The sequence below is a fragment of the Spirosoma fluviale genome (assembly GCF_900230225.1).
Taxonomy (GTDB): Bacteria; Bacteroidota; Bacteroidia; order Cytophagales; family Spirosomataceae; genus Spirosoma; species Spirosoma fluviale.
In genome coordinates, this window is the sequence record NZ_OCNH01000003.1 from 288,357 (window position 1) to 346,027 (window position 57,671).

Here is a 57,671-nt window from a genome sequence, read left to right on the forward strand (position 1 = left end):
GCATGACCTGGGCAAAAAAGGAGTGCCGTCCACGCGCAGCCTGCAACTATCGTATAGTCGCCGGATTCAGCGCCCCGACTATACCTTACTTGCTCCGTTTGTTCTATTTGTAGATCCTCAGTCGTTTGTGACGGGCAATCCGGCCCTTCTACCTACCTTCACCAATATAGGGCAGCTCACCTACCGATTCCGCAGCAGCTGGCTCGTGACTGTTCGCTATAGCCACGACCGTAACGCGCTGGATCGATTCCGCATCCGTTTCGACTCTACCCTGAATCGATCCATCACTACGCCAGATAATATACGCTCATTCCAAACCGTTTCGGCGGCTTTTACCATTCCCCTGGTGCTGACCCACTGGTGGCAGGTCCAGACCAACCTGATTGGCATTTGGCAGATGGCATCGACCGAAATTAACCAAAAGACGCTCACCTACGGCAACCGCTACGGCAGCGTGACCCAAAGTCATACGTTTAAATTGTCCAAAGGCTTCACCGGTGAGCTAAGTCTGAATTACCAGTCGGCAATGCTGTTGGGACTGGCGAGAGCCCGTCCGCTGGGCAGCGTCAACGTTGGTATCCAGAAGAAGTTTACTGATAACCGAAGTTCACTGGCATTGTCGGTCAGTGACCTGTTTTGGACCAACCGCCGGGCCCTGGATGCTATCTTCACCGGAGGAACCGGGAGTTATGGTTTCCGCAACGAACCCCGTATCGTACGGCTGACCTACAGCCGGAGCTTCGGCAGCCAGACCGTCAAAGGCGCTAGCCGACGAGCCACCGGCTCCGAAGATGAACGCGGCCGGGTCTCCACTAGTAATTAGGTGATTTATTCACGTCATTGGAAAGACGGAGCAGAATTGTATAAATTGCCTGATAATCAGTTTATAACGAATGAGGAAGGTAATCGCGTGCATAGGCAGTAGTAAGGTTACTAAAGGGGATGGGGAACATGCAGGTGGAAACTGAATCGGGCCGCTTTACCCAACGTATTGTGCTTTTATACCCTTAACCCGGAAATTCGATGAACACTGACTGGTTTGAATTAAATGTAGCCGCGGTTGCTTCGGTGGCTGAGCTTACCCTTTGCCTGGCGATCCTGAGTTACCTGCTCAGTTTGCCTAATAAGGATAGGGAAGCCAAACTGTTTACCGGTATATTCTTTCTTTTGTGTCTGTTTTATGCTGATGATGTTTTCTACAACTTTGTCATTTATATGCCCTTTCGCAGGGTTATAATTGTCGTGGGTAACATCATCCTGTGCTTCTCAAATTTATTGTTTGTGTGGTTTGCCTACCAATGCGGGGGTAACCCCTTCAGAAGGGAGTCTACTTGGGCTCTGTTGGTTTTGAGCCTGATTTTAGCCCTCACCCTTCTACTATCGGATATAGGTACTCGAAATATATATCTAGCCCTGGCCTTTTCGCTTTGTGTAGCTTGGGTAGTAGGGATATATACCCGAAAGGCCCGCCGAGTCGAGCAGGAATTGGGGCGGCCTACGCCCACCAGCAAAATGCTGAGAGGCTTTCAAAAATGGGCTATCATCGATTTTTTAATTTGGACAACTGCTCTCTATTTTCACGTGGCCAGACTTCTGGAGTATCTTCCCTTTACGCTTTGGTACTATGTGGCACACTCATTAGGCTTTATTCAAATTACCTATTCCACGATTGTCTTTCTGAATTACACCCAGCAGCGTACCTCGTTCCAGGCCAAAGTAGTTGGCCTGGTACTCTGTCCGCTGCTGATCATTCTAGCCCTTACGCCTTTTTTACTACGGCAACTGATAGTGGACCTGCCCAATTTCGGCTCGGTCAACCACCGGATGTCGGCCGCCTTTTTATGGCTGATTCCCATCACCACCCTGACCGTACTGGCTGGGCTGCCGCGTTTGTTGCGGTCCAATCTACTCAACCCGCTCAACCAGATCCTGGACGGGGTTCGGCAGGTTGATGCGGGTAATCTGGGGGTACAGGTACCGGTATTGGTCAACGATGAGGTAGGTCTGCTAGCTCAGCAATTCAATCGCATGACCAACTCGCTGCAACGGTATAGTAGCGAAATGGAAACGCTCGTAGCCGAGCGAACCGCCCAGCTCCAGCAAACGCTTGACACGCTCAAAGCCACGCAGGCCCAGCTCATCCAGAAAGAGAAGATGGCCAGTCTGGGTGAGCTGACCGCCGGAATCGCCCACGAGATTCAGAACCCCCTGAACTTCGTCAATAACTTCTCCGACGTATCGGTGGAGTTGGTGGAAGAACTTAAAGAGGAAGCCCAGGCGGGTCGAACAACTCACGTGCTGGCCCTCGCCGACGACCTGAGTCAGAACCTGCAACATATTACCCAGAATGGTCAACGGGCCAGCAACATCGTGCGGGGCATGTTAGAGCACAGCCGCACCCCGAGCAGCGAGCGCCGGCCCACTAACCTGAACGCCCTGGCTGATGAATACCTGAAATTAGCTTATCATGGGATGCGGGTGCAGGACCCGGATTTTTCGGTCCAACTGTGTACCCAATTCGATGATGACTCAACGTCGGTGGTGGTTTCCCCGCAGGACATCGGCCGGGTGCTGCTCAATCTCTACAACAACGCCTTTTATGCCGTGCGGCAGAAACAGCAGCAGCAGGTTACCGGATTTGAGCCGCAGGTTATGGTCAGTACGCAGGTCGACCAGGGCACCATTGTCCTGCTGGTAAAGGACAACGGCACCGGCATTCCTAAGAATATTATGGATAAAATTTATCAGCCGTTCTTCACCACCAAGCCGACCGGGCAGGGCACGGGTCTGGGATTGAGCTTAAGCTATGACATTGTCACCAAAGCGCATGGGGGTGACATGCGGGTAGTGAGCCACGAAGGTGAGGGAACCGAATTTGTCATCCAGTTACCGCTTTTTTAACCAGAAACTAACTCATGAAAAATGTAGCAGTCGACGACGAAGCCCAAATGAAACAGCTGTTTGACGCGCGGTTCCGACGCGAACTCAGCAACGGTGAAGTACACCTGACGTTTGCCCGCTCGGTAGAAGAAGCCCTGAACGTTAAGCCCGGCTCCGGCGTGGTACTGATCCTCTTAGCCATCAACTTGCCCGGCATAAGCGGTCTGGAATTATTGCGCCGGACTCGGGAGACGCATCTCCACCGCCCGCCTGCCGTGATGATAACGGCCTACCCAGGAGCCGCTCCGCTTCCCGCCGATCGGCAGCAGGCCACCCGCTACGGGGCAGACGTTTTCCTGACCAAGCCCATTGCTTTTAAACGGTTAGGGAAACTATCCGAGTTCGTTGTGGATGATGAGCCGTCTGCCTCATGAGCATCAAAATTCTGATTGTCGACGACGAAGTGCTACTCCAGACTCTGATGCAGCAGCGGTTCCGGCATAAAATCCGGACGGGAGAGTATGAATTCCGCTTTGCCCTTAGCGGTCGGCAGGCGCTGGACTCCATTCGGGAAAATACCGATATTGATGTAGTACTACTCGACATCAACATGCCCGACATCAGCGGACTGGCGCTACTGGCCCAATTGCCCGATCTGCTGCCGCTGAGCCAGGTAGTGATGGTTTCAGCCTACGGGGACCTGAATAATATCCGGTTGGCGATGAATCGGGGAGCGTTTGATTTCGTAATGAAGCCCATCAATTTTCAGGATCTGGAGACGACTATCGACAAAACCGCCCGGTACGTGAGCCAACTCCGTGAGTCTGTCCACACCAAGGCCGTAGCAGAACTGAAAGCCCGGTTTTTCGACAACATTACCCATGAGTTCCGAACCCCCCTGTCGCTGATTCTGGCTCCGGTCGATGCCCTGTTGCAAAATACGCAGCACGACAATCGCACCCGGCACAGTCTGCTAACGATCCGTCAGAACGGCCGACAGTTGCTGCACCTAATCAACCAGTTGCTGGACCTAACGAAGCTGGAAGCAGGCAGCCTGCCCATAATTGAATTGCGGGGCGATGTAATCCTGTTTGTGACGCAGGTGGTGGACTCCTTCCGCGTCATTGCCGAGCAGAAGGAGCTGGCGCTGTTTTTTTCGACCGATACCGCCGGACACGAAGTGCTCTTTGATGGCGATAAGTGGGAAAAGATCCTGAAAAACCTATTGTCAAATGCTCTCAAATTCACCTCCCCCGGTGGTTGGGTATCCGTTACTTGCCAGCTACAACCGGACCGGGTGGTACTGACCATCAGCGACTCAGGCATCGGTATTCCAGCCGAACACCTGCCCCACATTTTTGACCGCTTTTACCAGGTGGTTACGTCGCTGACCCGCTCGTACGAAGGTTCCGGCATCGGACTGGCACTGGCCAATGAGCTGACCCGTCAATTGGGCGGTACGGTGTCGGTGGAGAGTACCCCGGCCGTGGGAACCACCTTTATCGTAGCACTGCCCGTTCGTCCCTTACCGGAAACGGCTACGTTGGAGAATCCGCAACTGGTTTCGGCCGATACCGAGCCATGGCTGTTTACCCGCGAATCGGCTGAAGACGACGATGCCGATGCCGCCAAACCCCTGATTCTGCTGGTAGAAGATAATAGCGAACTGCTGGCGTTTATTGCCGAATCATTGACAGGTCTGTACCGAGTGCTGACGGCGACAAACGGTCGCGACGCGCTGGACATCGCTCAGCGTGAACTGCCCGATGTAGTCGTCACCGATGTGATGATGCCTGAACTAGATGGCTACCAACTAACGCGCCACCTGAAAAACAACCCGACCACCGACCATATCTGCGTAGTACTGCTGACCGCCCGGTCGGCCCCGGCCAGTCGCCGGGAAGGCCTGGCTGAAGGTGCCGACGATTACCTGACCAAACCCTTCGACCTGGATGAACTGCGCCTGCGGCTGCGTAACCTTATCAGCCGGCAACATAAATTGCGGGCGTTCTTCGAGCGGCAGATGGGGAGCCTCTTGCTGGAAGAAAAAGCTGACGAAACACCGCCGGTAACCGCCCGGGAGGCTTTTCTGACTAAACTCAACAAAATCATTGAAGCGAATCTGGATGACTCCAATTTTCGGGCCGAAACTATGGCCGACGAAGTATGCATGAGCATCCGGACGCTTACCCGTAAACTCACCATGCTCACCGGTATCAGCCCGGGGCGGCTGGTTCGGACCTACCGGCTCCGACGGGCCATTGATCTGCTGCGGCAGGGTCACCCCATTGCGGAGACCGCTTACATGGTCGGCTTCGAGAATCCGTCGTATTTTACCAGAGCTTTTAAAGAGATTTATCAGAAAACGCCTTCAGAGTATTTGGCAGTCAACGAACACTTGTCATGAAAGGTACTCTATTGCCAAAATAGACTGAAAGTTGGCCGAAAAGCACCTGTTCTTGTTCTACCAGGCGCAGCTTCCGCCGGTGGATGTCTAATAATAAATATTCAGGTATATAGTGGTTCAGCGTCCTTTTAGGTGCATCCTGATGGTTTACTTAGTTGAGTGGCTATGGACCTGTCCGCGCTAACTGTCTTCGTAACGTAGTTACTTAATCAGGCCACTCCGCCGTAGGCGACGAACTGGACTACGGTGGCGAGGGGCAGACCCGGGGCGGCACCGACTGTGAGCCACTTGACAGATAGTAAAAAATCAGTGTCTCGCAAAAACGCTCCCTCCTGAGACGTCCAATCCCTCACAAGTAGCTGCATTATAATCGTAGTGGTTTCAGGCTTTGACAAATTCCCGAGGTTAGGTAAGAGAGAAAAACGCTTCTTTCCTACCTTTACCAAGTATGAAGATTGACAAGTATTCGCTCAAAGCGGAAAGTAGTCTGACTGTTTTTGAGTTTGTGAGCGAAGGGCCAAACGGCCTCATCCGTAAACTAATTCAATTTCAAGAAACCAATCAGCCTGATGTATATAATTTGGCGTTCGGTGATAAAAATGTGAAAACAGGCGAAATCGACGATCTAATCGTATCTAACAATGGTGACACTGACAAAGTATTAGCTACTGTCGTTGCAGCCTTGTATGCTTTCTTCGACAAACATCCTGATGCATTCGTATATGCTACCGGCAGCACTGAAGCACGAACCAGATTATACCGAATAGGGATCACCCGTTTTTGTGGGGAAATGATTCAGGATTTTGAGTTATATGGACAAATTGGAGATGAATTTTATGAATTTGAGGTTGGTAAAGAATATGCGGACTTTTTAGCACAACGAAAATTTGTTTAACTTGTCAGTATTATGCGAACCGTTGAAGAACTCAATAAAAGCAAAGCGCCTATTGTGCGAATTGATCCTTCATTGGAGCAATATCGTGACAAGGTGCTGTTTCCCGAAAAATTGGCCAAAGCCAACGAACTATTGAAGACGGCGAAGTTGCCGAGTCGGAAACGAGTTACGTCTTGAATTCCAGATATTTGCGCAGTAGCTGACCGTCCGCAAGATAAGATTTGACTGCCCAGGCGTCCACGAAGGCTTCTTCCTGAGACGAGGAAAAGTTCATAAAATAAGCTCCCGCCTAAGACGACGAAGTAGTCATGTATCTGCTCATTAATTCGGGCGTTAAAATAGATAGCTTGTTTTAACAACTGTCAAGTACTATTCGTAGCATACGGACTCTTTGTACTAGTTTGCGTTTGACCGTTTGGCGATATGCCGAACGTCAACCATCGCCTACAGCTATCTAGCGACATCCGCTCATTTCTCCAGATTTACCAGGGTCTGCCAACACTGGTATAAGCCTCTCGGTACATGGAAACAGCCTTTCCATTTTCCTCCTTTCAACGGGAGAAGAACCTCGCCCCGGCGGTTCAGGTAGCCATACCACTCGCCATGAACCGGGTCCGGGAAATGCGCCCAGGTGTAGGCATGTACGCGTTCAAACCAGTCCCAGCAGGCCTGATTGCCCGTTTTATGATGGCCTTTTAGCAAGGTTACCAGTGTTTCGACGTGTACCCACCAGAGCTTCTGATCCCATTCCAGTTGCTGAGGTGGATGCCCCTGACTATCCATAAAATAAAAGAGGCCGCCAAATTGACTATCCCAGGCGTATTCAAGGGTGTTGAGCGTGATGCGTACGGCCTTGTCGAGTAGTGCATGGTCATTGCGCCGGGTGGCCAGGTCCATGATGAACCACATGGCTTCGATGGCATGACCGGGGTTGAGCAAACGACCTTCGTAACTGTCCGAAAACTTCCCTTCGGGCGTGACGTTTTCCCGAATCAGGCCTAAATCCGGGTCGTAAAACACATCCATCACTTCATGAATGCATTCGTCGATGGTCTGGTCGACCAGCGTTTGATCGAGCAGGTGTTCGATTTCCAGCGAGAGGTTGCACAGGATCATAGGCAACGCAAAGTTCTTCAGTGGCCGGGTGCCCGCAATGGCTTTACTCCACTGGCCCTTCGGATTGTCGCGTCGACGCAGAATCTGCTCAAACGTCGATTTGGCGATCCGGGCGTATTCGTCATTACCCGTCGCTACCGACAACTGCCCGAAGGCCATCGTGGCAAAACAGTCCGAGAAAATATTGTAGGGTTGAACCAACGGCTGGCCATCGCGGGTCAGCGAAAAATACCAGCTTCCATCCTCGGCCCGGCCGTAGGTTTTCAGAAAGCTGGCCCCGTGCTCAGCCATAGCCAGCCAGTCGGGGCACTGCTCCACCTGATTATACAGCATGGAGAAGGTCCAGACCTGGCGCGCCTGGAGCCAGACAAATTTATCGGTATCGTAGACCTTGCCTTGCTGATCGAGACAAGTGAAAAAGCCACCGGCCTGCTGATCGACGGAGTGCTGCTGCCAGAACGGAATGACATCCTTCAGCAAGGCGTCGCGGTAAAGCTGGGTGTAGGATTGGGTGGTGATCATATCAGGGGGCTTATTTAATCAGCCAGTCGTAGCGGAAGCAGGCGTAGGTGATATTGGTGTAGTCATCTTTTTCATAGAGCACGCCAACCCTATTATCCTGCTGGATAACAAGGTCTGAATAGGCCGATGAACCCGCGTAAATGGTTTTTCCCGCCGACCAGCTTTTGCCATTGTCGCGGCTGACACGAACGGTTAGATTAATGCGGCTGGTCTGGCTGTTGGCATTGGCGAACAAAAGAACGCTTTGGCCACGACGGGGCTGGTAGTTAATCATGCTTCCCTGGCAAACCGGATCGGGTAAATCGGTGGCGACAACGACGGGGTCCCAGCGTTCGCCCGCACTGGCCGAGAAGGTGAGGAGCCGGTTCTTGACATCGCCCGACTGGTTACGGGCGTTTAGCAACAGCCCTCCGTCGGTCGTTTCGGCCGCTGTACTTTCATTGCCGCCGGGATAGGGTATAGTTGGCGACAGTTGCCAGCTCTTTCCGTGATCGTCCGAGTAAAATCCATGCGCCCGGTAATCCCTGAACTGCGGTTGAGGCTGGCCTTCGGAGTGGTTGGCCGCCACAAAAATCCGCCCTTTGTAGCGCCCTTTTTGAAGTTGCAGCGCGTGGCCGGGGGTATTGGCATACGAACGCCAGTCTTCCGGAAAGGCATAGCCCGGATTCACATCGGGCTTGTTGGGCCGTGATACCTGCGTGGTAATATTGACCGGTTCCGACCAGGTCTGACCGCCGTCCGTGCTGGTTTTGTACCAGACTTCGCGCACCGCCAACCCTTTTCGAACATCGGCTTCCGAAGCGGTGCCGGTATTATACAGTAAAAACAGCCGCCCATTGGGAAAACGGGAATCGCTCAGATCGAACACCGGGGTGGGGTTACCGGCTTGTTGAGTGCCAAAATCGACAGCCGTCTGAATGGGACTCCACGACTGCCCGTTGTCTTTACTGGTTCGTAACACAATATCGACATCGCCAAAGTCACCGCAATCCGTTCGACGCCCTTCAGCAAACGCCAGCAGAATACCCTTCGGTGTTTTCACAATGGCCGGAATCCGGTAGCAGAGGTAGCCCCCTTCGCCATTCTGGAAGACCGTTGTTTCAACAATAGCCTGTTGAGCCGAGTCGGTAGCAAAACTACCGGGTTGTGGCAGGCTGGGCGGGCCAAGAAAAAGGCTGGCCACCAATAAACATGAATAAACCATACCGAGGGGTCAGAACAGGCGTTGAAAGTGATTTTCGAAGTGGTTGCGCATGGCGTTACGAAAGGCTTCGGGCGTGCCGTGCTGAATTACGTCGACAATGCCCCGGTGGGAGACAAACTTCTTTTGCTGCACCTGTTTTTTCAGGATGCCGCTCTCGTGGACATACTTGAAAATGGGCAGCAGCATCCGCTGAAACCGGCGCAGGGTTTCGTTGCCGGTAATGTCGTACAGCTTGCCGTGGAAACGAACCTCCTGCTCCGAATCAAACAGCAGGTCTTCCGTATTGAGCGGCTCATTGGCTACGATGGCGTAGAGTTCGTCAATATCATTCTGGGTTACCCGCTCGAACAGTAAATCGCCCATGCCGATTTCCAGCACCATCCGTAGTTCGAAAATGTCGCGTAGGGTGGTGTTGTCCAGAATGCCCGGATACATGGTCTTTTCAATCAGCGATAACAGATCCGGGTTGGTGATAACCGTACCGCGTTTCTTTTTCGTATCCAGCATCCCCCGCATCCGCAACCGCATCAGGGCTTCGCGTAATACCGTCCGGCTCACCCCCAGTTGAGCCGCTAATTCGATCTCTTTCGGGATAACATCCCCCGCTTTGAACTGCTTGTCGTTGAAAAAGTCAAGCAGGTCACCTTCCACTTTGTCGACCAGCGTGAGGTTTTCATTCAACTTGAAATCACTCTGGCTATGTACGTAATCCATGTATTATGTATAATATAAAAAGTTCTTCTGTTCGATTAAGTCAGACAATATTCGGCAATTATTCCATTCTAAAAAAATTTTAACGCTTTATTGACTTTTATGTACAACATAATACCTTTGTAAAGTCATACTTATTTCCTTATCTGCTGTAAACTATGCGATTATCCGTTACATATCCGCGCAAGTATCGATATTATGTCGTACTTATTATTTGTTGGCTCACCTCTGTGGGGGCCTGGGCACAAACCACGACCCTGTCGGGCAGCGTTCGGGATGTCCGAACAAACGAGTTGCTGCCGGGGGTAAATATTACCGTTAGAGGCACCAACCGGGGTACGGTGACCAATCAGGACGGTCAGTTCTCGCTTCCCGTCAAAAAAGGCGATGTGCTGGTGGTTTCGCTCATCAGTATGAGCACGCAGGAAGTCGTGATCGAAAATCAGACCACGCTCGACGTCAAGCTGACCGAAAGCGCCAAAAGTCTGGACGAAGTTGTCGTGGTTGGTTATGGCCAGCAGAGTCGAAAAACGCTGACCGGGGCCGTATCAACCATCGACCAGACCGTGTTTAAATCGGTACCGCGAACAAACGTGGGCACCGCCTTACAGGGCACCGCCCCCGGCTTACGGGTGCAACAAACGACGGGGCAGCCTGGCGCAACGCCAACGATTGTGTTTCGGGGCGGCACAGATTTCAATGGCTCCGGTTCGCCATTGGTGGTGCTGGATGGGGTTATTGTGCCCTCGCTGTTCGGTATCAATATGGAAGATGTGGAAAGCATCGACCTGCTGAAAGATGCCGCATCGGCCGCCATTTATGGGGCACGGGCTTCCAATGGCGTCATTCTGGTAACAACCAAGAAGGGCAAAAAAGGCCGTACTTCCGTAACGTATAGCTTTAAGCGGGCCAACAACTACATCCGGCGAAATCCGCTGGAATATATGTCTGCGTCTGATTACATTCTCTGGAACCGACGCGGGATCGCCAGCCGATACGCAGCTGCTCAGGCCGACAACAATACCGCCGAAATGAATAATGCCCGAAACCAGCTGACGGGTGCCTGGGGATGGGGCGTAAATTCGGGCTGGACCGCCCCCGATGGGAAATACTCCACCCAACTGGTATCAAACAGTAACCGAAATCTGCTCACCGACCCGCAATACAGTTTACTGATCGATAAAAATCCGTTTAACGCTAATCAGACTGACAGCTTACTTTATCGATCCACTTCGCAACGCCAACTGGAAGACCTGATTCTCCAGCAGGGAGTCCTCAATGAGCACTACCTGAACGTTTCGGGGGGCAATGATCAGGGTAATTTTGCCCTGGGCGTGGGCAGTATTCGTGATGCGGGAACGCTCATTGGCTCGTCGCTGAGCCGGATGAACATGAACTTCAACGGCGGACTGAACGTCGGCAAGAACCTGGTCGTGAGTCTGAACATGTCGGGTTACAGTGCCAAAACGACGCCTTCCTTTATCTCGGCCGATGCTAGTGGGGGGCTACAGGGTGGAGTCGTACAGCGTTTCGCTGGCATTGCTCCAACCGTCCGGCTTACCAACGACCAAACGGGGGCCATACTGCCGGGAGTCGACGCCGTCTGGCTGGGGAACCCGGCTTACTTTAAGGATAAATTTTTTAACCAGACCCTCGAACAGCGGTATGCCGGTGGGCTGAATCTGGAATACACCATCCTGCCGGGCCTGAAAGCCCTCGCGTCGGCTTCGGGGTTTTACCGTTACACCACCGCCGAAAGTTTTACCAAAGCCTACGTTAACGGCACCGGGGGCGCGTTGGTCAACACCCGCAATGCGTCGTTTACGAACCAGCGGGCCAGTCAGTATACCTACAATGCGTTCCTTCAGTACAACAAGGATTTTGGGAAACATACCGTGTCGGCGCTGGCAGGTGGTGAGTTTTTCGAAAGCCGGGTGTACGATTACGGTGCCACCGCTAACTTAGCCGCTACTGATTTCATTCCGTGGTTATCGGCCTCAACGGCGGCTGTGGGTGTGCCTACCTCCTCCTTTTCGAGCTGGCAGCGGCTGGCTTCCGTTATTGGCCGGGTTAATTACACCTTCGCCAATACCTACCTGCTGAACGTCAACCTGCGGTACGACGGCACTTCGAAACTGATCACGAATCAGTACGGATTCTTTCCCGGCGTTTCGCTGGGCTGGAACATGCACTATGCCGATTTCTTCGCCAATTCGTTCCTTCGTCGGTACGTGTCAACGCTGAAGCCCCGGATCAGTTTCGGTGAAAACGGCAGCATCAACCCGCTCAACAGTGCGGGCCAGCCCCTCATTGGCGACTATGCCACCATTCCGCAGTACGGCAGCGTTGGCACGTATAGCGGCCAGCCGGGTTTTGCCGCCAGTGGTATTACGAACACCAACCTCAAATGGGAACGGGCCAATACGCTCAATTTCGGGGTGGATGTGGGGCTCCTCAACAACCGCGTAACGGTCATTGCCGATTACTTTGTCCGCAATGTGTACGATAAAATTACCTCGCTTACCATTCCGGGCTGGACGGGCTTTAGCTCGTACGTGACCAACCTGGGACAGCTTCAAAACCGGGGTATCGAACTGGAAGTCAGAGCGAATGTACTGAAACCGACAAGCGCCGATGGGGTCTCCTGGACCGTGAGCGCCAACCTGTTTCACGTTAAGAACTTTGCCAAAAAACTACCGAATAATGGCCTGGACCTGAATCGGCAGGGAGCCGTTCAAATTTTCGATCCCGCCCAGAACAAGCTGGTTTGGGTAGGTGGTTTACAAGAGGGTAAGCGCGTCGGGCTGGATGAAATTTATGCGCCTATTTACGATGGTATCTATACCTCACAGGCCCAATTGGACGAGCGCGCCAACCTGCTGAATACCTACCTGCCGTACACCAACAAGCGAATCAAACTGCTGGGCGATGCCCGCTGGCGGGACACCGACAAAAACGACACCCTCGACTACCGTGATAACGTGTTCGTTGGCCGAACGACCCCTACCATTCAGGGCGGTTTCTCGTCGAATCTCTCCTGGAAAGGCTTCAATCTATACGGTCAGTTCGATTATTCGCTGGGCTTCGTCATCGTCAACCAGTCCTACCTGCGCGGTATGTCGCAGGTGCAGGGCTCGCAGAACGGGCCGGTCGACATTACCAAAACCTGGTCGCCGGAGAATCCGACCGGTACATTGCCCCGCTATTACTGGGCCAATTACGGCCGGAATTATTTCACCGATGCCGGGGGCAACACCACCGCTCCGGCCAATTTCTGGCAGAAAGGCGATTACCTGGCCATGCGCGAAGTAACGCTGAGCTACGACATGCCCGCCAAATTACTCGAACGGGTGGCCCGCAATCGGGTCAAGAGTCTCCGGGTATTCCTGACGGGCTCCAACCTGGTGTATATCACGGGGTATAACGGAACATTCCCCGAAGTAGGCGGCAACGATGTAGGCCGTTTCCCGCTGCCCCGAACCGCTACACTGGGTGCTACGATCAGTCTCTAACCTCCAAGCTGAACATCATGAAACCACATATAGTAACAATTACGCTGGTCGGCTGTTTGATAGCCGGTTCCGGCCTGTTTTCCTGCCAGAATGAACTTCGGGAAGTGATTCCGCAAACGTCGCTCAACCAAAGTCTGGTCTTGTCAGACGCCAACGCGGCACAAACCCTCTATACGGGCGTTTACAGTTCATTCCGAAACTACCACAGTACCTTATTCGCCCTGGGCGAAATGCGGTCCGATCTCTGGTCCGATGGGCTCTTTACCGAATCGGAGGACGCTGGGCTTAAGCAATACTGGTCGCACAACATCAGCCGAAACAATGTGCCCGTTGATAACTGGGGTGGACTGTATAATCTGGTCGACCGCATCAACACCGTTATCAAACTGTTTCCGTCGGCCCCACTCGACGACGCCAAACGAAAAACGTACCTCGCCGAAATGTATGGCATGCGGGCCTTTGTCTATTACACCCTGCTGCGAACGTGGGGGGGCGTGCCCATTACGACAGAGCCTGTTACGGCCGTGGAGAATCTGACCGACCTCTACAAAGCCCGGTCAACGCCCGAGGACGTGATGAAACTGATCAAAAGTGATCTGGAACAGTCGTTAACGCTGTTTGCGGGCAGTAATGCGTTTGCCACCAAACGCGTCAACTGGAATCGGGCTGCCTCACTAACGCTGAAAGGCGATGTATTTATCTGGTCGGGTACGCACATGGGGGGCGGCAATGCCGATTTCACGGTTGCCAAATCGGCGCTGGAAGAGGTAAAAGCCCTGCCAACGCTGGGCCTACAGGCCACGTACGCCGACATTTTCGATCCGACAAAAAAGAGCAATAACCGGGAAATCATTTTTGCGATCAATTACGAGAAAAACGAAGCCATCCAGGGCGTGTACGGTAGTTTTCTGGTGAATACGACCCAGGCGGGCACCTTGTTTTTCGATCCCGTTCCCGGTCCGGCCGTGGCTGTCAATACGACCTTTCCATTCGTTGCCGGTGCGAGCCGGGTGGGTATGTCCAGCGCTACGATCACCAAACTGAGTAATCCCAACGATCAGCGTATTCGCGCATCGTTTCGGGTCATGTACCGGAATACGGCGGGTTTCCCCATTGCCGCGGTCATGCTGACAAAGTTTATTGGCCGGGTCGACGCGGGTATACAACTCTACGACAATGACTTTCCCATTTATCGGTACGCGGATGTGCTGCTCCTGCTCGCCGAAGCGAATATGAAATTGGGTAACGATCCATCCGCCGACATCAACGCCATTCGGGCGCGGGCTTATGGCACGGGTTTTACGGTGTATACCAACGGAAATCAGGAGACGAACATGAATGCCATTCTGGATGAATACCTCCGGGAGTTTATCGGGGAAGGCAAACGGTGGTGGGCCTTACGCCGGGCGGGCAATGCGTATGTGTTTGCCGCGGTGAACCCGGTTTATCTGCCCGCAGCCCAGGCCTTTAAACTGGTATTACCCATTTCCGTTTCCATGCTCAACACCGACCCGAAACTGGTGCAGACGCCGGGGTATTAAGGTGTCAGATCTTTGGTGGGTAGTGGTGTCAGGCGTGCGTACCTGACACCACTACCCACCAAACGCAACAAGCGTTTACGAGTACATTATTCATAGGTTGGTTTCATAGTTCCTTCGGATTTTGTTCGAAGGAACTCTTCTTCCTTCATTTTTATGTCAAACATTCCAAAAACCGAGGGGCTGGTAGCGGCTCCGTTTACCCCCATGCTGGCGGATGGTAGCCTGAATCTGGCTCCTATTCCGCAGTATGCTCAATTCCTTGTTCAGAACGGAATCAAAGGCGCTTTCATCGGCGGCTCAACGGGCGAGGGGGTTTCGCTTTCTTTTCCCGAAAAGCTGGAACTGCTCCAGGCATGGGGCCAGGTGGATGCCCCCGACCTGACGAAAATCATGCTGGTAGGCGGCACATCCCTGGAAGAAAGCAAGCTACTCGCGCAAGAAGCTGGCCAGGCTGGTTTTCAAGCCGTTGCGGTGCTGGCGCCGTTCTATTTCAAACCGGCCAATGTGGAACTGCTGGCCCGGTTTTGTATTCAGATTGGCGAAGCGGCTCCCGAACTGGGGCTTTATTTCTACCATATTCCTGCTCTGACGGGAGCCAACCTGTCGATGATTGATTTTCTGGCCTGCATCGACGGGCGGCTGCCTAATTTTTACGGCATCAAATACACCCACAACGACCTCATGGATTTTCGGCAGTGCGTGTTGTTCGGCAATCAGAAATACGATATCCTGTGGGGCTGGGACGAAATTTACCTGGCCGCCATGGCTATGGGCGCGCGGGGTGCGGTGGGCAGTACGTTCAACTATGCCGCCCCGCTATACTACGATCTGATGGCGGCCTTTCAGGCGGGCGATCTGGAAAAGGCCCGGCAGTTGCAGGATAAATCCATTGCCATTGTCCGGATTCTGGGCAAGTACGGCGGCATTGCCACGGGCAAAGCGTTTATGCGGGCGGTAGGTCTCGACTGCGGAGAGTTCCGGCTTCCCATTGCCAACATGCCTGCCGAACAGTACGCGCGTTTTCTGGACGACCTGAACGCCATCGACTTCCATACTTATGCTTCTCAAATGCCTATACCGGCCATCGCCAGCGAGCTGTAAACGAGCTTGTATCGGGCTACTTATGATCAAGTTGATGTTACTTTCAGCCAGTACCCAGGCGCAGTTGCGCTATACCCGGCTCCCGGATTTACCTCTCGTGGACGGTCAGCCAAATCCGGGTGTGGCCGGGGCCTTTGCGGGGGTCAGTAATGGGGCCTTGCTCATTGCAGGCGGGGCCAATTTTCCCAGCGGCTTCCCCTGGCAGGGAGGTAAAAAAGTGTGGCATTCGACGGTCTATGTGCTGGTTCGCGAGGGCGAGGCATACCGCTGGCAATCCACGCAGCAACTGGATCGACCACGGGGATATGGCGCTTCGGTGGTCTGGAATGACCAGCTGATTTGTGCGGGCGGGAATGACGCGGATCACCGTTTCGCCGATGTGTTCGGCTTACGCTGGAACCCGTCGACGGCTACGCTCGACCGGCAGACGCTTCCCGCACTGCCTATGCCGTTGGCGAATCTGGCGGCCGCCCTCTCGGGAAATAACCTATACGTGTTCGGGGGGGAATCCGGGCAGGGAACGGAGAAAAGCCTGTTTGTGCTCGACCTGAAAACCCCGGCCAGCGGCTGGCAGAAACTGGCCGATTTGCCCGGTCCGGCCAGAGCCTACGCCGGGGTGTCGGCTCAATCGAACGGGGCCGGTCAGTCGTTGTATATGGTGGGCGGCCGGCAGACGGAAAACGGACGGACCACCGTCTATTCCGATGTGTACGAATACCGGATAAGCCAGCAGAAGTGGTACCGCTTGCCGGATTTGCCTCACCCACTCGCGGCCCATCAGGCAATTGCCCTTGGTTCACATACGCTGCTTGTGTGTGGCGGTGACGATGGCACCCGACTGCAACAAATTGAAGCGTTATCGAATCAGGCAAACCAATTACCCGATGGTGCCGAAAAACAGAAACGCACAGTCGAGCGGAACGACTTGCAAATCAATCATCCCGGCTTTATCAGAACGGTCTGGCAGTTTCGGACGGATACGAAAAAATGGTCGGTCGTGGATACGTTGCCTTTCCCCACGCCCGTAACAACCCCGTTGGTACGGTGGGGCACGAGTATCGTTATCCCAAGTGGCGAAATAACGCCCGGCATCCGAACCCCAGCCATCTGGAAAATAGACAGTAACCAATCGAAATACTGAGTCAGGCAATCCCATCTAAGCGAATGAACGACAAGGGAGTAAATCAACAGGATAGAGTATATCCCTGGGTAGTAGTGGGGCTTTTGTGGGTGGTGGCTATGCTCAATTACATGGACCGGCAAATGCTGGCCACCATGCGGCCGTCCATGCAACTGGACATTAGTGAACTTCAGTCGGCCACAAATTTTGGCCGGTTAATGGCTGTTTTTCTCTGGATTTATGGCTGTATGAGCCCCGTGTCGGGCATTGTGGCGGATCGGTTCAACCGGAAGTGGCTGATTGTGGGTAGTTTATTCGTCTGGTCGGGGGTTACGTTTTCGATGGGATACGCTACCACGTTCGATCAGCTTTACTGGCTGCGGGCCATCATGGGCATCAGCGAAGCCCTGTATATCCCGGCTGGGCTGGCGCTTATTGCTGATTATCACACGACCAGAACACGATCGCTGGCGGTTGGTATTCACATGACCGGCCTCTACATGGGCCAGGCATTGGGCGGATTCGGGGCCACCGTAGCCGAGTCCTATTCCTGGCCAACCGCCTTTCAGGGGTTCGGTATTGCCGGGCTGGTGTATGCGGTGGTGCTCAGCTTCTTTCTGCGCGAGATCAATCGGGGGGCAGTTCTGAATACGGTTACGGATACGTTAACCCCGAACGACATTCCTCTGACGAAGGGCCTGAGTCTGCTGCTGGCCAATACGTCTTTCTGGGTCATTCTCTTCTATTACGCCATTCCCAGTCTACCCGGCTGGGCCACCAAAAACTGGCTTCCAACGCTCTTTGCCACGAATCTGCACATCGACATGGCTACCGCCGGGCCGCTTTCTACCATTACCATTGCTGCATCTTCCTTTTTTGGTGTGTTGTGTGGCGGTATTTTATCCGACCGGTGGGTACAGACCAATAACCGGGGACGCGTCTATACCAGCGCCATCGGCCTGTCTTTAACCATACCCTCGCTGCTGCTCATCGGCTTTGGCGATTCGCTTTTTCACGTGGTGGGCGCGGCTTTGTGCTTCGGTTTTGGCTACGGCATGTTCGACGCTAACAACATGCCGATTTTATGCCAGTTTGTTCCGGCTCGTCATCGGGCAACGGCCTACGGCATTATGAACATGACCGGCGTCTTTGCCGGTGCGTTGATTACCAACTGGCTGGGCAAATCAATGGATTCGGGTCAACTGGGTGCCGATTTCGCCATGCTGTCGGGTATTGTTCTGGTTGCGTTGCTGGTGCAGTTGTATTTTTTGAGACCAACCGTCAATGACTTTGTTGCTATAGAAGGCTAATGTATGTAAAGGGGCGATGGCGCTACTTCTGTTCTGGAACACGATATGCCCGTCTTACGCGCAACTTCGGCTGGCCGCCATTTGGCAAAGCAGGATGGTTATCCAGCGCAATAAACCTATACCGATCTGGGGATAGCCTATGCCTGGTCAACCGGTGCGTGTTCGATTGGGAACTGCCCAGCGCCAGACCGATGAATCCTACGAAAATGGGCCGCTGATGGTTGTTAAACTTAGGAAAGGATGGTATGCAATTGATTACATTTGACAGATATTAGAAAAAATTACTGTCTCGCAAAAACCCTCGAAAAGTGATCAGTGTCTTCCCGGTACAGTCTGCTTTGAAAACCCGCTCAATGCGGATCTGCTTTACTCACTATGTTCGTCTTTGAGCCCTTTGAGCAAGGCATAAATAGCCATCGCGTGGCCTTGACCAAGCGAGAAATCCTTCGCCAGCCATTGGGTAATTTCACCCGCTTTTACGTCTGGTTTCAGAATTCCCTCCGTGGTCAACCCCTTTTCCTGGGCCAGTTGGCGGAAATCGTCAGGACTTTTGCCCGTTTTGGCTTTGATTGTTTTCAGATAGCCTTGGAATGACATAGTTAATTAAAGTTGAGTTTGGATATACTGAGAAATCTATAGGCTGACAATAGCAAATCTATACGGTTTATAGCGTCTTCATAGGGGTAGTTGTGTGCTTTGTAAGGCGGATCATCTCCATTCGGAGAGGCATCGGTTGGATTAACCGTTGAGCGTTATCTCAGAATTAAGTAGTCAACGCTAAGAAAACGCGCTTAAAATAATTGGAACACATGTTCCGGTATCGGCTACTTCATCCGGCGCTATAAAGTAACATCTATAGACATTATGTCTGATATTTTTTACTTGTTAATGTTGGTAAAGGTAGTTCCATGATACCAATCACGCCTTGGTGTTTAAGGTCGACAATACCCCGATAATCCCTTGCTCGAAACGAGCGTAGACCGGCTTCCAGTTCAGTTCCTGTTTGGCTTTCTGGTTGTTGACCCGAAACGAGCTGGTCAGCGATTGCACCAGCGGCCGACCGATCAACAGCCCAATCAGCCAGGGCGGGATACTGCCCACTGGCTTCACGCCCTGGCTGGTGGTCAGGTGGTTGACGAGTTGGCGAAGGGGCAGTGGTTCATCATCCACAATGTTGTAGACCTCTCCGGCTTTTCCCTGGTCGAGGGCTTTCTCAAAAGCATGGGCCAGATCCTGGACATGGATCGGACTCCAATAGTTGTCCCCTTTACCAAAGACCCGTAGTTGACCTTTCTTCAGGGTGTCATAGAACGAAGCCTTGAATAAGCCGCCCGGACCGTAGACAAAACCGGGACTCAGCACGATGACGTTGAGTCCTTGCTGGTGGTGTAGCGCCAGAAGTTGGGCTACGACTGCCGCATGGCCTTCGCCCAACGGAGAGGGTATAGCGGGGGTGGTCTCATCGATCCAGGTGGCACCATGATCGCCGTAGTTGAAGCAACCGCTGGTATAGACTAGCCGTTTGTCATGTTGCAGACAGGCCTGGGCTAATGCCAGCGTCATGTGCTGGTCGGCCTGGTTGATCTGTTGTTTACTGGCGTTAGTAAAGCGGCCCTGCACACTCAATTGGGCGGCCTGAATGACTGCATCGACGGTAGGTACCACGGGCAGGTAGGTTTGAGCAGCAGCCATCTCACCCGGTTGGGGGACCATGCCCTGCGCAATAAGTGGTTGCGCTTTGGCTAAGTCGCGCACTAAACCAGTAACCTGGTGGCCCTTGGCCAGCAGGGTCTCGACGATGGCGCTACCAACGAAGCCGGTGGCACCGGTAACAAATACATGCATAAGGATGGGGGTTGATGACAGGTCAATCTACGAAGGAATTCGACTACTGGTAGCGGGTGGTACTGTGGGCATAAACGAAGGGGGGGGCCGTGTACAAGCTAAACTGGTACAATACGGTTGGTGCTCCTGGAACGGCGTTCGCTTTAGTCGACGAAACTGCCTGATCAGTCAGCTTCGTTGATCTGTGCCTTACTGACCCGATTTGACCAGAGCCGTGATGTAGGCCTGTAACGTGATTGTCCCCCGAATAGGGGCTTCGGGTAGCTCGTAGGTTTGATCCAGGGTAATCCCCGTCATCGTGGCCATCGACTCGGCCGCTTGTTCCGAAAAGCCCAGCTGCTGTAGGGTCGTGGCCCACACGTCACGCGGTGTTTCGACCGCTTCAACGTCTTTACCTAACACATCGGCAAACGCAGCGGCCACATCCGCCGACGAGTAGCGTTGGGGTCCTTCGACGTAGTGTAAGCCAGTTTGTTGAACCGGTTCCCGTAACAGAGCCGCGCCCACCGTGCCTACATCCCGGGGAGCGACCATGGGTAACTTGAACGCAGGCGGGAACAGCGTAGGTACGCGGCCGGCCTGTCGGGCCGTAGCCAGCGCTATGTCCCAATTGCTCATATAGTAGGCCGCCCGGAGGATGCTGGTCGGAATACCGGTTTTCCCTAAGCCCTGCTCCAGTTCATACAGCACGCCCAGGTCACCTATCCGCTCCCCGGGCTGCGCCCCGTAGGTTGATTGGGCCACGATCTTCTCAATCCCTGAATCGATTAGGGCCGCTAGAATCGATCGGACACTGTTGCGTTCTTCCTGGACCGTGTTGGTGGTGATGGGGGCGGGTGGGTTAAGCACAAACAGGCGTTTTCCCCCCTGAAAGACCGCCCGCAGCTGGTTCGTGTCGTGCACGTCCGCTACGGCGACAGTTGCCCCTTTCTGCTGCCACATCTGGCCTTTTTGGGCATCGTGGGTAAGAACGGTGATCGATTCGCCCTGATCGAGTAACGATTGCGCCACGGCTGATCCAACATGACCCGTGGCACCCAGAATAATGTACATGGCGTTTTGATGTTTAGCGAGTTGAGTGATGACCGACAGCGGCTCAAGGGCTGTCCCGACAAAGCTAACGTGGCGCTGCGACAAGGGTATGTCAGGGGTACTCACTTTATTTCACCCAACGTCTCAAAGTATTGCTTCAGGGTGAGTGGATGGGGGGTGAATGTTTCGGTCAGCACGGTAAGCTGCTCGATACGGTCCAGCCTGAAGATGCGATAGGCACCGCGCAGCCCACACCAGCCCACCAGCAACCAGTTCTCCTGCGTGCTCAGCAGCAAAGCGAAGGGTTCCAGGGTTCGGTTGGACAGCTCCCCCGAAGCCGCCCGGTACTCGATTCGCACCCGCAGAAAGGCGGTCAGGGCGTTTTGCAGGGTGGCCAGATGGCCACTTTTAGGCTGGGTATGGGTATACACTTTCATCCGCGAGGCCAGAAAGTCAGCTTTCTGTTGGGTAGGCTGGCGTAGAACGGCCCTGAGCTTAGTCAAAGCCTGAGCGTAGGCTTGCACCAAAGATGTATCCTGATGGGCCTGGATAAGGTGTTCCACGGTAATCAGGGCGTTGGCTTCGGCTTGGGTAAATGAAACGGGTGGCAGTCGGTACCCTTCCACGAGTGCATAGCCTCTTCCCTCGACGGTCAGGATGGGCACACCGGCGCTTTCGAGGGTTTTCATGTCGCGGTAAATGGTGCGCACGCTGACCGAAAAGCGACTAGCCAGCTCCGTGGCCGTGGTTAGTTGTTTCGATTGTAACAAGGTCTGGATGGCGACTAACCGGGAAAGTCGCTTTGTCTCTGAATCAGCCATGTAGGTCGACGGGCTAAGTACAGGCTAAAATTACGCGATGAAAACTTCCGTATGCTTGTAAACGGGGCAACGAATCTAAACCGGTCGTTGCTGGCGAGTACCCCCTATTAGTCAAATTCTCAAAATTCGCTCCCATATGAGACCAAGAAGCAATCATCTAAGTACTCATTAAATGGGGCGTTTAAAGAAATGGCTTATTTTAATAACCGTCAACTACGGTTCGTAGCATACGAGTTAAGTGCAAAACCACTGGATCACCAATCGGCCATGGGTTATTTGCGTTGAACCAGAATCTGGTTAGTCAAATACGAGATCTGGTAATCTCCTTTCGTGACGGTGTCGTTTGGTTCCCACTGATGAAGCGTAAATACGGACGTTGGTAACGGCCTGTCGTTGACAGCAAACCGGTTTACCGTTAATGTGCTTATCTGTTCAGCGTACAAGCCCACAGAAATGAACTGCGTTCGGGCAGGGACTTTAATCAATTGTTCAGCGGCCGTGCCACTGTTGATGGGCAACACATAATGAGACAACTGTTTGTTTAGTCTATCGTGGCAGTATACACTGAGTCGCACCGAACTTTCGGTATCCGCTATTCCGGTGAAGTCAGCCCGCAGCGAAAGTCGAACCTGACCCGCCTTGCGTAGCTGATGCCTGAGCGAATCGGTCATGTTCAGGTAAAGGCAGAAAAGAGGAACAACCGAACCGGCGTAAATGCCCGTCGCGGATGGGGTGGGTGTTGATTCACGGCTGTACAATAGGGCATCAAATGCGTCGGGTAAGGTCTTGCAAGGCCATATCATGCCGGTACGTTGGTCTGAGGTACCGTACGTAAGCTGGTTGTGCACCTGCAGGAACTGCCTTATCGTCGGCGAAGCGTTCAGATTGATAAACCCGTAGGGCGTACTCGTAACGGCTCTAATAAGCGTGCCTACTTTCCGACGATCCTCAGGAACGCGGACGGTAAAGACTCCTTTTTCATTCCAGGATGTGTACGTTCCCCTACCTACTTCCGTACCGATAGCGAGATACTGCTGGTGGTAGGCGCTATCCAACCAATACCCGGCCCGGGTTAAGCCCTCCCATGCGTAACAGGGCCGTTTCTCAATGTGTGCGTTGTGAATGTTGATAACGGCAACTTTACTCGTTGACCGTCGTTCCTTGAGCCAACGAATGTTTTCATACATCGCCCGGTCGCGGTAGGCCTGCGTGGGCCGACTAAACGTTTCAAGTGCCTCGGGAAGTTGCCCAATACACTGGCGCTGCCAAGCTTGCTTCAGCGTTACGGAAGCGGCCGTATCGCTGCGAGCCAACCACACCGTCAACGCCTTAGCCCGCTTTACCAGGGAGTTCGTGTTGGCTTGAGCCTTATACATATCGGGTAGGGTCATCAATTCAGCCAGCAGGTTGTGCAGGGAGTCGGGCAAGGCCATTCGCCGTGCTTTAACGTATGATAGCGCAAGGCGGGCAAGCTGACCGGGAGGGCCCATCTCCGCACCAAGCAGCCAAACCCGCTGCGCCACGGGACGAGATGCGTTAACCGTTCGTAGCCATTCAACAAAGTCAAGCATGTCGGTAGTCATACCAACAACGGCCGCCAGGGTTTGTTGGGTATTGTCTTTGCCGAACAGCACGTAGTCATTCAGGAGCCATGTATTACTGAGGTAAGCCTCCCCAAGTGATACAGCGTTGAAACCGTGCTCCTGCACCAAGGTCTTAGCCACCCTGATCTGAAGCCGCTGAATTTCCTGCGTACCGTGGGTAACCTCCCCAATAGCAATGACCGATCGATTACGGACCAAGTCGGTTAGCGTCGGCGGCAATACGGCGCTATCCGGATCATTGAATGGAACAACAGCTTGGCGGAGCAGTTTCTCCTCGGCAGATGATAGTCGCTGCGCCCAAATCGGCGTAATATTGAAAAATAAGTAGACGACAAGGGTGTACCGTAGGTGTAGCATCTGACAAAAGAGTTTTCATCGGAAAAGTAACTGCTCAAGACCAGTAAGCGGATCATAGCCGGGTTAAATGATGTTAAAACGCCGGCACCTTACGGCTGTCCCATTATCCGCGTCCGTTTTAACCGCTTCTGGACTACTTCAACCGTCAACTCTCTGGGTAGAAAGCGTCACTGCCAACGGCGGTCGCCAAGTCAGGGTGTTCGTGGCGACAATTGATACTGGTGACACCTTCTTCGCAACGATCAGCCATCTCACAAAATGCTCAATTTCTAATCTACTATATTTCAATGTCAGTAAAAGACAGTCAGTAGCCTACTCGATAAGTATATCTAGACAGGTAAGTACACACTAAACGTGGCCCCCTGACCCGCATGGCTGCTGGCCGTGATAGCTCCCCCATGATTGGCGACTACTTTTTCACAAATAGCCAGACCAATGCCGGTGCCCGCATACTGGGTTTTACCATGTAGGCGCTGGAAGACCTGAAAGATGCGCTCACTGTATTGCTCATTAAAACCAATCCCGTTATCGGCGACCTCAATCTGATGGTAGCTCGTCGCCTGACGGATGGGTTTAACACGGGAAGGCAGATCCCCAGCGCTTAGGCACCGGTAACGCACCTGAATCCGTAGAGGTTGGTCTGACCGGCGAAACTTTACCGCATTACTGAGCAAATTTTGAAAGAGTTGGCCTAATTGCAGCGAATCACCCAACACCGTTGGCAAGGAATCGAGGGTTATCTGGGCACCCGTTTCGGCAATCATTAAGTCTAAATCCGCTAAGCTCAGGTTGAGTACAGTCGACAGCGATACGGGTGTGATTTGATCGGCCTGGGCCGATTATACGCGAGTAGGCCAGCAAATCCTGGATTAAAGTCGACATTCGACTGGCTGCCGTCTGCATCCGCTGCAAGTAATCGACACCATCGCCCAGCGGTTCTGAACGCTGCCCGCGGAGCATTTCGCCAAACGATTGAATCTTGCGTAGGGGCTCCTGGAGATCATGGGAAGCCACGTAGGCAAACTCCTGAAGGCTTTGGTTGGAGCCGGCTCAACTCCCGGATCTTGCTTTCAAGCTGAAGTTGCAAGTGCCTCAAGCGGGTAAAATCAGTAAAGTGGATAACCACTTCCTCCCCCAGTTTAGCCGTACTCATCAAATTGTAGAGGTCAAGTCCATCCTGCTCGTAATGGATCTCAAAGGTAAGGGGCTTGCCTGTTTTGTAGGTTTCAACCGGGTTGCTGAAGCTCTCCGTTTCTTTATATCCGGGAAATACCTCGCTCACGCGTTTACCCTGCAGTTGTTCCGGGGTCGCCTTGGCATAGGCGGCATAGGCCTGGTTGGTCAAGGTAAAGCGAAAGTCAATGATTTCCCCATTTTCCTGAATCGGTTGAAGAACCTGCATGGGTTCTTTAAACAAATTGATGATGGTTTGTAGATAGCGGTTGGCCTGAGCGACCTCCACCAGTTGCACCTCCGTTGTGATGTCCTCAACGGGCTTATTCGCCACGCGCCAGGCACGCCCCTCCAGTATATAGGTTTGGTAGTAGGACCGCTCGTAGCGTAGGTCCATGATGGACTGGATCTGTTTGGTTTGTACTACTTGGGTCAGTGATTGGAGGAGTTGTTGGGCACCAGCCTGGTTGCCACCGTCGCTGAAGAAGACCTCAAACACCCCGTTGCCTAGTAAGGGCTCGCGTTGAAGGTTGAGGGCTTTCAGGTAGTCGTCGGAGACAGCTACAATGGTGAACCTTGGCGCATCGGGCAATAACACCAGATGATTCCCGGGTATGGCATTCATCAGTAGCGAATGGAAGGTCAAGCTACCCGGGTTGGTTGGGGTATCTTGCTCATCAAGGACCTGCCTATCACTAGACTTTAAGGATCATTACCTACGGGTAGCACGGATTATCATCCCTTCGTTAAACCGGCTCGAAATTACAACTAAGTTCATTAGTACCCGAACTGATTGGGGAATAAACGCTCACCTGGTTTTAATTCACCCTATCGACTTCTCTTCCCTTAGCCGTCATTCAGAAAACGGTCCAATAAAACGCTCCCTCATGATACGTAAAGAGATTCCTAAATAGCCGCCTTTAACAGACTGTTATAGAAACATTATGTTTATTTATGTACTTGTTTTATTATACCTATTATATTATAATTGCTACATAAATACTGAAACGATTGTTTGTGTACAAATACACTTACCAATATCCAATTATAGATTAGTTAATTGGGCATGATACTGTACGAATAAAGTGCTAATGATTCAACTCATTGTCAAATTGCCCTTTTAAGGTTTATTCTTACAGGCTTCCTCAAACTGTAGTTCAATTAACCTAAAAGGCTAATCACGAGCTACAGGCTAATCAGCCCGATCGGATTCTCTTGCCACATAGATAATGCTGATAGTTGTTTCTGTAACTCACTGTAGCAGGAAGACCGTTAACTCGATTATGTATGATCAGAACTGCTTACTTTTTTATCCTTTAACCTAAATTAAAAAACACATGAAATCGCTGTGTATTGCTTTTGCATTTTCGCTGATCATTGCAGGGGTCACTGCCTGTCAACAATCGACCTCAACATCCGAAGCGGCTCCAGGAAAGGGGTCTTTTACTAATTCCGGCCCTGACGTCGACCTACTCAAAAAGGTATCTGAAGCTTATGCGAAAGGGGATTGGGAAACCTATCGCGCCTGCTATAGCGACAGCGCTGTAGTCATCGTCAATCAGTGGGCAGCCGATACCACATCAAAGTATATGCCTATTGACACTGTTATAGCAGGCATAAAAAAGTTTAGGCCTATGGTAGAATCGGTAAACTTAAATCAACCCATCTATGAAGTGATTACCGACTCGACGGGCAATAAGTATGGGCACGTATGGGCAAAACTATCCACAAAAAACCGTAATCAGAATAAGCCAGAAGACGCCATTACCTTTACATCATATGGCATAAAAAACGGCAAAGTAACTTACCAATGGACGATCTTAAGTGCTAATAACTCATCAAAGTAACAAAACTGATTTGACCATTCGTATACTCGAGTACCCTACCTTTCTCACTGAGCATAATCGAGTGAGAAAGGTAGGATATAGTTTGCAAGAGCAAACCGATCCGTTTCCAAAGTCAGATTGACTATAATGCCCTTTAAAAAACGGGGCGTATGCTACTGATTATATTGGACAGATATTAAAAAATAAATGTCTCACAATTCGCTCCTGAATGAGACGAAGAAACGTTCATGAATAAGCTCCCGTCTTAGACGACAAATTTTTCATGTATCTGCTCATTAATTCGGGCGTTTTATTGGACAACTTTTTTGATAAATGTAAAGTACTATCCACAGTATACGCTACAAACGTGCTTCCTTCTATAGGGCCTTTTCAAGCGATTCGCTGCCGGGAATTCGCCTGCCTATATGTCGCTCCGTTAGCCTGCTAAGGGCTACTTTCAGTTGGGTAGGTCTGGCACGGATGGCCTATCAATTCAGCTAAAAACAGTCGACGATGTTAGAATCTATAGCTCTGCCTCTACGGATAACCTCATGCATCATCTTCAGTTGCAAGATGTACAGGTGAGGTGACCAGCTTCCAGAACAGAGTTTAGTTTATGGAGCCTGTTGGCGATTCTATTATTGATTAGCGCCTTGGCAATTACTCACAAAAAAAGCAGTCAATTTAACTATCCAAATAAAAATTAGTGGAATTTAAACAATCTGACTGTATTAAAACTAAATTAAAGAATAGAACCTCCCTTCGCATTATATTTGTTATGATCCAATCGGGTGATCATGCAAAAACGGAAATATAGCGCAGTTTGGCACAGGCTTTTTTGCTTATTGATGGCTTTTTACGTCATCAATGTCAGTATTGACGCGCCCGATGGTTATGTGTCGGCCAATAGCTATGGCGAGTACCGGGAAGATTTATCCGTCAACGAGATCGAAAGCTTAGGCGAACTAATTCTCGAAAACGTGTTTGGCATCCACGATGCAGTTCCTGAGCACGATGAATCAAACGAAGAGGAAGATCAGCTGACCAAGATCTTCATGGACTGGTCTATTCCCAGTCCACTTGTCATTTATTTAGTAGATCCAGTGGCTGGTTATCTCACCCCCACGCGGATGCCCTTTACGGGACTTATCTACCGGTCTAACCCGGCTGAGATCAATACACCTCCCCCACAACGACGGCCCGGCCAGGTGGCCTAAATCTCCTCTTTACCGACACTTCCTTCTCGTCGGCCCTTTCCGGTCGCTTGATGAAAGCGTTAAAGCCTACCGTACCAATTGTATAACCAGGTACGCAGTCGCTAGTTGCTAGCTATTTTCTCCATTATTTTTCAACTCATTTATGTCTCTTCAAGGAGTGACCCGTTTTCGGCGGGTCCGATTGACAACGCATATCCTGTCAGTTTGGGTATTGTTATTCGTCGTAACGGCTTGCTCAACCGAGCAAAAGACCGAGCAGGCTAAAACGGAAACATACCCGGTTATCCAGCCAGTCGTAACCGACACGCTATACGCCAAAGATTACGTTGCTGATATTCAGGCCGTACAGAACGTCGAAATCCGTACGCGCATTGAAGGTTATCTGGACCACATTTACGTGGATGAAGGGGGATTCGTCCGCAAAGGGCAACTGCTCTTTACGGTCAATAATCCCGAATACCGCGAGGAACTGATGCGGGCAACGGCCAGCCTGAACAATGCAACGGCGGAAGCCAAAACCGCGGAGGTCGAAGTGAAAAGCGTGTCGCTGCTGGCCAATAAAAAGGTTATCTCCGAGATTGAATTAGAAAAAGCGCAGGCCAAACTGGCTGCCGCCCGGGCGAAAATTGACGAAGCCAAAACCGCCCAAACGGGGGCCCGCCAAAAACTGGCCCTCACCCAAATCCGCGCGCCCTTCGACGGCGTGGTTGACCGGATTCCCAACAAAGTGGGCAGTCTGGTCGACGCCGGAACCCTGTTGACCACGCTCTCCGATAACCACCAGGTGTTCGCTTATTTCAATGTTCCCGAAGGGGAGTACCTGGATTTTGTTACGGCTAAGGACGCCCTTCAGAAACGGGACGTATCGCTGGTGCTGGCCAACAATCAGATACATACCAATAAAGGGAGCATCGAGAAAATCGACGGGCAAATTGACCGCAATACGGGTAACATTGCTTTCCGCGCCCGCTTTGCCAACCCCAAAAATCTGCTCAAACACGGTTCGAGTGGGAAAGTCAGGATGAATCAGGCGGTGACCCAGGCGTTGATGATTCCCCAGAAAGCGGCTTTCGAATTACAGGACAAGCTGTTTGTCTTCGTGGTGGGTGCTGACAACAAAGTCAGGATGCGCAGTTTCGTGCCCAAGCTTCGGCTGCCGCAGCTGTACGTCGTGGCGTCCGGCCTGGCCGCTTCGGACCGGATTCTCTACGAAGGCATTCAGACCGTGAAAGAGGGCGATACCATTGAGCCACAAGTACTGTCGGCTCCCCAACTCATGGCGCAGTTAGCTAATCAGTAAACGTTCAGACACTCAACAACCGCAAGGGCGGACCACTATGTTTGCAAAATTCATTGACAGGCCGGTGCTGGCGATTGTCATTTCGGTGATGATCACGCTGCTGGGGCTGCTGGCACTCACGCAGTTACCGATGACCCAATTCCCGGCCATTGCTCCCCCGGAGGTTAACGTGACGACCGAATACACCGGGGCCAACGCCGAAACCTCCGTTAAGGCGGTTATTACCCCCCTCGAACGCGCGATCAACGGCGTACCGGGCATGAAATACATGTCGTCGGACGCCGGTAACGACGGGGTAAGCGTGATCCAGATCATTTTTGATATTGGCACGGATCCCGACGTGGCCGCCGTAAACGTACAGAACCGGGTAGCGGCCGTCATGGCCGAACTGCCCTCGGAAGTCATTAAAAATGGGGTTAAGATCGCCAAGGAAGAAAACTCAATGCTAATGTATCTGAATGTCTTTAGCAGCAACGATGCCCTCGACGAGAAGTTTCTCTACAACTTCGCCGACATTAACGTGCTGGCTGAACTCAAGCGAATCAAGGGGGTTGGCTTCGCCGACATTATGGGGGCCAAGGAATATGCGATGCGGATCTGGCTCAAACCCGACCGGATGCTGGCCTACAACATTGCCGCCGATGAAGTAGTGGAATCCCTCCAGAACCAGAACGTCGAAGCGGCTCCGGGGAAGCTGGGCGAAAGCTCGGAGAAAAAAGGGCAGGCGCTGCAATACGTGCTCAAGTACACGGGAAAGTATACCACCGAAGCCGAGTACGGAAATATTCCCCTCAAGGCAAACCCAAATGGGGAACTACTCCGGTTGAAAGACGTGGCTGATATCGAGTTCAGTACAACCTACTACGATGTGGTATCCAAGTTCGACGGTCGGCCTTCGGCCGCGATCATGCTCAAGCAGTTACCCGGCTCGAATGCCAGTCAAGTAATTGCCGATATTAAAACCCGGATGGCCGAGCTGAAACAAAGTTCGTTCCCGGCGGGCGTCGACTACGAGATGAGCTACGATGTCTCGCGCTTTCTGGACGCGTCGATTCACGAGGTGATCAAGACGCTGATCGAAGCGTTTTTATTGGTAGCCCTGGTGGTATTTCTGTTTTTGCAGGACTGGCGATCGACCCTCATTCCGGCCATCGCCGTGCCGGTATCGCTGGTAGGTACGTTCTTTTTCATGCAGCTCTTCGGCTTTTCCATCAACCTGATCACGCTCTTTGCGCTGGTACTGGCCATCGGGATCGTGGTCGATGATTCTATTGTGGTGGTCGAAGCGGTTCACGCCAAGATGGAGAAAGAGGGGCTTAGTCCCTGGGAGGCTGCCAAAGCGGCCATTGGTGAGATTGGGGGAGCCGTCGTGGCTATTACCCTGGTCATGGTTGCCGTGTTCGTACCCGTTACGTTTTTGTCCGGGCCGGTTGGAATTTTCTTTCGGCAGTTTGCCGTGACCATGGCCGTTGCCATTCTGATTTCGGCGCTGAATGCCCTGACGCTCAGCCCGGCCCTGTGTGCGCTCATTCTCAAACATTCGCCAAGCCACGATGGGCACGGCGTACCCAAAAAGCCGAACGCGGCCCGGGGATTAATAAACCGCTTCTTTGCCGGTTTCAACGCCCGCTATGAATCGCTGGCCGGCCGTTATGGGCGATTGCTGGAGCTGATAATCAATCGGCGAGTAGTGACATTTGGGGTGCTGGCCGCGTTTTGCGTTGGTATCTGGGGAACGAGTTCGCTTGTGCCCTCGGGTTTTATTCCCAACGACGATCAGGGTACGTTCTATGCCAGCATTACCACGCCGGCCGGTTCGACGCTCGAACGAACCCGGGCCGTCGTGGACCAGATTCAACAGGCGGCCAAAGGCATTCCGGCGATTAAATCCGTCTCCTCGCTGGCGGGTACCAACGTTCTTTCGGACGGTACGGGTGCTACGTATGGTACTTGTCTGATCAACCTCAAAGACTGGGATCAGCGTGCGGAGTCTGTGGAAGACGTTACCGAAGCCCTGACCCAACGTACCCGCCACATCAAAGACGCGAAGATTGAATTTTTCCCGCCCCCTGCCGTACCCGGCTATGGCAACGCCAGCGGTTTCGAGTTGCGGCTCTTAGACAAAACGGGTAAGAGTGATTATAAGAAGCTCGAAACGGTAACCCAACAGTTTATGAAAGACCTGGTGGCCCGGCCCGAAATTGAGAACGCGTTCACGATCTATGATGCGAGTTTCCCCCAGTATATGCTCTACGTGGATCCCGATAAGGCCGCCCAAAAGAACGTGTCGGTGGCCAGGGCCATGCAAACGCTGCAAACCCTGATCGGCTCAGAGTACGCCACCAACTTTATTCGGTTCGGGCAGATGTACAAAGTGATGGTCCAGGCCCTGCCGGAGTACCGGGCTCAATTGGACGACCTGCTGAAACTCTACGTCAAGAACGACGAGGGCGAGATGGTTCCCTTCTCCGCCTTTATGCGCGTGGAGCGGGTGTACGGTATGGAACAGGTTACCCGGTTGAATATGTACCCTTCGGCGGAATTGAACGGCGAAGCCTCCCCCGGCTTCAGCAGCGGCAGCGCCATCAAAGCCATTCAGGAAGTAGCCGCGACCAAACTTCCCAAAGGCTACGACATTGACTGGGCCGGAATCTCGCGGGATGAGGTGCAGACGGGTAATCAGGCCGTGTACATTTTCCTGATCTGTCTGGTGTTCGTCTACCTGATCCTGGCCGCGCAGTACGAAAGTTTCCTGTTGCCCCTGCCGGTCATCCTCTCGCTGCCCACGGGCATTTTCGGGGCCTTCTTTTTCCTATGGGTCATGGGGCTGGAAAACAACATCTACGCCCAGATTGCAATGGTGATGCTGATCGGGCTACTCGGTAAAAACGCCATTCTCATCGTGGAGTTTGCCAACCAGCGCCGGTCGGAAGGCATGACGGTCGTACGGGCGGCCATCGAGGGGGCCGTAGCCCGGTTGCGACCCATCCTGATGACCTCCTTTGCCTTCATCGCGGGGCTGATTCCGTTATGTGTTGCCACCGGAGCCGGGGCCGTGGGCAACCGCACCATTGGCACAGCCGCAGCGGGGGGGATGCTGATGGGAACCCTGTTTGGGCTAGTCATTATACCGGGACTCTACGTCGTGTTTGCGGGCCTGACCGGTCGTTTCACCAAACCACGTCAGGCGCAACAACCACCTTCATCCGTATCTAGTAAAACCAAAACGAACCGTGAAGTACTTGAAAAAGCATGATAGGATGTCGATGCTAGCCGTAGGGCTGCTGGTTAGCCTACTGAGTGGTTGCCGAATCCTGCACAACCCGGTGGCCACGCCGGTGGTTACCACGCCCCAATCGTACGTGGCCAGCACTGACTCAGCCAGTATGGGCGACCGGCCGTTTCAGACGCTATTTGCTGACTCGAACCTGATTGCGCTGATCGATACGGCCTTAGCCCGTAACCTGGATTTAAAAATTGCGTTGCAGCGCATCACCGTAGCCCGGGCCAATTACGGCATCAGCCAAGGGGCGCTCCTGCCGCAGGTCGATGCCGTCGCCACGGCGGGGCTGGACCGCTTTGGGCGCTATACGATGAATGGGGTCGGCAACTTCGATACCAATCTGTCGGACAACGTGACCGGACCCAGCCTGATTCCAAACCCCACCCCCGACTTCTTCGCGGGTTTCCGGGCCTCTTGGGAGGTGGACATCTGGGGCAAACTGCGCAACCGTCGCCGGGCGGCTTACAACCGGATGCTTGCTTCACAGGAGGGGCGCAACGTCGTCATTACGGCGCTTACCGCTGAGCTGGCCCGGCTGTACTATACCCTGCTGGCTCTGGATGCGGAAGGAGAGATTATCCGAGATAATATCGGGCTACAACAAAAAGCCCTGGAGCTGGTGGCGGTGCAAAAATCAGCGGGTCGGGTGACCGAGCTGGCCGTGCAGCAATTTCGGGCACAACTACTGGGCACGCGCAGCCGGGAAGGCCGGGTTCGCCAGCAGATCATCGAAACCGAGAACCAGATCAACGTCCTGCTGGGTCGTTACCCCCAGCCCATTGCGCGGGGTGTTTCCATCCGGGATCAGCAGTTGCCCGCGTCAGTGGTTGCGGGTATTCCAGCGCAGTTAGTTCGTCGTCGGCCCGACATCCGGCAGGCCGAACGGGAACTGGAAGCGGCCAACGTAGATGTCGCCGTGGCGCAGGCCGACTTTCTGCCCAGCCTGAACCTGACGCCTTATGTGGGCCTGAATGCCTTTCGGCCCTCAGTGCTGCTGAGTCCGGCCTCATTGGCTATCGGTGTGCTGGGTAGCCTGGCAGCTCCGGTCTTCAACCGGCGCCTGCTGAAGGGAAACCTGGCCATTTCACTGGCCCAAAGCCGGGAAGCGTATTTGGCCTACCAACGCGTCATTCTGACGGGCGTAAGTGAGGTCGTCAGCAACCTGAAAGGGCTGGAGAATTATCGGGACGTGGCGGACCTGCAAACGCAGGAGGTAATGGTTTTGCGGCAGGCCGCCACGACCTCCGATGAGCTGTTTGCCGCTAATTACGCGACGTACCTGGAAGTGATCACCGCCCAGCGGTCGGTACTGGACGCCGAATTAGCGCTCATCAATACCAAACAGGCGCAGTTTCTTTCGCTGGTCGATTTGTACCGGGCACTGGGGGGCGGCTGGCAGTAAATTTAAACCAATCGGCCTACCCGTTGCTTTATAGTTTGGGTAGAACTACCTTATATACGACCCCCGGATGATTCTCAACCTGTTGTTTACCCTGTTGCTGGTGGCCTTGAATGGCTTCTTCGTAGCCGCCGAATTTGCCATTGTCAAAGTGCGGGCCTCCCAGCTGGAGCTCAAAGCGCAGGCGGGCAACGCGTCGGCTAAGCTGGCCACCCATATGCTTTCCCACCTCGACGGGTATTTAGCCGCCACGCAGTTTGGCATTACCCTGGCCAGCCTGGGACTCGGTTGGATTGGCGAGCCGGTCGTGGGGGCGCTCCTGACAGCTGGATTCGATCTAATCGGTCTATCGCTGAGTGCCGAGATGGCCCACCGGATTTCGTTACCCATCGCCTTTGCGCTCATCACGATGCTGCATATTGTTTTTGGCGAACTGGCCCCTAAATCGCTCGCCATTCAGCGGTCGGAAAGCACAACGCTGTTAATCGCTTATCCTTTGCAGGGGTTTTATCTCGTCTTTCGGCCCTTCATCTGGGTGCTGAACGGATTTGCCAACGCGGTACTGAACGGGTTTGGCATTCAGGCCATTCACGGTACTGAAGTGCATAGTCCGGACGAGTTGAAGTACCTGGTTCGCCAGAGTCAGGAAGAGGCCGAAGAATCGGATCACCCAATTCCGGCCTCCGATCTGACCATCGTGGGCCGGGCCTTTGACTTTTCGGATCGAACCGTCCGGCAGATCATGGTACCCAGGACGCACATTTTTGGGGTCAACGTGAATGACTTCGATCAGGTGGTGCTGGATCGTATCATGGCCGAAAAATACTCGCGTATCCTGTGTTATGACGAGGACATGGATCACGTGCTGGGTGTCATCCACCTGCGGGATCTGCTGATTACCCTGCGACAGCATCCATCCGTGGATCTGCGTTCACTGGCCAAACCGCTGCTGGTGGTGCCTGAGAATAAATCGATTCGACTGCTCCTGCGCGATTTACAGCGGCAGCGTAAAGTCATGGCGTTGGTAATCAATGAATACGGTGGCACGGAAGGGTTAGTGACGATGGAAGATATTCTGGAGGAACTGGTGGGCGAAATTCAGGATGACTCCGACGAGGAGCGCCCGATGGTGGAACAGGTCAATGAGACCACCTATTCGGTGCTGGCCACCCAGTCGCTCGAAGACCTCAATGCCCTGTTGCCTCACCCGTTACACCGACAGGGCGATTACGAATCGCTGGCCGGGCTCCTGCTGGGTCGATTTGGCCGCTTGCCCAGCGAAGGCGAAAAAACCAAAGTCGATAATTACGAAGCGACCATAACCGCCCGGATCGGCAACTCCATTGAACGGGTGCAATTACGCGACCTGAGTGTCGATCAGGCGGCCGAGTAAGCGTTTAACGACCATTCACTCCAAACAATCTTTAGCTTATTCACCATGGCGTCTTCTCCTTCTGACTTGTCTGACTTTGCCCGTCGTGTGTGCGTGGTGGTGGGTATTACCTTTTTCTTTGCGTTACTGGTTTGGCTGATTGGTGCTTCGTTTGATGTCTTATTGCTACTCCTATCCGCCATTCTGATTGCCTCGCCCCTGCGAGCCGCTGCCCGGTGGCTGAGTCGCCAGGCAGGCTGGCGTGAGGGCATTGCGTTACTCGTTGTCGGTCTAACACTAGTGGGGGTGCTGGTGGGCCTGGGTATGCTGGCTGTCCCACTCATCGGCGAGCAGGCGCAGCAACTGCAAGCGGAATTACCCAATGTGTGGGAAAATGCCCGTCGGCAGCTTGAAGAGCGTGCTTGGGGACGACAACTGGTAAATTTGGTTATTCAATCGCCGGGTAAGCTGCTCAAGGGCGGCAGCGTACACGGCACATTCTGGCGCAAATCGATGATTCGCTGTTGGGGTGGTTACTGGGTACGCTCATTTCCATGACGCTGGTGGGGGCCTTGAGCCCTTCTGCTGGTTGTCCAAATCATCATTGGCGCATTTTTCGGCACGTTGGGCCTGATTATGGCGGCTCCGTTACTGGTTATTACAATGGTCCTGGTTCGGACAATTTACCAAGAAGATCTATTAAGTCAATCCAGGGATTAACCGATCCGTCATTCTGGTAAATTGTATTGTAATTTTCAGCCCACTACAGTCAGGTCTTGAGGCAGCTGATAGTCAATTAGAAATTAATTGAACGTATTATTGAGTCTTACCAGCAAAGACTATCATCAGCAAATCTTCAGATTAACAATTGAATAGAAATCTGGTAACGCCAACACAAAAGTTGTCACTGGCAATTTTCAAGATGCGTGTGCGACTGATCGAATTAGACAGATAGTAAAGATAGAGTGTCTCACAATTCGCTCTTTTGAGGATATTGGATAGGTGCCTCACTTTAGCTGTATGAGGTCAGATCTATAGTCGCATAACTCCGTAGCGTCAGAGCTCCGCCGGAGTAGGGCGTTTGTGCAAAGCCTTGGGTGTTTATCATCTCTACGGGTACTTGCCGTTTTTACCAATACGGTTGATACATCTGATCAGCTACCCTCTTTTAAGTCGGATGTGCTCTTTTTGGATGTTCACTTACCTGAGAATAGATTAGTATAAATCACTTTTATGCCAACCTTATATGGAATCGCCAGTAAATTTGATGCAGCTTCAATTCGACGTCATCCAAACCGTCAATGCCATCTTCAACACCACCGATCGGCAAGAGTGGCATTCGTGCCAAGATTTGTTTGCTGATGAGGTCTTACTCGACTATGAGTCGTTGAGTGGGCAAGCACCCATCCGGCTTGCACCCAGCCAGATTATAAGCGCTTGGCAACAAGTTTTACCCGGCTTTGCCTTTACTCAGCATATGCTATCTAATCATGAAGTGAGCGTGATTGGTGCTGATCAAGTCAGTTGCGTCTGCAAGGGGCATGCTGTTCACTACATCCCTAACGCGGTTGGTGGCGAGGAGTGGGGCGTTTATGGGACCTACCGCTTCGAGTTGGTCCGCCATCCCGGCGGTTGGAAAGTATCCACGATGCAGTACAATCACAAGTTTGCGCACGGTAATTTAAAGCTGGGTGAACTAGCCAGCGAACGGGTCCGCCAGTACAATCAATAGCATACGTTCGGTTACGATATAGGACTTGAGTTTGCCGGTTTACCCTAGAGCCGCTCATCGTTTGGTTTACCGCGTCTAAAAAACCACCAGCCAAGCCAGCCTATCAAGCCTTCTACTAAACAAACTAGCAACCACAGCGGGGGATTTACTCGATTGCCAAAACTGATCGACGTTAAAAAAATCACCAAACCCAGACCTGCCCAATAACGGGGATGACCTAGCTGATCCCCCCGCCAGTGTATAGACACTGTCGTATCCTGATTAGGCTGTAACAGAGGGCTCAACTTGGAGGAGTCCCATCCCAACAGGCCCAGGTTGGCTAGCACCATCAGACCGGTTATCAGCGGAGTGCCATGAAAGTCCATCGACAGCGTAATCAAGAAGATATTGATACTAATGGGTAAAAAGGCCACCGCTCCGAGCGTACTCCAGCGCTGAGTAAGTAATAAAAAGCCCGACACCAGTTGTCCCCAGCCTAGGAATTGCCACCATAAACCGGTTCGATATAAGGTTTCGAAGAAAACATCCAAAGTCATGCCCATTGGGGGAATTTGCATCGAGCCTGCTTGGATAAAGCGCTCTCCCATCGCTTTCCCTATTCCTGAAAAAACATAGGCCCCACCAATCAGATACCGAACATAAATAACTAACAGGCAAAGGCTTGTCTTTTGTCTTAGCAAATTGATCTGAGTCATTGGTGCTAAACTATATTAGCCAAAGTAGAAAAATATAGCCTGCCTACTTAGGTACTGTCATTCTCTTTAAACGCTCCAATGCGAGACGAAGGGTCATTCATGTATGTTCGTTAAAGACGGGCATTTTTATGAAACTGAGTAATTTCCCAATCCTGCCTACTTGTGGACAAGCTATGCCATGTGGTCTAGTTGGGACCGCCAGCCTTTCCCATACCCCTTGAAGATTGTATCTTTCCCGCAAATCTTCTTGCTTACTCGAACTCAGGGAGGGCAAACGGACCCAATTATTCAATAACTCAAACCCATGAATGACTATTTAGTCGTGTCTTTTTGCCTCTTATTGGTAAGTCTGCTCCTGTTTGTATTGGGTAGGATACGAGTACTGAATGACAAAGTTTATATCCCAGTTTGGTTAAGCAGTTTCATCTTCGCTGGATTTTATGGACTTCAAGTTGGGCGACCAGTTGTGATCCAATGGTTGGGCTTTCCGGATAGAATAAATCATTTACTCTTTTATGATTATGGTAATGGGCTTCTTGGACTACTCCCCTTATCGCTGGCAATGGTGTTGATTGGCAAGTATCTACTAAACATAGACTACCAGGAGCAGTGGAGTGGGACAACTAGGTTTAAGTTGGTCTCGCTAAAATACGGACTCATTAGCGGCCTACTACTGGCCGCTGTCCCTTTACTACTAATGGCAGCGAGTGGCCACACATTCACCTATAAAATAGATGTATATCGATACAGTGTAAATGGGGTCACCAACCTCTATGAGGAACTCATTTGTCGGGGTTTGCTCCTGGCTTGTTGTGTTAAATATTGGACTAAACTGTGGGCCGTTGTGTGGACCTCGGTGGTGTTCGGCCTGGCTCATGGAGTAACGGAAAAGAGTGTAGGAATTGCTTTGGGAGCGGGCCTGATGGCTTGGGCCGTTCTAAAGGCAAAAAGTTTGTGGGCTGGTTGGACAAGCCATCAACTGACCGATACGCTAGTCGATACGTTTTTACCCTAACTGGGTAAGGTCTTTGACTCACCAACTTCTTCGTCGGTTGACATCTATAGGCTACCAAGTGAGCCGCAGTATATAGCTAAGCCGTGGACCCCACGGAGCAATCGGAATCTGAACTTCAGGAGATTTATCTCAACTTCCCGATCTCTTGAAACGCTCCTACTTGAGACGACAGGGATGGTATATGTCTGCTTCGAGAAGCGGGCGTTTAGTTGGACGATTACTTCTAAATGCCTGTTAAACGTAATTAGTGGCATTCAACTTTATTACAGCTGTTGCTATTTGTCATGCGGTCCATTTTCCAGTGTACTAAACCGCCAGGCATTAAAAGCTCCAGATTAGACAGGCAAATGACTAGTTACATCATTCAATAAAAAGAGCGATTTTACGAACGGTTCACAGGTTTTACGCCGAATTCGACCACTTACTCAAAACTTCAATCGACTTATCCTATATACTTTCTGTATCTCTCTTTTTCTTGGTACGTTTAGGCCAGCTTTAACTAAACGACTCCTGTGGAAACTACTTCATTAGCTGGCATTTTAGTCGATCTACAAGTACCCCTGCCTGTGTCTTCCGACGTATCCCCAGAGGCCCCTCAGCACTTTTCTCTCCTGGATTCCGTTTCGGATTCCCTTGAACCACAGACCCTGGTTGAGCCACTCGATACGTTCCTGCCCCGACTCGAACGGATTACGAAGCTGTCCGGCCCCCGTGTTACGTTAAAATCTTCCCTGGCTGCCTTGTCACGGCAAGTTTCCCACCGCCAATGGCAAACTACGCTCAACGTGAGTCAGGCTTCCCGGGGCACCTGCTGGGCCTTCGCCGGTATTGCTGCCCTGGAAGCCGCCTACGCCCGCATTGGGGTGCACGTTGATCTTTCCGAGCACTACTTGTTCCATCTGTCCAAAGCTCACGAAAATCACGTGGGTGGGCCGGGTATTCATTCGCTGGTGGGTTTTCAGGGCAGTGCCGATATTGTTCATCACCTCGCTTACTGGGCCGTACCCCTTTCTGCTCATGTACCTTATAGTGACCAGGGACCTCTCCAGAATCTGGCAAATTCTATTCCGAATACCGGAATGGCGCTCTCGGGGTCGGGGGGTGGTACCCGGGAGCAAGCCGACTGGTTTGAGTTCGATCTGCGCAACATCCCCCTGATGGGGCGTTGGTTTGCCCAGTACCGCGTCAAGACCTTTGGCAAAAAAGATAATTTTACCAACGATGACATACGCCAGACACTATCCGATGGGTATGATGTGGTGGTGAATGTTTACGACAAAATTAACGCGGGAGGCCATGTCCTGTTAATTCATGGATACGACGACGATACCAAGACCTTCGCAATCAAAAACTCGCAGAGTCTGCCCGGTTTTTCCACGATGCTGTATGTCAACGATCCACAGTTTACCATCCAGTATGGTTCGATGTATTTCATCACCGCCGTGCAGCCTGTTCAGACGCAATGGGCGGCCATGTGGGTGGGCCGCTGGGAAACGGATCATGATGGCTGGCGGGGCAGGTTGATTATCCGCCGGTTTATCAATATCCGGGGCAATGGGCAACTGCCCAATCCCGGCAGCCGGATCAGTCTGGGTACCTGGTACGCCGAGGATGGTCGGGTCCTGGATGTAGTGGGTCACTTTGTCGACGATGGGCGAGGGCTTCATTGCGACATTGGTGGTCAGCCGTTTGAGTTATACCTGCATACCCGCGACCCCTACCGGGCCGGGGGCCGAACCTGGTGGAACAAGTTGCCTTTTGGGGTCGTCCTGTCGCGGGGGACGGCCGTTGGCGCGGGGTCGGGCTTCGACCGGAGCGAATCAATTGGCATCTGGGACACCGTACACGACGGCTGGCGGGGTCAACTACGCATCGGCGTCGATCCGTCGTATGTACAGGCGGCCGACGCCGTTACACGCCGGACCTGGATTGACCCCGGCACAACGGCTCACCGCATCGACACGCATGTCGATTTCGGGGGCGACAACCGTAATCAGTATTTTCAATTACTGCTCCATACGCGCGAAGACGGGTTGATGGGGGGAGTTACCTCCTGGGGCGGTAAGGATTGGCCCGTAGAAGGTCGCCTTTCGCAGAACCTGTACACCATTACCCCGGAGGGCACGCTCAACTGGTACCGAAACACCGGCCGCGCCCGGCTGGCGCGCGAATGGGAAGGCCCAAAAGCCGTTGGGAGCGGCTGGGGCGGTTTTAAGACAGTCTTCGGTGGGGGTGACGGCGTGCTCTACGCGATTGCTCCGGATGGCAAACTGATGTGGTACTTCCACGATGGCCGCAACCAGGGGCAGTTTCAATGGCAGGGAGGGAAAGAAGTGGGAACCGGCTGGGCATCGTTCGCTCGGGTCTTTGCGGGTGATGGGGGCGTCATCTATGCTGTCGCGACAGATGGCCGACTGCTATGGTATCGGCACCTGGGCCGGCGGGATGGCAGCGCTCGCTGGCAAGGGCCTTTCCAGGTTGGTACGGGGTGGAACGGCTTTATTGCCTTGGTGGCGGGTCCTGACGGGTGCCTTTATGGCACGCAACCTGACGGCTCCCTGCTTTGGTACCGCCATTATGGCTACGATCAGGGCTATCCCATCTGGCACGGTCCCGTGCGGGTAGGCAGCGGCTGGCAGGGTTATGATAAGATCTGGGCGGTTGGCAATGGGTACATCTATGGACGCACGGCGGCTAATGGCGGTGACCTGTGGTTATGGCGTCATCATGGGTTTCTTACGGGTGAGGCCTCCTGGACCAATGGCGTGAAAGTCGGCAACGGCTGGGGGGGCGGTATGCGGGAAGTCATTGCTACCTAGGAATTGAGGGTAAGACTAACCCTACATGAGGTTTATCGATGGCTTTTTGAGTTACCCCAACGGAACTCGTTGATTACCTATCAGCCGACAGAATCGCTTAGACGAAGACCAGGGATGATGACAAATCGATTTTAAACAAAATTTGGCAGCAGGTTTCTATGGCACTCATACAAGTTCTAAGTACAACCCGAGTTGGGCAACTTACAGGAAGCACGGATCTGGGTGCCCAACACCCAAAATGGCCCTTGCTGGTGGATGCTCAACACTTCCCACTGCTCAATGATACCGGACATTGGGGCGCTCAGGGGGCCGACCTCGGTGCGAATACGGAGCATTCGGATGGTCGGCTTTACATCTTTTTCGGCGATACCACAAAAACGCAGAACAGTCCCAATAAACAGAATACAGACCTGGTGGCATGGACCGATGAAACAAACGTGCTCGAGCATGGAGGCCACCTTGCCCTGGGCTTGAATTTCACGCTTCCATTTGAGCCGACCTCCGTACCCGGACAGCCAGACTGGCGTTTTTGCGGAAAATGCAGTACGCTTTTCTGGGACGGTGATGCCCACTTTAAAGGCGTTTGTTCAAAAGGAAGAGGGCACACCGCCATTGGGCTACGATTCGTGCTGCCTTTCGAGCCCACTTCAGTATCCGGGCAACCGGAATGGCGTTTCTGCGGTAAATGCGCTGGATTATTCTGGAATGGAGAGGCCAATAAGGGGGCTTGTCCAACAGGAGGGATGCACGAAGCCATTGGCTTTCGGTTCGTTATCCCCTTTGGAACGACTGCCATAGCGGGGCAGCCGAATTGGCGATTTTGTGGGAATTGTCGGGGACTTTTTTGGGATGGTGATGCAAACAAGGGCCTCTGTACGGGTGCTCCGGGTGGGGGCTTTCATCTACATGGAGTGCTGAACAATACAGGCATATTCGACCCTTTCAGTGCCGACCCGCCCATTGGACAGACACTTAGCCTTGAAGTGCCAAACGGGGCATTCAGCTACGCTGGAAAAGTGTATGTTTTTGCTGGCATTGGCGATCCCAAGTACACAAATGAACCCCCGCGCTTTGGCGATCCGGCCGTAGGTGCTTACTTAGTTAGTAAAGCACGTCCTGACTTGCCTGGTCCCTATCGCAAAGAATTCCTTTACAGTCCGAGGATCGGATGGTGTCCGACGGATGAACGTCGCAACGTCCTGGAAAGCCACCAGCCACTAGGTTTCAAATTTATTGTGTCTCATAGTATACCGGTTAGCTCAACCCAGCAAGGCGACTGGCGTTTCTGTGCAAAATGCGCAACGATGTTCTGGGACGGAGATGCAACCGATAAGGGTATATGCTCCCGAGGAGGGAGTCACAAAGCAGTGGGATTTTCTTATGTATTAACCCACTCTGTCGGGGAAGATAGCCAAAACCAGGCAAACTGGCATCGATGCCGAAAATGCGCGGCCTTATTTTGGAATGGGAACCCCCAGCAAAGAGGTTTATGTCCCGGAGGAGACACCCACGAACCAACGGGGGTCAACCTGGTTATGCCTCATAGCAGCCTTAACGAAGATCCCCATCGCCAATTGAACTGGCGCTTTTGTAGAAAGTGTGGTGGCTTGTTTTGGGATGGTGATGGTAGTTTCAAAGGTACCTGTTCCACCGATGGCAGAGGACACGAAGCCATTGGATTCAATTTTGCCCTGGCACATGATGTGAATGAAGATGGGCAAAACCAGCAGCATTGGCGCTTCTGTAAAAAGTGTGCCGGCCTATTTTGGAACGGTGACCAAACGAATAAGGGGATATGCCCCAGCGGGAACAGCCACGAGGCCATTGGCTTCAATTTTGTGTTGCCCCATGACGTAGGTGACAATGCGCAGAATCAGCATAATTGGCGTTTTTGTGGGAAGTGTAGCGGCTTGTTTTGGGACGGCGACAGTGGTTTCAAGGGTACCTGCTCTAAAGATAGCAGAGGACACGAAGCCATTGGCTTTAATTTCGTACTACCTCATAACCCGGGAGAAGATGTTCACAATCAAGGCGGTTGGCGATTTTGCACGAAATGCTCTGGCCTGGTCTGGACACAACAACCGGATCTTTTCTCCTGGGTGGCCCCCTGTGTAATACAAACGGCCGCCCATCCGGGTCTTCCTGAAAGTCCTCATCCACTCGGCCTGGTTATGTTTGGCTTTGGTTTTTCGGCAACGCCCGGTATTCGGCTGGCCTGGATGCCGCTGAAGACGCCCAGTTCTCCTCAACTGCAGGACATACTGTATTTCACCGGTAATGAAACAGAACCATGGTCGAACGAGGCTGATGGGGCTGCTTTACTTCTATCACGTGCCAACACGTACACCCACCTGTCGGCAGCCTGGCTGGAAGGGCCCCAGCGGTGGATTCTGCTCTACTCCAACGCCGTAGATGATTTAAGCGCCCCCAATAAGTTTCAACTGCCGACTGTAGCCCGATTCGGGACCACACTTTTTGACTGGTCGGAGGAGATTGAAATTTTTAATCCCTTGCGAGAACAAGCGTATGGCAAGTACATGCACAAAATAGGCCGTGATCGCATTCATCCGGACGTCCCACCGCAGCAAGACCCTACCAAGCCCGAGCATGATGGCTGGTCTTATGGCGCATTCCTGCTAAACCGGTTTACAGAATGGAATGAACACACCCGCGAATTAACTATTTACTATTTGCTTTCGCTCAGTTCGCCTTATCAGGTACAGTTGATGCATTCACGTTTGCTTATTCCGGACTAGTTAACTTCTGTTAGCCAATTAAGTAATGGACAAAGACCTGCTCTATGACACCTTGATCCTGGAGCAGGTCTTTGAACAAAGGCGTAGGGACGGATGGTGTTGGACAGATAATGTAAAATCCCAGTCTCACAATTCGCTCGGCCAAATGAACGCTTATCCCGACTGACGGAAACTGTCTAACCCTTGTCTTGTTAAGGAATACGCACAGCTGACGATTGGACAGGTTCAGGTTCGGCTGAAAGACCTGCCAATCACTATCCGGGACTTAAGGTTAGGGCAGCCCCGTTTGGCCCAAACCCTACATACAGTAAGATACCGTAATTGTTGATTTGTTCATCAGGACGTTTCGTATCTTGCTTCACTTGGCCCTGTCACGAAACGCGCGGATGCCTTACGACACTCAACGATTGGATGAACTCAACCTTTACCGAAACCTCGCCCGCCCTGCTACAGGCGATTGTAGACCACTCCCTGATGAATACCTACGCGGCCCGCGCTGTACGAGATACCCAGACGGGGGAGTTGGTTGACTTTCAGATTTACGTGAGCAACCCCGCTTTCTGCCGACACGTCCGGCATACCCAAACCGACCTGCAATCGCACACCCTGCTGACGCTGTTTCCCATACTCAATGAGACTGCCTTTTTTGCCGCTTACCGGCAGGTCGTCGAGACGGGGGAGCCCTTCGAGGGAGAACAGGAATATCCCGGTCTCCAAGGCCACTTCTGGTATCAGACAGCGGTTAAAAAATTAGAGGATGGCATCCTGGTTAACTTCATCGACATCACCGAGCAAAAAGAGGCCTCCCTAACCCTGCAACGACAGGCCCAGCTCCTGGATGGTATCTTCAACGGCTCCCTCAACGGCCTGTTCGCCCTGAAAGCCATTCGGAACCCTGCCAAAGAAGGGGGAGTCGAGCCGATCATCGATTTTCAGATCATCCAGGCCAACCAAATGGCCGCCCGGATAACCCGTCAGCCGGTTGAGACCATGGTTGGCGAGCGGTTTAGCCTGTTTTTTCCCGGCTACCTACCCAGTGGGCTGTTCCAGCAGTACGTCCGCACGATTGAGACGGGCCAGCGGCAGGAAATCGAACTCTACTATCCCTATGATGAAGCAGCAGCCTGGTACTGGGTTGGATCAGAACCCTTCGGTGACGGGGTGATCCTGACGTTTCTGGACATCACCCAGCGCAAAGCGGACCAACTGGTGGCCGAACAGCAAACCGCCCTTCTTCAAACGACGCTCGATGCGTCCATCAGCAGTATTATGGCCATGACCGCCCTTCGAAACGAGCAGGGCCAGATCATTGATTTCCGGATGGATAAGGCCAACCGGGCTGTCGAGCGAAGCTTAGGAAAAACACCCGCCCAGTTGGAAGGCCGCACGTTGCTGAGCGTCTATCCGGGTAACGTGGAAAGCGGTTTTTTTGCCCTCTACGCTGAAGCCGCTGACACGGGGAAGCTTCACCAAGCCACTCAGCATTACACCGACGTGAATGGGTTCGAGGGCTGGTTCGAGGTCTCGGCGGTACGGCACGGACCCGATAAAATCGTACTCACGTTTATGAACGTGACCGACTACAAGCAGACCGAAGCGCTGGTGCGCCAGCAAGCCGACTTACTCCAAAGCGTATTAGATGCGACTATGAATACGGTGGCGACCTATCAGGCCGTTCGCGACCCACAGTCGGGCCGAATTATCGATTTCCGTTTTACGATGGCCAATCAGGCAGCCTTAGGGGTGATTGAGCTGACGGCCGATGAGCTGTACGCCAAAATCCTGCTGGAAGTAAGCCCTGACCTGGTCAATCAGGCGGTGTTCGATCAGTACGTCAGCGTTGTCCAAACCGGCCTGCCCACCACGCTGGAACGGTATCGGCAGGGGCGCTGGTTTTTAGCCACCGCTGTACGCTTCGGTAAGGATGGTCTGCTGACCTCGTCCATCGATATTACCGCAAACAAGCAGACACAGCTACAAATTGAGCGGCTAAACGTCCAACTTCAGCGCAGCAACGACGGCTTAGGCCAGTTTGCCGCCATCGCTTCGCACGATTTACAGGAGCCACTACGCAAAATAATAGCCTTTGGCGACCTCCTGTTGGACCAATACGCGCCCGCCCTGGGCGAGGGAGCCGACCTGTTGCGCCGGATGCAGGCCGCTGCCGGTCGGATGCAGACGCTGATCCTCGATTTACTGGCCCTCTCCCAATTATCGAAAAATGACGAACAGCTTCATCAGCCCGTCGCGCTCACTAAACTGGTAACTCCAACTCCGGCAGGCGTTTCAGAACCTGCTCACCAACGCACTCAAATTCAGCAAGCCCGGTCAGTCGCCCCGCGTAACGGTACGGAGTGAGTTACTGAACCGGTCTGACCTGCCCACTGGCATAACCCTGCCTGGAGAGTTCACCCAAACTTATTGGCAAATCACGGTGGCCGACAACGGCATTGGCTTTAGCGATGCCTATCGGGAGAAAATCTTCGGGGCTTTCGAGCGGCTGCACGGGCGCACCAGTCCATACAGCGGATCAGGCATTGGGCTATCCATCGTTCGCCGGGTGATGGAAAACCACCAGGGTGCCGTAACGGCCCACAGCGTAGAGGGGGAGGGTGCCACGTTTACGCTCTATTTTCCGGTTGAGGCCAATTAGCTTCGCTTCCTTACGGCGTAGGTGACTGATTGAGCCGCGGTGGCTGGTCGGAAGGCCAAGCGTGGCCCGGCCAATCCAGGCCGCACCAACACCGTCAGCGGTGCAGGACTACTTGACAAATGGTAGAAAGTTAGCGTCTCGCAAAAACGCTCCCTCCAGAGACGTAGAAGCACTCATGTACCTGCTTCCTAAATTTGGCGTGTCACAAAATAGTAAACTTGCCAGAATTTAACGGGTAAAGCGTCAGATGCAAGTCAAGAATAGGGCAATAAGCCACCTCCGGCAGTAGGAAACACAATTGTAACACTCTGTTATAAAAATCCTGTTTGTGTTATGCTTAAGCATTGGTGGAAAGCCTTAACCATTCTGATTCTGGCCTATGTCTTCATCGCGGGTTTGATGAGCCCGGTGCCAAAATTACCCATTTTACATGAAGCCATCCGCAATACATTCTTCCATCCCCCTCTTTGGATCGCCATGATGGTCCTGCTGTTCGCATCGGCCATCTTCTCGATCCGCTATTTAAGAAAGGGAAAGCTGGATGACGATCTTATTTCGGTTGAGCTGGCGAACTCGGCCCTCTTATTTGGGGTGTTAGGCTGTATTACCGGATCAGTGTGGGCTTATTTCGCCTGGGGCGATTTGTGGCCCAACGATCCTAAAACTAATGGCGTAGCCGTGGGCATGCTGTTGTATCTAGCCTATTTTGTGTTACGGGGGTCAGTGGATGATGAGATGCGTCGTGCCAGGATATCAGCAGTTTATAACATCTTTGCCTTTGCTGTTTTCATCCCCCTCATCCTCATCCTACCCCGATTGACGGATTCGTTACATCCTGGTAACGGAGGGAATCCAGGGTTTAACCAATACGATGCCGCAGATTCCATCAAGCGCATCATCAGACCTGCTTTTGTGGGCTTCACTTTACTTGGTTTTTGGATTACTCAGCTTCGGGTCAGATTACGCCGGTTGGAAACGTTGTTAGATGAGCAGGACGACCTGAACAAGACATCGACTCGGCAGTCATCCGATTTACAAAATACACCAGACTTATAATGAACTATTTATGGATCAGCTAACGGACTTATTACGCCAGGATGGTAAGATATGGGTGGTTGTAGCGGTGATGGGCATTGTCCTAATAGGCTGGTTAGTGTATCTGGTTGGGATTGGTCACCGAGTCAGCAAAATTGAGAGACGAGCTCATAGGTAGTGTTTCTCATTAAAGGCTCGATTCGGTTTATACTGAACTACTCGCAAGTGATGGATTTTTGGTCCGCCGTTGCGGTATCAAACGACATACACACCCCATCAAGGGCAGTGGGTGGGCTTGTGTGCATCATAGCTGATAAAGAAGTTAATCCAAGTCAAGCGCGCCAGCCGGAAGACCACCGGTGTCAACACGATCAGCAACGTGATCAATAGGGTTAAAAAATAACTCAATTCTATCTCTACCATTACCTGAAAGGCCACAAAACAACTAACGATCAGAGCCGTATAATACGCGTAACTTACATACATGGCGCCGGTGTAATAGCCCGGCTCTCGCTCAAAGCGTTCACCACAACAGCTACACAGTGGATTCATCTGATCAAATCGCCTGAGGTTATAGGGGTTATTGACCGAAAAGAATCTTCCCTTCTGACAACGGGGACAGGTATTGAAAAGGATGCTGTAGAGTTTAGTGCCTTTTCCCATAGTGTTGGTAGGATGCATAGCTTTCGCTCAAAAAAAAGACGCTAAGCGCATTGACTAATTGGTATACCTTTATGACCATTTTATCCGCCACTTTGTTTACCATAATAAGGCTACTTACCCATTGGCTAAAGCCAAGCGTACTTTACTGATTGAGTTGAACAGTTGTTGCAAATCAGCGTCTCCGCAAACGCTCCCAAATGAGACGAAGAAGTTTTCATGTATCTGCTCATTAATTCGGGCGTTCTGAGAATCAGCTATACCCCTTACTTCTGACTCTCTTTACCCTTATATTCCGAATAATTAATAAATGTTTTTCCGTTGAAAAGGTAAAGACCTGTTTCTCTCGTGCCCACCCAAAGATCTCCGGTTTTATCTTCTAAAATTGTCCAAATCCATGGATTGATTAGTCCATCTTTAAAACCGGTAAATGATTTCCCATCGTAACGGGAAAGACCACCATCACCACCAAACCAAAGGATGCCATTTTTATCTTCTATAATCTTTGCAACCAGACCATTATAACCTGGCATACCATCGCTTTTTGTAAAACTTGTAAATGTTTTTCCATCATAACGGTAGGCTCCGCCCCAATTGCTGAACCAAATATTCCCGTTTTTGTCTTGTAATTGAGGACTGGCCCAATTATGACCGACCCGTCTCGTCTCAAATTGGAGCGTTAGTTCCTTTAATGAAAAGTTGATTACAGATTTTCCATCGTAACGATACACACCTGCATTACCTCGTCCTCCAAACCAAATGTTACCTGCTTTATCTTCTAAAATATGTTCCACGTTATTGTTACTACTTAAATATCCACCTGAGGCCTCATTGATTATAAACGGAGTAAAGGATGTGCCATCGTAGATATAAACACCATCTATTGTTGCGAACCATAGTTTTCCGCTTTTTGCTTGCATGATACTGAATACCCAATGCGAGTTGCGATAGTATTCACCCTTGTTGGGAGGCAGGTTTTTTGGTAAAGGTATCTGGATTTGGGCAAATGTTTTACCACCTGTCCTGAGCAGAGTTGAAGGGTCGTAAAGGCAAAGTTCCGCATCAGTACCTATCCAAATTTTACCATCTCTATCTTCCAAAACGCAAGAAATATTATTACTACTTAGCCCATCGGCCACTAAAAATTGAGTAAACGATTTCTCGTCATATTTATAAAGCCCATTAGCTGAGGTTCCAAACCAAAGGTTACCTGCTTTGTCCTGTAGGCCACATTGAACATTGCCATTTCCTATGTTTTTTATAAGTTTTGGATGTGCCTTTTCTTTTGGCAAATCTTTTTTAACTGGTCCGTTGCAGGCAGTGCCAAAGAGTAATATTGTGAGGAAGGTAAAAATTTGTGCGTATTTCATGATTTCTTTTAATTAATTAAAATTATTTTTTGCCATGATTTTTATATTAAACTCAATGGAATCCGAAATAGCTTGATCCTTTAAATCATCAAAAAACTTTCCTGATTTATATCGAACATTCCATAGTGTTCGATCAATGACCAGCTTACCATTGGCTTTGACTATTCCGTCCTTAACTTCTACTTTAGCTGGAAAACTAACTGGCTGTGTAGTACCTTTAATTGTTAGGTTTCCGGTAACTTTTCTGTTCTCATTATTTGTTAATTCAACCCTGGTAATGGCAATTGTAGAAAAGAGAAATTTTTTGACATCAAAAAAATCAGGATCTTTTAAGTGCTTGATGAGATTATTATTACTCCTATGGTCAACACCTTCAATTGTACTCATGTCGATTTCAACAGTACCACCTATAAGCTGACCGTTTTCAACCATTAATTCTCCTTTTTATATATAGACGTACCCTGTATGCGCCCCATCAATACTAGAACCTTTCCATGTTACAACACTTTCCTTCGTATCTATTGCAACAAATTTCTCATTCCCAATATGTAAGGATATGGAGCCAGCCGATGCTTTATTTTGCTCTTTCCCTATTCCATTGCAACTGAAAAAGAAAGGAGCAATAATTAAAATCAGGCAAGTAATTAATGTCTTGTTATTCATACTACAGCAATAATTTTAGTAAATAGTAATTGATAAATGACTTCAAAATCAGCAATACAAATTATTGCTCACCAGTTGCACTTTTAAAATCCTTCATGGTCTTTCCACCATAACGACACACGACAGCACTAGAGCCAAACCAAATATTTCCTTTCGCATCTTCTAAAATCCCCAAAAGCATTCCGGATGTTGTCTTTATTTCGGTTACAGTTGGCTTTTTATTGTACAATGACTTTACATCATGATAGGAAAGTATCCAGACTGTCCCACTACGATCTACGCTACCGGTAGTCCAGATGTTTCCTTTTTTATCTTCTACGATAGCATAATTCCCCTCTGCGGCACCTTAGAAAGGTTCTGCACATATACGAGTTTAGTCATTACGCTTTTTGATACCAATGAATTTCAACCTCTGCGGTGGGCCGCAAACCTACCAGTCCTTGTGCCCAGATGTGTTAGAGGGATAGTAAAAGAATGTTAACGAAACGTAAAAGTTGCTTTTACTGACTGCAGTGGATTTTTGCCCCTAAGCAGGTGGGCATAGTCTATAAATATGTTGCCTATACAATGGTCTCGCAAAAATGCTCTTACTTGAGACGAAGGGGCGTTCATGTATCTGCTGCTTAAATGGGGCGTTTAAAGAAACTATACCGTAAGGCTTTCGCTATTATTTAAACCCCACAACTCTTCTCTCCTAAAAGATCGAAAAAAGAAATCCTAAACGGCATCACACTATCAAATCATTCGTCGAGTATTAGAAACATAACATACTGTAAACAAAAGGTTGTTTCTGTCCTCCCGACGACAGGACCGGGCCGCCGGGAAGACAAAAAAATCAATTAATTGTCTTGCCGTGAACATATTCCGCATCAAGCTAATCCATTGATTAGGCTAGTACAGCGTGTAAACTCTGCTGCCAATTCATTTTTTCAAGTTGTCCACAAATAGTCGCCCGATACGTCCGTTTGCGGACATCATCGTTAAATTCAAAAATATACACCGCTAACAATCAATAGATTACCAATTTGGTACGGTATTTGGCCGCTAACAAATGGGCAAGCTCTTTATTTACTTGCTCCGTCTTCTAACTAGCTAACTTCAACCTATCACTGACATGCTACGTAATCACATAAAAATCACGATCCGGGCGTTCTGGAACAATAAGCTGTTCAGCGGTCTTAATGTAGTCGGTCTGGGGATTGGCATGGCGGCTGTGTGGCTGATGGTGCTTTACGTAGTGGATGAGCTGAGCTACGACCGGTTTCATACCAACGCGGATCGCATTGTTCGGGTCGTTCAACACGCGCAGTGGCCGGATGGCAATCTCAATCTTGCAGCTACGTCGGCTCCGTTTGCTGCTGCGCTGAAAAGCGATTACCCGGATGTTGAAAAAACCGTTCGGTTCCATCCCGAAGGTGGTGGTCTCATTACGTTCAATGACAAGAAAATGGACGTACCCAACATCTTATTCACCGACCCGACGGTGTTCGACGTATTTACGTTTCCGTTTCTTTACGGCGATCCGGGTACGTCACTAAGCAAACCGCAAAGCATTGTTCTGAGTAAAAGTGTCGCCGAGAGCCTGTTTGGTGATGCGGGCAAAGCCGTTGGAAAAGTTGTTGAATTCAGCAATCATTTTCCCAATACTGTAACTGGGGTTGTCGAGGACGTACCGGCTAACTCGCATTTGCAATTCAGGGCGTTACGGTCCCTTCCCGATAATTACACGAGTGGCTGGCAAAACGCCGAACTCTATACGTACCTGCTCCTGACGAAAGGAAGCCATTACAAAACCCTGGAAGCCAAACTACCTGATTTCTTCCAGAAATACCTGAAAAAAGAAATGGGGGCGAATGTCGATTACCGACTGGAGCTTCAGCCTCTGACGTCTATCCATCTTCACTCTCACCTGGATTACGAAAACAGTCCAAACGGCAACGCCCGTACCGTTTCCATTTTTGGGGCTGTAGCGGCTCTGATTCTGCTGATTGCAGGCATCAACTACGTAAATTTATTCACGGCCCGCTCCCTGAAACGGACGCGCGAGGTCGGCCTTCGAAAAGCCATAGGCTCGTATCGGCAGCAACTCATCGGGCAATTCCTGACCGAATCGATGCTGATGACCTTCCTGGCGGGTTTAGTGAGCGCCGGATTGGCGCTTATGGCTTTACCGTACTTCAACCAGATGGCTGATAAGTCACTGTCGCTTGGGAGTTTGACGAATACGTTGCTGATTGTCATACTCTTCTCGCTGGCACTTGGCCTGTTGAGCGGACTCTATCCAGCGTTACGGATGTCAGGGTTCCGGCCTGTGGCGGCACTACGTGGGCAGATTGGCAATCAGTCGGGTAGCCTTATGTTCAAGCAATCGCTGGTGGTGTTTCAGTTCGTCGCAACGGTAGCACTGATTGCCTGTTCGGGTATCGTGTATCGGCAGATGCAGTTTGTCATGCACTCGGATTTAGGCTTCAACAAAGAACAGGTAGCCACGTTCCATATCAGTTCCGAAGATAGTCGCCAACGTATCGATGCGCTTAAAGAAGCGCTGTTACGCAGTCCGTTAATCGAACGTGCTTCAGCAGCCAGCAATCCGATTGGCAACAATAACATTGGCGGTACGGGTATGTTCTTCGAGCAAAACGGTGCGTTTGCGGCCAATGCGCAGATGGTTCAGAAATTTCTTGTCGACCCGGACTACATCAAGACATTAGAAATCAAGCTCCTGAGCGGACGCAACTTTTCCGAGTCGCTCAAAAGCGATTTATCGAATGCGGTATTGGTCAATGAAACGCTGGCCAAACAGCTTGGCCCAAATCCTGTCGGCAAGCGTGTCAAATACGTTATCGATCAGGAAAGTCACACCGCCGAAGCTCGCATCATTGGGGTGGTAAAGGACTTTCATACGTATTCGCTTCAGCACAAAATAGAGCCGCTGGTGTTACAGATGCCCACGGCTTCCGACAAAGATAACCTCTACGTCCGGATTCGGCCTGGCAAGGTAACGGAAGCGCTGGCTTACATTCAGTCAACCTACCGCAGCTTCGATCCGGCTAATGCGCTTGATTTTCATTTCCTGGACGAAAACTTTTCGAAGCAATACCAGGCTGAACAAAAGCAGGGCGAGGTGTTACTGACGTTTACGATTCTGGCGGTCTTGATTGCCTGTCTGGGCCTATTTGGACTGGCCGCTTTTGCCGCTGAGCAACGGACCAAAGAGATTGGGGTGCGCAAAGTCCTCGGTGCTTCGGTGGTCAGCATCGTTACGTTGCTTTCCAAAGATTTCCTGAAACTGGTCCTGATCGCCATTGTGATGGCTACGCCGATTGCCTGGTACGCCATGAACCAATGGTTGCAGGAATTTGCCTACAAGACGGACCTGTCGTGGTGGATCTTCGCCCTGGCGGGCCTGCTGGCTATCGTTATCGCGTTGGTAACCGTCAGCGCACAAAGCGTGAAAGCCGCGCTGGTGAATCCGGTAAAGTCGTTACGTAGTGAATAATTAAATCTTCTCGGAAATATGAAAAGCAACGACAATCAACTTTCAGCATTAAAGCTGCGTATGCGACTAACTAAGTTTGATAGAAATTAAAAAGTGAGTGTCTCGCAAAAACGCTCCCAAGCGAGACGTGTAAGAATCGTTCGTGTTTACTTACAAGATAGGATGCTTATTGATAAGAGATCGGTTTTTTTGTCGAAAACAGCAACTAATTATAGCGAATGTCTAAAAACAACTCGTCGTTGCCAACGGAGCCATATTTTCTTGAGTCCCTTAGCTTGCCTCAACTCGACTTGGTATTCGGTCACGATTTGCCGCTTAAGCCGGTAATAGACCGTTCGCCGTTGAAACGTATATACAAATTCTGCTTTCATCGATTTTCGAGTTCTAGAATCAATCTAAAAGGACTTTTGTCTTGCGCACTGATGGACAAGATCAAAATTTATCCTACTCGGCGAAGGACAAAACCCTTTCGCTGCTCAAGGTAACAACTATAGAACATTTTGCTTAAAGAATGCCTAACCCGTTCTGAACCCGTTTTGTCTTGATTCAGCCTCTCGTGATTCAAGACAAAACGGATTCTTGACTATTTTCTTTGGGTTCGATTGACTACCCTTCACTCAAATGTTCAGTTGGTTAGTGATCAGGCCACTTGGAGGAGTCAACTAAAGAGTTACTCGCTGAATGGTTCCCTCGAAGGTCTGAGCGATGTAGTAGGTATTTGAACCGCTTCGTTTAATGGAGTTGGGGTAATTCAAACCACCGAGCAGGCGGGTATTGCCCTGAGTCGTTGACCGCATGATCGTTCCTGAATTGTCCAGAAAGCCCTGCCCTATCCAGGTGCCATATTCCAGGACAACCGGTAGCCCATTTTCGTCCAGCTCAATATCGGTTAGAGTGCTCAGGCCCGTTTGATACGTGGATTCGTTTCCCTGCAGGTCATACTGATAGATGGTGGCCCGCCCACCCGGATACGGATAGCCGGTAAAATTGCTGACCAGAAAGCGCTGACCATCAAAGACAATGCCCGTGGGTACCGCTTCCAGCGTATCGGTACCTGCGGTAATAATGGGCGGAATAGTGGCAAAGACGCTCAGCGCATGAGTCGTTGCGTTCCGACGAATGATGGCATTGGCCGCGGCATCGACAATAAACAGATCACCCCCGGGTCCGATCGTCAGATTGAACAGATCCGTTTCATTGGTATCATCCACAAACGAATACGCTTTGACCCAGTCGCCCACGGCTTCATAGGCCAGCGATTGAGCCGATACGGGCGGATTACCCGGCTGAAAGGACATAACGTCAAATGTATACAGTCGACCCTCGACGCCGTGCACCATATAGAGCGTCGTGCCCTGCAGCAGCAGGTGATTCAACCCAAAAACGGCCCCTTCCGGACTGACTTGGGAAGTAAAGCCCGTCACCACCGGCCAGACTTTACCTTGTGGGGTAATCATTGCCAATTGACCATCATTGGCTGTGCCACTCCCGGCCTGGGTAACCCAAACCTGACCTTTTGCATCCGTTTCGACACCCAGCGGGGCCACCAACCCACTGGCGAACGCAGTTATCTGGGATGGGTCCCGATGATCCAGTAAGGCCTGACAACCTACCATACCGAACAGGATGACTAATACGAGGGAAAGGGCTGTACACTGGGAACAAAGCCGAGTGCGGCTACCGAGGAGTTGAGACTTGTTTTTCATAAGAGAGAGTAAACGTTATTTTGAGGAAATTGTGGTTGGCTGAACGGGTGCCTTACCAGCCGGTTGCTGCCGGGTGACGCAGTGCATGCCGCCAGAATCGTGGTTAAGCTTGATGAGGTTAATCTGTACCAGCTTTCGGCCCGGAATGTGTTTTTTAAACAAGGCTAGGACCTCGGCATCTCGCTTTTTGCCTGCTTCCGATTAACCCGGTTGCCAATAGGCCGGTAGTAGAATCACCCCGTTGGTGATAACATAATTCAGATAACTGGACGAGGGAACGATGTACAGGATAGTACCCGCTTTAAATCCTGCTCGATAGCATCCTTCGACAGGTGCGGGTTACGCTGCAACGTAACGGACTCCACCTGTACCAGTGTCCCTTTCCCATTCACCTCGATGGCACCACCTTCCATGAAAACGCTGGACGTGATAATGGGCAGTCTCAATCGCCGGGCGAAGTCCTTATCAATGCCGTCGTGCTGGCGGGCGCGTTCGGTTAGCGAGTCCGGATGAGCCCCGTAGTTGCTATAGCGAAAATCGACGACGGCCAACTGACCCTCGGCATTACGAACGAACACCGGTCCCGGATCGAGGTACCAGTAGTCCGTTTGATCTTGTTTGATGATCGCGATTCGGCTGGTATCGATACCAAGCTGAGTAAACCAGCCTTTCCCCTCCCGAAACAGGGTGTCTTTTTCCAGAACCAGATTCACCCGGACAACCGGAGTCAGTGCCCGAATCATCTCGATGGTTGCGGTGTCTAATTTCGTTTGGGTTTCTTCGGTGCGCAGGCCCATCCACACCGCATCCTGTGGCTCCCATTCAGCCGGCATGGTGTAGGTTGAGCGGGTCTTTGCCTGACTTAGAGTCGAGACGAGGTAGATCAACAAGCTAATAGCTGGCGATTTGTACATATTTATTAGTTGATTTACTGACTACCAGGTTTAGTTCCGGATCGATACGGTAGACTGAGGTTGGGACAGCACTTGACGCCATCGCCAGCGGTACTTTCTAGTCAAAATCGCCAAAAGGATAAGGTATGAAGCCCAGATCGTCAGCACCGACAGCCAATCGAACGTCAACTGGCGGGTGCTGAAAACAGATGGAGCCGGAAAGCTGTCAGACGGAGCATTGACGATCAACATACTGAACACGTTGTTGGCGGTGTGGATACCGGTGCTGACCTCAACGCCATTATCGAGAAGCGTAGTAACGACCAGCAGCAAACCGAAGCTGCAGAAATACGTCATCGATACTGTTTTATCGCCATCAATATTGCTCCAATGGGGGCCTGCAAACGATAGAATAGTGATTAGGGCTGTAATAGGTACGTTTTTAGTGGCTACTCCAAAGGCCTGAAGTATGTAGCCACGATTCAGGGCTTCCTCGGCCAGCACCTGCCCCGTAATGAAAACCACGCCAAATAGAAGGGCTGGTATAAACTGACGCCAAGTTAGGCTGAGGTAGTAGTTGGCCGGATCGGTTAGATAACTTATCGCTTCAACTATTGCACTCAGACC

At 51.6% G+C, this 57,671-nt stretch carries 44 protein-coding genes and 2 pseudogenes (2 of these 46 cut by a window edge); 27 read left to right on the plus strand and 19 right to left on the minus strand.

Translation table 11 applies throughout. The features are described from left to right. From CRO74_RS17500 to CRO74_RS31640, 6 genes are all read left to right on the plus strand, one after another. A protein-coding gene (locus CRO74_RS17500; RefSeq protein ID WP_097127447.1) for a TonB-dependent receptor crosses the window boundary here: on the plus strand, positions 1-823 show its final stretch. 1,607 nt of this gene lie to the left of the window's left edge; 823 of the gene's 2,430 nt are visible here — the last part of the coding sequence; its start codon lies off the left edge, out of view; it ends in the stop codon at positions 821-823. 200 nt (positions 824-1,023) lie between these two features. After that, positions 1,024-2,901: a sensor histidine kinase gene (locus tag CRO74_RS17505; RefSeq protein ID WP_097127448.1), complete on the plus strand. Its 1,878-nt coding sequence runs from the start codon at positions 1,024-1,026 to the stop codon at positions 2,899-2,901. Between the two features lie 14 nt (positions 2,902-2,915). Further along, on the plus strand, positions 2,916-3,314 hold the full coding sequence (locus CRO74_RS17510; RefSeq protein WP_097127450.1) for a response regulator: 399 nt from the start codon (positions 2,916-2,918) through the stop codon (positions 3,312-3,314). Beyond that, positions 3,311-5,287, plus strand: a complete 1,977-nt coding sequence (locus CRO74_RS17515; protein ID WP_097127452.1) for a hybrid sensor histidine kinase/response regulator transcription factor — start codon at positions 3,311-3,313, stop codon at positions 5,285-5,287. The genes CRO74_RS17510 and CRO74_RS17515 overlap by 4 nt, the downstream gene beginning before the upstream one ends. Before the next feature lie 448 nt (positions 5,288-5,735). Next, positions 5,736-6,182, plus strand: a complete 447-nt coding sequence (locus tag CRO74_RS17525) for a DUF6934 family protein (protein WP_097127455.1) — start codon at positions 5,736-5,738, stop codon at positions 6,180-6,182. Between the two features lie 12 nt (positions 6,183-6,194). Continuing rightward, on the plus strand, positions 6,195-6,359 hold the full coding sequence (locus CRO74_RS31640; protein ID WP_179830234.1) for a hypothetical protein: 165 nt from the start codon (positions 6,195-6,197) through the stop codon (positions 6,357-6,359). 291 nt (positions 6,360-6,650) lie between these two features. Here CRO74_RS31640 and CRO74_RS17530 read toward each other — a convergent pair whose 3' ends face one another. The 3 genes from CRO74_RS17530 to CRO74_RS17540 are packed head-to-tail and all read right to left on the minus strand — an operon-like array spanning position 6,651 to position 9,738. Then, the gene (locus tag CRO74_RS17530; protein WP_097127456.1) at positions 6,651-7,820 is read right to left on the minus strand and encodes a n-acyl-d-glucosamine 2-epimerase; all 1,170 of its coding nucleotides are present in this window, start codon (positions 7,818-7,820) and stop codon (positions 6,651-6,653) included. Between the two features lie 10 nt (positions 7,821-7,830). Continuing rightward, positions 7,831-9,024 (minus strand): sialidase family protein, encoded by a 1,194-nt coding sequence (locus CRO74_RS17535; RefSeq protein ID WP_097127458.1) that lies wholly within the window; start codon positions 9,022-9,024, stop codon positions 7,831-7,833. A gap of 9 nt (positions 9,025-9,033) precedes the next feature. Continuing rightward, positions 9,034-9,738 (minus strand): FadR/GntR family transcriptional regulator, encoded by a 705-nt coding sequence (locus CRO74_RS17540; RefSeq protein WP_097127460.1) that lies wholly within the window; start codon positions 9,736-9,738, stop codon positions 9,034-9,036. A gap of 155 nt (positions 9,739-9,893) precedes the next feature. Between CRO74_RS17540 and CRO74_RS17545 the strand changes: the two genes are divergently transcribed. The 5 genes from CRO74_RS17545 to CRO74_RS17565 all read left to right on the plus strand — a co-directional run bounded on the left by CRO74_RS17545 (position 9,894) and on the right by CRO74_RS17565 (position 18,319). Next, on the plus strand, positions 9,894-13,247 hold the full coding sequence (locus CRO74_RS17545; protein WP_097127461.1) for a SusC/RagA family TonB-linked outer membrane protein: 3,354 nt from the start codon (positions 9,894-9,896) through the stop codon (positions 13,245-13,247). A 17-nt stretch (positions 13,248-13,264) separates the two neighbouring features. Beyond that, positions 13,265-14,788, plus strand: coding sequence for a RagB/SusD family nutrient uptake outer membrane protein (locus CRO74_RS17550; protein WP_097127463.1), 1,524 nt, complete (start codon positions 13,265-13,267; stop codon positions 14,786-14,788). Positions 14,789-14,941: 153 nt separating this feature from the next. After that, on the plus strand, positions 14,942-15,889 hold the full coding sequence (locus CRO74_RS17555; RefSeq protein WP_097127465.1) for a dihydrodipicolinate synthase family protein: 948 nt from the start codon (positions 14,942-14,944) through the stop codon (positions 15,887-15,889). Between the two features lie 34 nt (positions 15,890-15,923). Next, on the plus strand, positions 15,924-17,030 hold the full coding sequence (locus CRO74_RS17560) for a Kelch repeat-containing protein (RefSeq protein ID WP_245877897.1): 1,107 nt from the start codon (positions 15,924-15,926) through the stop codon (positions 17,028-17,030). Between the two features lie 23 nt (positions 17,031-17,053). Then, entirely contained in the window at positions 17,054-18,319 is a 1,266-nt protein-coding gene (locus CRO74_RS17565; protein WP_097127468.1) for an MFS transporter, read from the plus strand. Between the two features lie 366 nt (positions 18,320-18,685). Here CRO74_RS17565 and CRO74_RS17570 read toward each other — a convergent pair whose 3' ends face one another. From CRO74_RS17570 to CRO74_RS32320, 6 genes and pseudogenes are all read right to left on the minus strand, one after another. Beyond that, positions 18,686-18,916, minus strand: a complete 231-nt coding sequence (locus tag CRO74_RS17570) for a DUF4287 domain-containing protein (protein ID WP_097127469.1) — start codon at positions 18,914-18,916, stop codon at positions 18,686-18,688. Positions 18,917-19,237: 321 nt separating this feature from the next. Beyond that, complete coding sequence (locus CRO74_RS17575) at positions 19,238-20,164, minus strand: NAD-dependent epimerase/dehydratase family protein (RefSeq protein WP_097127471.1); 927 nt, start codon at positions 20,162-20,164, stop codon at positions 19,238-19,240. A gap of 189 nt (positions 20,165-20,353) precedes the next feature. Beyond that, positions 20,354-21,301 (minus strand): NmrA family NAD(P)-binding protein, encoded by a 948-nt coding sequence (locus CRO74_RS17580; RefSeq protein WP_245877898.1) that lies wholly within the window; start codon positions 21,299-21,301, stop codon positions 20,354-20,356. A 17-nt stretch (positions 21,302-21,318) separates the two neighbouring features. Then, positions 21,319-22,017 carry a helix-turn-helix transcriptional regulator gene (locus CRO74_RS17585; RefSeq protein ID WP_097127474.1) on the minus strand — a complete coding sequence of 233 codons (699 nt, stop codon included), beginning with the start codon at positions 22,015-22,017 and terminating at the stop codon, positions 21,319-21,321. Between the two features lie 272 nt (positions 22,018-22,289). After that, positions 22,290-23,978, minus strand: a complete 1,689-nt coding sequence (locus tag CRO74_RS17590; RefSeq protein WP_097127476.1) for an erythromycin esterase family protein — start codon at positions 23,976-23,978, stop codon at positions 22,290-22,292. Between the two features lie 329 nt (positions 23,979-24,307). Continuing rightward, positions 24,308-25,776, minus strand: a pseudogene (locus CRO74_RS32320) (sensor histidine kinase). 712 nt (positions 25,777-26,488) lie between these two features. Here CRO74_RS32320 and CRO74_RS17600 point away from each other — a divergent pair. From CRO74_RS17600 to CRO74_RS17635, 8 genes are all read left to right on the plus strand, one after another. Then, complete coding sequence (locus tag CRO74_RS17600; protein WP_097127477.1) at positions 26,489-26,998, plus strand: hypothetical protein; 510 nt, start codon at positions 26,489-26,491, stop codon at positions 26,996-26,998. Positions 26,999-27,825: 827 nt separating this feature from the next. After that, on the plus strand, positions 27,826-28,194 hold the full coding sequence (locus CRO74_RS17605) for a hypothetical protein (RefSeq protein WP_097127479.1): 369 nt from the start codon (positions 27,826-27,828) through the stop codon (positions 28,192-28,194). A 142-nt stretch (positions 28,195-28,336) separates the two neighbouring features. Beyond that, positions 28,337-29,494 carry an efflux RND transporter periplasmic adaptor subunit gene (locus CRO74_RS17610; protein WP_097127480.1) on the plus strand — a complete coding sequence of 386 codons (1,158 nt, stop codon included), beginning with the start codon at positions 28,337-28,339 and terminating at the stop codon, positions 29,492-29,494. Positions 29,495-29,531: 37 nt separating this feature from the next. Beyond that, positions 29,532-32,750 (plus strand): efflux RND transporter permease subunit, encoded by a 3,219-nt coding sequence (locus tag CRO74_RS17615; RefSeq protein ID WP_097127482.1) that lies wholly within the window; start codon positions 29,532-29,534, stop codon positions 32,748-32,750. A gap of 4 nt (positions 32,751-32,754) precedes the next feature. Next, complete coding sequence (locus CRO74_RS17620) at positions 32,755-34,179, plus strand: efflux transporter outer membrane subunit (protein WP_097127483.1); 1,425 nt, start codon at positions 32,755-32,757, stop codon at positions 34,177-34,179. A gap of 67 nt (positions 34,180-34,246) precedes the next feature. Next, a complete protein-coding gene (locus CRO74_RS17625) occupies positions 34,247-35,569 on the plus strand; it encodes a hemolysin family protein (protein ID WP_097127485.1) in 1,323 nt (440 codons plus the stop codon). 45 nt (positions 35,570-35,614) lie between these two features. Continuing rightward, positions 35,615-36,106: an AI-2E family transporter gene (locus CRO74_RS17630; RefSeq protein WP_097127486.1), complete on the plus strand. Its 492-nt coding sequence runs from the start codon at positions 35,615-35,617 to the stop codon at positions 36,104-36,106. A gap of 688 nt (positions 36,107-36,794) precedes the next feature. After that, on the plus strand, positions 36,795-37,280 hold the full coding sequence (locus CRO74_RS17635; RefSeq protein WP_097127488.1) for a nuclear transport factor 2 family protein: 486 nt from the start codon (positions 36,795-36,797) through the stop codon (positions 37,278-37,280). Between the two features lie 44 nt (positions 37,281-37,324). Here the strand turns inward: CRO74_RS17635 and CRO74_RS17640 are convergent, their stop codons facing one another. Beyond that, positions 37,325-37,975 (minus strand): hypothetical protein, encoded by a 651-nt coding sequence (locus tag CRO74_RS17640; protein ID WP_097127489.1) that lies wholly within the window; start codon positions 37,973-37,975, stop codon positions 37,325-37,327. 304 nt (positions 37,976-38,279) lie between these two features. On the opposite strand from CRO74_RS17640, the gene CRO74_RS17645 reads away from it, so the two are divergent. The 7 genes from CRO74_RS17645 (at position 38,280) to CRO74_RS32235 (ending at position 48,431) form a co-directional block, all read left to right on the plus strand. Then, positions 38,280-38,990: a CPBP family intramembrane glutamic endopeptidase gene (locus CRO74_RS17645; protein ID WP_097127491.1), complete on the plus strand. Its 711-nt coding sequence runs from the start codon at positions 38,280-38,282 to the stop codon at positions 38,988-38,990. A gap of 512 nt (positions 38,991-39,502) precedes the next feature. Beyond that, entirely contained in the window at positions 39,503-41,809 is a 2,307-nt protein-coding gene (locus tag CRO74_RS17650) for a tachylectin-related carbohydrate-binding protein (RefSeq protein WP_144035941.1), read from the plus strand. A 158-nt stretch (positions 41,810-41,967) separates the two neighbouring features. Next, positions 41,968-44,565 (plus strand): glycoside hydrolase family 183 protein, encoded by a 2,598-nt coding sequence (locus CRO74_RS17655; RefSeq protein WP_097127494.1) that lies wholly within the window; start codon positions 41,968-41,970, stop codon positions 44,563-44,565. 411 nt (positions 44,566-44,976) lie between these two features. Further along, on the plus strand, positions 44,977-46,923 hold the full coding sequence (locus CRO74_RS17660) for a PAS domain-containing sensor histidine kinase (protein ID WP_097127496.1): 1,947 nt from the start codon (positions 44,977-44,979) through the stop codon (positions 46,921-46,923). After that, the gene (locus CRO74_RS17665) at positions 46,859-47,218 is read left to right on the plus strand and encodes a sensor histidine kinase (RefSeq protein ID WP_097127497.1); all 360 of its coding nucleotides are present in this window, start codon (positions 46,859-46,861) and stop codon (positions 47,216-47,218) included. Before CRO74_RS17660 ends, CRO74_RS17665 begins: the two co-directional genes overlap by 65 nt. A 333-nt stretch (positions 47,219-47,551) precedes the next feature. After that, a complete protein-coding gene (gene ccsA, locus CRO74_RS17670; RefSeq protein ID WP_097127499.1) occupies positions 47,552-48,274 on the plus strand; it encodes a cytochrome c biogenesis protein CcsA in 723 nt (240 codons plus the stop codon). A 10-nt stretch (positions 48,275-48,284) separates the two neighbouring features. Next, positions 48,285-48,431, plus strand: coding sequence for a CcmD family protein (locus CRO74_RS32235; RefSeq protein ID WP_262508230.1), 147 nt, complete (start codon positions 48,285-48,287; stop codon positions 48,429-48,431). A 98-nt stretch (positions 48,432-48,529) separates the two neighbouring features. Here the strand turns inward: CRO74_RS32235 and CRO74_RS17675 are convergent, their stop codons facing one another. The 5 genes from CRO74_RS17675 to CRO74_RS32410 all read right to left on the minus strand — a co-directional run bounded on the left by CRO74_RS17675 (position 48,530) and on the right by CRO74_RS32410 (position 51,127). After that, positions 48,530-48,934 (minus strand): DUF983 domain-containing protein, encoded by a 405-nt coding sequence (locus tag CRO74_RS17675; protein ID WP_245877899.1) that lies wholly within the window; start codon positions 48,932-48,934, stop codon positions 48,530-48,532. Positions 48,935-49,179: 245 nt separating this feature from the next. Beyond that, positions 49,180-50,283: a ligand-binding sensor domain-containing protein gene (locus tag CRO74_RS17680; RefSeq protein WP_097127502.1), complete on the minus strand. Its 1,104-nt coding sequence runs from the start codon at positions 50,281-50,283 to the stop codon at positions 49,180-49,182. Positions 50,284-50,295: 12 nt separating this feature from the next. After that, a complete protein-coding gene (locus tag CRO74_RS17685; RefSeq protein ID WP_097127503.1) occupies positions 50,296-50,715 on the minus strand; it encodes a YceI family protein in 420 nt (139 codons plus the stop codon). A 12-nt stretch (positions 50,716-50,727) separates the two neighbouring features. Continuing rightward, a complete protein-coding gene (locus tag CRO74_RS17690) occupies positions 50,728-50,946 on the minus strand; it encodes a hypothetical protein (protein WP_097127505.1) in 219 nt (72 codons plus the stop codon). A 61-nt stretch (positions 50,947-51,007) separates the two neighbouring features. Further along, a complete protein-coding gene (locus tag CRO74_RS32410; protein WP_394341902.1) occupies positions 51,008-51,127 on the minus strand; it encodes a hypothetical protein in 120 nt (39 codons plus the stop codon). Positions 51,128-52,060: 933 nt separating this feature from the next. Here CRO74_RS32410 and CRO74_RS17695 point away from each other — a divergent pair. Next, positions 52,061-54,445: an ABC transporter permease gene (locus CRO74_RS17695; protein ID WP_097127506.1), complete on the plus strand. Its 2,385-nt coding sequence runs from the start codon at positions 52,061-52,063 to the stop codon at positions 54,443-54,445. A 662-nt stretch (positions 54,446-55,107) separates the two neighbouring features. On the opposite strand, the gene CRO74_RS17700 is transcribed toward CRO74_RS17695, so the two are convergent. From CRO74_RS17700 to CRO74_RS17715, 4 genes and pseudogenes are all read right to left on the minus strand, one after another. Further along, positions 55,108-56,151 (minus strand): ScyD/ScyE family protein, encoded by a 1,044-nt coding sequence (locus CRO74_RS17700; protein WP_097127508.1) that lies wholly within the window; start codon positions 56,149-56,151, stop codon positions 55,108-55,110. Positions 56,152-56,166: 15 nt separating this feature from the next. Further along, positions 56,167-56,328, minus strand: a pseudogene (locus CRO74_RS17705) (agmatine deiminase family protein); the annotation flags it as partial. Between the two features lie 80 nt (positions 56,329-56,408). Then, positions 56,409-57,065: an agmatine deiminase family protein gene (locus tag CRO74_RS17710; RefSeq protein ID WP_097127511.1), complete on the minus strand. Its 657-nt coding sequence runs from the start codon at positions 57,063-57,065 to the stop codon at positions 56,409-56,411. A 30-nt stretch (positions 57,066-57,095) separates the two neighbouring features. Then, on the minus strand, positions 57,096-57,671 hold the 3' portion of the coding sequence (locus tag CRO74_RS17715; protein ID WP_097127512.1) for a CPBP family glutamic-type intramembrane protease. Its footprint extends 303 nt past the window's final position; 576 of the gene's 879 nt are visible here — the last part of the coding sequence; its start codon lies off the right edge, out of view — the gene reads right to left on this strand; its stop codon occupies positions 57,096-57,098.

What these genes read in the sequence shown, in the direction of transcription:
- CRO74_RS17635 (WP_097127488.1), top strand. Translation starts at nt 36,795, where the DNA reads ATGGAATCGCCAGTAAATTTGATGCAGCTTCAATTCGACGTCATCCAA.
- CRO74_RS17545 (WP_097127461.1), top strand. Translation starts at nt 9,894, where the DNA reads ATGCGATTATCCGTTACATATCCGCGCAAGTATCGATATTATGTCGTA.
- CRO74_RS17540 (WP_097127460.1), bottom strand. Translation starts at nt 9,738, where the DNA reads ATGGATTACGTACATAGCCAGAGTGATTTCAAGTTGAATGAAAACCTC.
- CRO74_RS17565 (WP_097127468.1), top strand. Translation starts at nt 17,054, where the DNA reads ATGAACGACAAGGGAGTAAATCAACAGGATAGAGTATATCCCTGGGTA.
- CRO74_RS17560 (WP_245877897.1), top strand. Translation starts at nt 15,924, where the DNA reads ATGTTACTTTCAGCCAGTACCCAGGCGCAGTTGCGCTATACCCGGCTC.
- CRO74_RS17600 (WP_097127477.1), top strand. Translation starts at nt 26,489, where the DNA reads ATGAAATCGCTGTGTATTGCTTTTGCATTTTCGCTGATCATTGCAGGG.
- CRO74_RS17615 (WP_097127482.1), top strand. Translation starts at nt 29,532, where the DNA reads ATGTTTGCAAAATTCATTGACAGGCCGGTGCTGGCGATTGTCATTTCG.
- ccsA (WP_097127499.1), top strand. Translation starts at nt 47,552, where the DNA reads ATGCTTAAGCATTGGTGGAAAGCCTTAACCATTCTGATTCTGGCCTAT.
- CRO74_RS17620 (WP_097127483.1), top strand. Translation starts at nt 32,755, where the DNA reads ATGTCGATGCTAGCCGTAGGGCTGCTGGTTAGCCTACTGAGTGGTTGC.
- CRO74_RS17525 (WP_097127455.1), top strand. Translation starts at nt 5,736, where the DNA reads ATGAAGATTGACAAGTATTCGCTCAAAGCGGAAAGTAGTCTGACTGTT.
- CRO74_RS31640 (WP_179830234.1), top strand. Translation starts at nt 6,195, where the DNA reads ATGCGAACCGTTGAAGAACTCAATAAAAGCAAAGCGCCTATTGTGCGA.
- CRO74_RS17505 (WP_097127448.1), top strand. Translation starts at nt 1,024, where the DNA reads ATGAACACTGACTGGTTTGAATTAAATGTAGCCGCGGTTGCTTCGGTG.
- CRO74_RS17530 (WP_097127456.1), bottom strand. Translation starts at nt 7,820, where the DNA reads ATGATCACCACCCAATCCTACACCCAGCTTTACCGCGACGCCTTGCTG.
- CRO74_RS17590 (WP_097127476.1), bottom strand. Translation starts at nt 23,978, where the DNA reads ATGCTACACCTACGGTACACCCTTGTCGTCTACTTATTTTTCAATATT.
- CRO74_RS17535 (WP_097127458.1), bottom strand. Translation starts at nt 9,024, where the DNA reads ATGGTTTATTCATGTTTATTGGTGGCCAGCCTTTTTCTTGGCCCGCCC.
- CRO74_RS17655 (WP_097127494.1), top strand. Translation starts at nt 41,968, where the DNA reads ATGGCACTCATACAAGTTCTAAGTACAACCCGAGTTGGGCAACTTACA.
- CRO74_RS17605 (WP_097127479.1), top strand. Translation starts at nt 27,826, where the DNA reads ATGGCTTTTTACGTCATCAATGTCAGTATTGACGCGCCCGATGGTTAT.
- CRO74_RS17510 (WP_097127450.1), top strand. Translation starts at nt 2,916, where the DNA reads ATGAAAAATGTAGCAGTCGACGACGAAGCCCAAATGAAACAGCTGTTT.
- CRO74_RS17570 (WP_097127469.1), bottom strand. Translation starts at nt 18,916, where the DNA reads ATGTCATTCCAAGGCTATCTGAAAACAATCAAAGCCAAAACGGGCAAA.
- CRO74_RS17515 (WP_097127452.1), top strand. Translation starts at nt 3,311, where the DNA reads ATGAGCATCAAAATTCTGATTGTCGACGACGAAGTGCTACTCCAGACT.
- CRO74_RS17630 (WP_097127486.1), top strand. Translation starts at nt 35,615, where the DNA reads ATGGCGTCTTCTCCTTCTGACTTGTCTGACTTTGCCCGTCGTGTGTGC.
- CRO74_RS17695 (WP_097127506.1), top strand. Translation starts at nt 52,061, where the DNA reads ATGCTACGTAATCACATAAAAATCACGATCCGGGCGTTCTGGAACAAT.
- CRO74_RS32410 (WP_394341902.1), bottom strand. Translation starts at nt 51,127, where the DNA reads ATGCTTTTGGGGATTTTAGAAGATGCGAAAGGAAATATTTGGTTTGGC.
- CRO74_RS17550 (WP_097127463.1), top strand. Translation starts at nt 13,265, where the DNA reads ATGAAACCACATATAGTAACAATTACGCTGGTCGGCTGTTTGATAGCC.
- CRO74_RS17585 (WP_097127474.1), bottom strand. Translation starts at nt 22,017, where the DNA reads ATGGCTGATTCAGAGACAAAGCGACTTTCCCGGTTAGTCGCCATCCAG.
- CRO74_RS17690 (WP_097127505.1), bottom strand. Translation starts at nt 50,946, where the DNA reads ATGAATAACAAGACATTAATTACTTGCCTGATTTTAATTATTGCTCCT.
- CRO74_RS17575 (WP_097127471.1), bottom strand. Translation starts at nt 20,164, where the DNA reads ATGCATGTATTTGTTACCGGTGCCACCGGCTTCGTTGGTAGCGCCATC.
- CRO74_RS17555 (WP_097127465.1), top strand. Translation starts at nt 14,942, where the DNA reads ATGTCAAACATTCCAAAAACCGAGGGGCTGGTAGCGGCTCCGTTTACC.
- CRO74_RS17675 (WP_245877899.1), bottom strand. Translation starts at nt 48,934, where the DNA reads ATGCATCCTACCAACACTATGGGAAAAGGCACTAAACTCTACAGCATC.
- CRO74_RS17660 (WP_097127496.1), top strand. Translation starts at nt 44,977, where the DNA reads ATGAACTCAACCTTTACCGAAACCTCGCCCGCCCTGCTACAGGCGATT.
- CRO74_RS17685 (WP_097127503.1), bottom strand. Translation starts at nt 50,715, where the DNA reads ATGGTTGAAAACGGTCAGCTTATAGGTGGTACTGTTGAAATCGACATG.
- CRO74_RS32235 (WP_262508230.1), top strand. Translation starts at nt 48,285, where the DNA reads ATGGATCAGCTAACGGACTTATTACGCCAGGATGGTAAGATATGGGTG.
- CRO74_RS17640 (WP_097127489.1), bottom strand. Translation starts at nt 37,975, where the DNA reads ATGACTCAGATCAATTTGCTAAGACAAAAGACAAGCCTTTGCCTGTTA.
- CRO74_RS17645 (WP_097127491.1), top strand. Translation starts at nt 38,280, where the DNA reads ATGAATGACTATTTAGTCGTGTCTTTTTGCCTCTTATTGGTAAGTCTG.
- CRO74_RS17680 (WP_097127502.1), bottom strand. Translation starts at nt 50,283, where the DNA reads ATGAAATACGCACAAATTTTTACCTTCCTCACAATATTACTCTTTGGC.
- CRO74_RS17710 (WP_097127511.1), bottom strand. Translation starts at nt 57,065, where the DNA reads ATGTACAAATCGCCAGCTATTAGCTTGTTGATCTACCTCGTCTCGACT.
- CRO74_RS17610 (WP_097127480.1), top strand. Translation starts at nt 28,337, where the DNA reads ATGTCTCTTCAAGGAGTGACCCGTTTTCGGCGGGTCCGATTGACAACG.
- CRO74_RS17625 (WP_097127485.1), top strand. Translation starts at nt 34,247, where the DNA reads ATGATTCTCAACCTGTTGTTTACCCTGTTGCTGGTGGCCTTGAATGGC.
- CRO74_RS17700 (WP_097127508.1), bottom strand. Translation starts at nt 56,151, where the DNA reads ATGAAAAACAAGTCTCAACTCCTCGGTAGCCGCACTCGGCTTTGTTCC.